A 56838-nucleotide genomic window follows, 5' to 3' on the forward strand; every position below is an offset into this window, starting at 1 on the left:
CTGTGTTGAACGGCGAGCTCGCACGCTCGCTCGCGGACCCCTCCTCGCTGGCACTCGTCGGCGACGTTCGCCGGACCACTGTGTTCCATGGTGCGCTCGCAGGCTCGCTCACGGACTCCAGGTTAGGCCCGCGACCACACCGGGGCTTCCGGTGAAAACCCGGAGATCGTCCCTGGGCCACCGGGCGTCACGCCCAGAGCTGGCCGTCCAGCCGCTCGGCCGCCTCGTCCAGGGTGCCGCTGTAGGCGCCGGTGGACAGGTACTTCCAGCCGGCGTCGGCCACCACGAACGCCACGTCCGCCGGCTCGCCCCGTGCCGCGGCCTTCTCGGCGACGGCCAGCGCGGCGTGCAGCACCGCGCCGGTGGAGATGCCGGCGAAGATGCCCTCGTGCTCGAGCAGCTGGCGGGTGCGGCGCAGCGCGTCGTAGGCGCCCACCGAGTACCGGCCGTCGAGCACGTCGGGGTCGTACAGCTCGGGCACGAAGCCCTCGTCGAGGTTGCGCAGTCCGTACACCAGCTCGCCGTACCGCGGCTCGGCCGCGATGATCTTCGCGTCCGGCTTGTGCTCGTGCAGGTAGCGCCCGACGCCGACGAGGGTGCCGGTGGTGCCGAGTCCGCCGACGAAGTGCGTCAGCGTCGGCAGGTCCTCGAGCAGCTCGGGACCGGTACCGGAGTAGTGCGCGTCGGCGTTGGCCGGGTTGCCGTACTGGTAGAGCATCACCCAGTCCGGGTTGGCCTCGGCCAGCTCCTTGGCCCTGCGGACGGCCTCGTTGGACCCGCCGGCGGCCGGGGAGAACACGATGCGCGCGCCGTAGGCCTGCAGCAACTGCCGGCGCTCGGCCGAGGTGTTCTCCGGCATCACGCAGATCAGGCCGTAGCCCTTGAGCTTGGCGGCCATGGCCAGCGAGATGCCCGTGTTGCCGGACGTCGGCTCGAGGATGGTGGCGCCGCGGCGCAGCCGGCCGTCCCGCTCGGCGGCCTCGATCATCGCCAGCGCGGGGCGGTCCTTGATCGAGCCGGTGGGGTTGCGGTCCTCGAGCTTGGCCCAGAGCCGGACGTCGGGCGTCGGCGACAGCCGGGGCAGGCCGACCAGCGGGGTGCCGCCGAGCGCGTCGAGCAGCGACTCGTAACGGGCCATGGGCTCAGCGGGACCCGCCGGCCACCGCGGGCAGGATGGTCACGTTGTCGCCGTCCTGGACCTTGGCGTCCAGGCCGCCGGCGAAGCGCACGTCCTCGTCGTTGACGTAGACGTTGACGAAGCGGTGCAGCTTCTCGTCCTTGACCAGGCGGGCCTTCAGGCCGCCGTGCCGGGCCTCGATGTCGTCGATGACCTCGAGCACGGTGCTGCCGTTGGCCTCGACGGACTTCTGGCCGCCGGTGTGCGTACGCAGGATGGTGGGGATCGAAACGGTGACGGCCATGGATCTACCTCCGCTGGTTCGGGCCGGGTTCTGCTGAGGGCAGACGTTCGGGAACACCCTGGTATTCCCGGCGGGTGTCACGCGTCGGGCGTGTCGTCCCGCCCGGTGTGGGCGAACATGTACGACTCCAGGATCTCGACGGACTCCTCGGTGACCACGCCGTCGACGATGCGGTACGAGCGGAACTCGTGCTCGTGCGGGTCGCGGGTGGAGACCAGGACGTAGTGGGCGTCCGGCTCCTGGGCGAGCGAGATGTCGGTGCGGGAAGGGTACGCCTCAGTCGCCGTGTGCGAGTGGTAGATGACCACCGGCACCTCGCCGTTCGCGTCCATCTCGCGGTAGAGCTTCAGCAGGTCGCCGGAGTCGAACTCGTAGAACGTCGGCGAGCGGGCGGCGTTGAGCATCGGGATGAACCGCTCCGGCCGGTCACTGCCCTCGGGGCCGGCGATCACGCCGCAGGCCTCGTCCGGGTGGTCCCTGCGGGCGTGCGCGACGATCGCGTCGACGAGGTCACGGCGGATGCGAAGCACGCCGCACATCTTACGGGTTGGACATCGGCTGTTCACACAGTGAGACGAGCCACGTCAGTGCCGCTCCGGCGTCAGCGCTCCTCGAACGCCTCGGGCCAGAGGTCGCGGTAGGCGCGCAGGCCCGCGGCGGCCCGCGCGGCCAGCAGGCCGTGCACCATGGCGCGGGCGAACACCCTGGCCGCCGCGGCGCAGAGCGCGTCCAGCGCCGCCGCGCGGGCGGCCGGGCCGATCCGGCCGCGCGCCTCCGGCAGCTCCCTCCGCCCGGTCGCCAGCGCGAACACCGTGTCCCCGTCGAACATCGTGTGCGCCGGCCGCACCGCACGGGCCAACCCGTCCTGCGCGGCCACCGCCAGCCGCCGGCACTCCGCCTTCGACAGCGCCGCGTCCACCGCCACCACACCGATCGTGGTGTTCAGCTCCGGCGCGGTGACCACCGGCCGCTCGGCCGCGCGCCGCGGCCACGCCGGCACGCCGAACTCGCCGCCGACCTCGTGGTCGGCCGCGAACGGCATCCCGGTCCCGTAGTCCACCGCCTCCCCGGCCGCGTTCACCGCCGCGATCGCGCCGACCACGCCCCCGCCGTCCACCTCGCTGGCCGTACCGATGCCACCCTTGAGCGAGCCGATCCGCGCCCCCGCGCCGGCACCCACGTTGCCCTGCGCCACCGGACCATCGGTGGCGGCGGCACAGGCGGCGTGGCCGAAGGCCGCGTCCGGGCGGTTGCCCCACGCGCTGCGCGGCAGGTCGAACAGCACGGCGGCCGGCACGATCGGCACCACCTCGTGCGGCTCGGCCCCCACCGGGTAACCGAGCCGCCGCTCGCCCAGCCAGCGCACCACCCCGTCGGCCGCGGCCAGGCCGTAGGCGCTGCCGCCGGAAAGGCACACCGCGTTGACCCGCTGCACCAGGTTCTCCGGCTCGAGCAGGTTGGTCTCCCGGGTGCCGGGCGCACCACCACGCTGGTCGACCGCGCCGGTGGCCTCGTCCGGCACCAGCACCACCGTGGTGCCGCTGGCCCAGCCGTCCCCGAGCCGGTGGTGGTGGCCGACCAGCACCCCCGGCACGTCGGTGATCGCGTTGTGGGGCCCGGTCATCGGCTACTCGGCCAGCGCCTGCACCAGGCTTTCCTGCACCCAGGTCAGCCAGTGGTACACGCCGAGGTGCGGGGCCCGCGGGTCGTCCTCGGGCAGCTCGTCGGGCATGTCCTCGGTGACGTCCAACGCGGTGCCCAGCGCCAGCCGGACGTCGTTGAGCGTCGACAGCCACGCGTCGGCCTCCTCGAGGCTGAGCTTGACGTCCCCGCCGGAGGGCGGCAGCGTGCGCAGCAGCACCTCCGCGACCCCGATCTTCGCCGTCAGCACCTCGGGCTCGTGCAGGGAGCGCAGCGCGGCCGCCGAGTCCAGCGCCTCCTTCGTCGGGTTGTCCGGGTCGAGCCGGTGGAAGTCGGGCAGCAGCCGGGACAGCACCGGGTCGTTCGGCGACTCCGAGGGGCCGGTACGGATCCCGGTCAGCTCGGCCAGCTCGTCCTGCGGCGCCTCCTCGGCCCGCGCGCGCAGCATGTCGTCGACCTGGCTGACCAGGCCACGCAGCACGGCGGCCTCCTGCTGCTCGAAGCCGGCGACGACCCTGGCTCCCTTGCGGCGCCAGCTCCTCACGGCTGCTCCATCGTGGCCCACAGCCCCGCGGCGTGCAGCTTCGCGACGTCGCCCTCCACCTTCTCCTTGGTACCGGAGGACACCGCGGCCTTTCCCTTGTGGTGCACGTCGAGCATCAACTTGGTGGCGTGCTCCCGGCTGTACCCGAAGATCTTCTGGAACACGTAGGTAACGTACGACATCAGGTTCACCGGGTCGTTCCACACGATCGTCTGCCACGGTCTGTCCTCGGCACCCACATCGGCACCGAGTGTCTGTTCGGCCTCGACAGGCGTGGTCATATCCCCATGGTGTCACGGACCGCACCGGGTGTGGCGCGGCAGGGCGACCGTGTGAGTGATGGGATCATCGTCGCGGGTAACCGCCTAGGCTCTGCCGCATGGTTGTCGATCCCGCCGCGCCGAGCACGGCCCTGCTCACCGACCACTACGAGCTCACCATGCTGGCCAGCGCGCTGGCCGACGGCACCGGCGACCGCACGTGCGTGTTCGAGGTCTTCGCCCGCCGGCTTCCCGACGGCCGCCGCTACGGCGTGGTCGCCGGCACCGAGCGGTTGCTGTCGGCCATCACCGACTTCCGGTTCACCGACGCCGAGCTGGCCCAGCTGGAGGCCACCGCCGTCGTCGGCGCGGACACCCTGGCGTGGCTGGCCGACTACTCCTTCTCCGGCGAGATCGACGGCTACCCCGAGGGAGAGCTGTACTTCCCTGGCTCCCCGGTGCTCACCGTGCGCGGCACCTTCGCCGAGGCCGTGGTGCTGGAGACCCTGGCGCTGTCGATCCTCAACCACGACAGCGCGATCGCCTCGGCCGCCGCGCGGATGACCGGTGCCGCCAACAGCCGGCCGATCATCGAGATGGGTGGCCGGCGCACCCACGAGCACGCCGCGGTGGCCGCCGCGCGCGCCGCGTACCTCGCCGGCTTCGCCGCCACCTCGAACCTGGAGGCCGGCCGCCGGTACGGCATCCCCACCCGCGGCACCGTCGCGCACGCGTTCATGCTGCTGCACGACGACGAGGAGGAGGCGTTCCGGGCGCAGGTGCGCAAGCTCGGCGCGGACACCACACTGCTGGTGGACACCTACGACATCACCGCCGGGATCGAGGCCGCGGTCCGGGTCGCCGGCGCCGAGCTGGGCGCGATCCGCATCGACTCCGGCGACGTCGGCCCGCTGGCCCGCAGGGCCAGGGAGCAGCTCGACGCGCTGGGCGCGAAGGACACCCGAATCATCGTGTCCGGCGACCTCGACGAGTACGCGATCGCCGCGCTGCGAGCGGAGCCGGTGGACGCCTACGGGGTGGGCACCTCCGTGGTGACCGGCTCCGGCGCGCCGACCGCGGGCATGGTCTACAAGCTGGTCGAGGTCGACGGCCGGCCGGTGGCCAAGCGCAGCGCGTACAAGGAGTCCCGCGGCGGCCGCAAGGCCGCGCTGCGCCGGCACAAGGAGACCGGCACCGCGCTGGAGGAGGTGATCCACCGCGCCGGTGAGCCGCCCGAGCGCGGCCCGCACGACCGGGAGCTGCAGATCCCGCTGATGCGGAGTGGACAAATCGTCGACGACCTGCCCACCCTGGATGACGGAAGGCAACGCCTGCGCCGGGCACTGGTGAGCCTGCCGTGGGAGGGACTGAAGCTCTCCTCCGGCGAGCCCGCGATCCCGACGGTGTTCCGCTGACGAGAACGGAAGGTCGCGAGATGGCTACCGCACTGATCGTGGTGGACGTGCAGAACGACTTCTGCGAGGGCGGGGCGCTGGCCGTCGCCGGGGGCGCCGCGACCGCCGCCGACATCTCCGCCCACCTCGCCGAGAGCGACTACCCGTACGTGGTGGCGACCCGGGACTACCACATCGACCCCGGGGCGCACTTCAGCGAGCGGCCGGACTTCGTGCGGTCGTGGCCACCGCACTGCGTCGCCGGCAGCCCCGGCTCGTCGTTCCACCCCGAACTGGACGTCGGCCCGGTGCGGTCCGTGTTCTCCAAGGGCCAGTACAGCGACGGCTACTCCGGCTTCGAGGGCCACACCGGCACCGGCGAGGGCCTCGCCGACTGGCTGCGCGAGCGCAGCGTCGACACGGTCGATCTCGTCGGCATCGCCACCGACCACTGCGTGCGGGCCACCGCGCTGGACGCCGCCCGCGCCGGCTTCACCACCCGGGTACTGCTCGACCTCACCGCCGGCGTCTCCCGGTCCACCGTGGACACGGCGCTGGCGGAGCTGCGGTCGGCCGGGGTGGAGCTGGTGGGCACGCCCAGGGTCGCCTCGTGACGGCGGGGTGAGGTCGGTGGTGACGTCATCGTGAGGCAGTGGTCCCGGTGAGGCAGTGGTCAGAGTGAGGCAGTGGTTTCGGTGAAGCAGTGGCTGGACCGGTACCGCCTGGTGGTCATCCTGCGCGGCGACACGGCCGAGCACGTACCCGACAGAGCGGCGGTCCTCTACTCCTCGGGGGTGCGGCTGCTCGAGGTCGCCCTCACCACGCCGGGCGCGGTCGGGGCGCTGGCCGACGTCAGGCGCGAGCTGCCGCCCGATGCGAAGGTCGGCGCCGGCAGCGTACGGGTCCCCGCGGACGTCGACACCGCGGCCGACGCGGGCGCCGACTTCCTGGTCACCCCGACCGTGCGGCCCGACGTGCTGGCCAGGGCGGACGAGCGCGGCCTTCCGGTGCTGGCCGGCGCGCTGACCCCGACGGAGATCGACCAGGCGTGGCGGCTCGGCGCGGCCGCGGTGAAGGTGTTCCCGGTGTCGGCGGTGGGCGGGGTGGACTACGTGCGCGCGGTGCGCGCCCCGCTGCCCGACGTCCCGCTCGTGCCGACCGGGGGCGTGCGGTGCGCGGACGTGGCCGAGTACCTCGCCGCCGGCGCGGTGGCGGTGGCCGTCGCGACGTCGCTGCTGGGTGACGCGCTGGCCGGTGGGGACGTGGACGCGCTGGCCGCGAGGGCCGAGGGCTTCGTCACCGCGGCGGCCGGGTTCGCCCGGCACTGACACGCGCTCGGCGTGCTAGGGTCACGGCCACGGCCGCCCGCGCCGCCGGGCGGCGTACTGGGGTGAAGTCGCGGAGGTCGTCATGGCTGGCCGGGCGTTGGTCCTGGGCGCCGGGGGAATGTCGGGTGTCGCCTGGGAAGCGGGACTACTGGTGGGGCTGGCGGAGGCCGGCGTCGATCCGGGAGGCTTCGACTTCGTCGTCGGCACCTCGAGCGGCGCCATCGTGGCCGCGGCGCTCGGTGGCGATACCCGGCTGACCGACCTGTACGACCGCCAGTGCGGTCCTGGCTCGCCGGCCATGAAGCGGACGATGCAGATCGACGTGCCCGAGCTGGACCGGCGGCTCACCCTGGCGGTGGACGGCGCGCGGGACGGCACCGAGATGCGGCGCCGGATGGGTGAGCTGGCCCGGCGGGAGCAGCCGCTGCCCGCGGACGAGTTCCGCGCGCTGATCGCCGCCGAGTTGCCCGCCGACACCTGGCCCGAGCAACGGGTGGGAATGGTCGCGGTGGACACCGAGAGCGGCGAGCCGCGAATCCTGGAGCGGGCCCCCGACCTCCCGCTGGCCGACGTCGTGGCGGCGAGCTGCGCGATCCCCGGGGTGTGGCCCGCGGTCCCGCTGGGCGACCGGACGTACATGGACGCGGGCACGCGATCGAACGAGAACCTCGACCTGGTGACGGGCTTCGAGCGGGTGGTGGTGCTCTCGCCGTGCGGCGTGCACGCCCCCTCCCTCTGGATGGGTGTGTCCCTGCGGCGGGCGATGAAGCAGCTGCGCGCCGACGGGTGCGAGGTGCTCGTGGTGGAGCCCGACCTCGACACCGGCGACCACATCCGGGCGAACCTGCTCGACCCCACCGCCGGCGCGCCCGCCGCGCGCGCCGGCCGGGCCCAGGCCGGCGAGGTCGCCGGGACGGTGGCGGACTTCCTGGGCTGACCGGGAAACCGGAAGGCCGGCGACGCGCGGCGGTCGGCTCAGAGCAGCAACGGCAGCCGCACCGGCTGGCGGAAGGTCCCGCCCGCCACCGGGGGCACGCCTCCGCCAGGGGATCGGGCGGCGGGAAACCGGGCCAGGAACCGGCCGAGGACGTCCTCGGCGAGACCGAGCGCATACCCGCTGCCGGGGCAGGCGTGCGCGCCGTGCCCGAAGCTCACGCTCGCCGCCTGGCTCCGTTTGGGGTCGAAGGCCGCCGCGGCGGGGAACACCTCCTCGTCCCGGTTGGCGCTGGCCAGCAACACCTTCACCGGAGCGCCCTCGGGCAGCCCCACCCCGGCGAGGATGGTGTCCCTGGCGGCGAACCGCACGGTGTCGTGCTGCGGCGGCTCGTACCGCAACACCTCGCGCAGGAAGGGGCGCAGCAGCGCCGGCCGGCGGGCGATCCGGTCCCGCCACATGGGGAACCGCAGCAGGCACACCATCGCGTTGGCCAGCAGCGCGGTCGACGTCCGCGCCCCGGCGGCGAGCGTGAGCAGGGTGAGCGACACGGCCTCCTCCCGCGGGAGGTCACATCCGGCCAGCGCGCGCAGCAGCGATCCGGCCGGCGGGCGCCCGGCGAGCAGGTCCGCCAGGTAGCCGGCGAGCTCGGTCCGGGTGTGGCTGGCGGCGGCGTACCCGCCCCGGCTGCCGTCGAGATGCCGCAACAGGTGGGCGACCCGCGTGACGACGAAGTCGTGGTCACCCGGCGGAACACCGACGAACTCGGTGGTGACCAGCAGCGGGACCCGGGCGGCGACATCGGCGACGAACTCGACGGCCGCGCCCTCGCCGAGCCCGTCCAGCACCCCGGGCAGCACGCCCGCGGCGGCGGCCCGGAAGCCCCGGTTGCCGAGCCGACCGGCCAGCAGCGCCGCCAGCAGGGCCCGCTGACGGGCGTGCCGCGGACCGTCGAGGTCGAGCAGGGTCTCCCCGAACACCTGCCGGCTCACCCGGAACGGGTAGCGCACAGTGAAGTCGGCACCGGCGAGGCACGCCCGCACGTCCCGGTGCCGGCTCACGCAGAACATCCCGATCTCGGCCGCCCACCACACCGGCTGTTCGCGCCGCAGCCGGGCGTAGCTCGGCCAGGGATCGCGCTCGAAGTCCCGACCGAGAAAATCCAGTGGCCTCATTTCGGCTCGATGAACCGCGAATACATGACGTCGATGCTGGAGAACGCATCGATGGTCGCCGTTTCCAGGTCGATCTCCGCACCGAGCAGGTCCTCGAGGAAGATGACCACCCTGGTCATGCTCAGCGAATCCAGTGCGCCCAGGTCGAAGAGATTGTCCCCGGGGGCGATCGAATCCGTGTCGAACCCGGGCTTGAGCTCACCGACGAACTTCTTGAACCGGCGCTCGAACTCGGCCCGGTCGACGATTTCGGTCATCCGCGGCAAACTCCCCCAGCGTGCCGTTTCCCACACTTTCCCCGAACGGTACTTGGTAGACTGAACCGGTGCAAGGGGCGGCGACGTTCCACGACTACCTGCTCGCGCATTCCGCGATGGCGCCGACCGATCCGGCGATCGTCTCACCGCGCGCGAGCTGGACCCACGGGCAGCTGCGCGAACGGGTCCTGCGCTATGCGGCGGACCTGCACCGGCACGGGTTGCGCGCCGGCGACCTCGTGGTGCTGGAGTTCGCCCCGACGCCGGAGGCGGTCGCCCTGATGATCGCCACGGCCCGGCTCGGCGTCGTGTTCGTCCCGGTTGGTCCGGAGCTGCCGCCCGCCCGCAAACACCGGCTGCGCGCCCGCGTGGAGCCCCGTGCCTGGATCACCGCGGAGCGGCTGGTCTCCGGAGGGCTGGACCTCGGCGACCCCGTCGTCCCGCGCGGCCCGGCCAGGGCCCCCACCCCCGACGACGTCGCCTACGTCGTGTTCACCTCCGGCTCCACCGGCGAGCCGAAGGGCATCACCATGACCCACCGGGCGGTGGTCACCTGCTGGCGGGGGTTCGCCGGAATCGGTGTCGAACCCGGCGTGCGGTTGGGCAGCCCGGCGCCACTGCAGTTCGACTTCGCGCTGTTCGACCTCGGCATGGCGTTGGGCGCCGGCGGCTGCCTCGTCCAGGTTCCGAGCCTGCTCACCCACCAGCCCCGCGGGTTCGTCCGGTACCTGGCCAGGCACGGGGTCACCCAGGTCAACGGCGTGCCGTCGGTGTGGCGCGCGATACTCGCCGCCGAGGCCGCCCACCTGCTCCGGAGCACTCCGCTGCGCACGGTGGTCTGCGGCGGCGAGGACTTCCCGGCGTCCGGGTTCCGCGCCCTGCGCGCCGGCCGACCGGGACTGCGCCTGGTGCACGTCTTCGGCCAGTCCGAGTCCATCGCGTGCACGTACAAGGTCCTGCCCGATCCGGTGCCCGAGTGGCGCGGCCGCGCCCCGTGCGGCGGCACCGCGATCCCGGGCCTGCGCATGGCCATTGTGGACGAATCCGGGCGCGCGGTGACCGAGCCGCACGCGATCGGCGAGTGCTACCTCGCCGGCCCCGGCCTGTTCCGCGGCTACTGGCGCGACCCGGCGGCCACGGCGGACGCGCTGGTGCCCGGCCCGCCGGGCGGTCCCGCCGACACCGCGTTCCGCTCCGGCGACCTCGTCGTCCGGGACGAGCGGGGCGACCTGTACTTCGCCGGGCGCCGGGACCGGCGGGTCAAGGTGCTCGGCAACCGGGTCGAGCCGGGCGAGGTGGAGCTCCACCTCGCCCGCCATCCGGGTGTCGTACAGGCCGCGTGCGTGCTGACCGCGGACGGCGCCGGGCTCGTCGCCCACGTGCAAGCGGCGGGCGAGGTGACGGAGGAGGCGCTGCGCCGGCACTGCGTGACCCACCTGCCGCGGTACATGGTGCCGCACCGGTTCGTCCGGCACGACCGGCTTCCGGTGACGACGAACGGGAAGATCGACCACCGAGCCCTCGCCGTGACCTAACATGGAACAGCCGACATCTGGGGGTTGGGCGTGAACGGTGAGAACAACGGTGTGGTGCGGTACGTGCACCGGATGCCGGAGGGCTTCGCGGCCCACCAGACCAAACTCGTGGCCGACCGGCTCACGTACAGCGTCGAGGGCATCCACGCGATCGAGCCGGGTGCCGAGCCGCGGGAGCTCGTCGTCGACATCGACGCCGACCGCGTCGCGGATCTGGCCGTGCTGGACGAGCTGGCCGACGAGGTCGCCGGCGAGCGGCTGCGCGGGCAGCGCGTGGTCCGCCGCACCGACCCCGCCGAGCCCGGCACCAGCGCGCCCGCCCGGCTGGACCCCGTCCTGCACCGGGCGCTCGACCTGCTGTTCCTCGACCTCTGCCGGGCCGAAGGGGCCATCGAGCGGGCCTACCCCGCGGTGATCGAGCGCGCGGTGATCGACCGGTGCCGGTACCTGGCGCTCTTCCCGCAGAACGCGTACCTGGTCAGCGAGCTGCCACACGAGCGCGCGCTGCTGGCACGGGTGCGGGCGGGGAACGACCCCGCGCCGCTGAGCCGGCTGAGCGGCTACCTGCTCACCCCGGCGCTGTGCATGCACACCTACGCCGAACATGCCGACACGGAGGTGCGCGACCCGCTCGCCGTCACCGTGATCGGGCAGTGCTTCCGGCACGAGGCGTCCTGGCGGCTGAGCGCGCACCGGGTGCCCAGCTTCACCATGCGCGAGATCGTCTACCTGGGAGACCCCGGCTACGTGGAGCGGATCCGGGCGTCGCTGATGGACACCGTGTGGGAGCTGTTCACCGAGCTGGGGCTGCGCGGCCGGCTGGAGACCGCCAGCGACCCCTTCTACTTCGCCGAGGACACCCCGATGCGGCAGTTCCAGCTGCTCTCCCATGCGAAGTACGAGCTGGTCGCGGAGCTGCCCGGCGGGGAGACCTTCGCGGTGGCCTCGTTCAACAACGTCCGGGACAGCCTGTCCCACGCCTTCGGGGTGGTCGACGCGGCCGGGGCGCCGGTGCACTCCGGGTGCACCGGCTTCGGGATCGAGCGGTGGTCCCACGCGGTGCGCTCGATGCACGGCGACGACCCGCGGGGCTGGCCGGCGGAGATCCGCCGCCACTGCCGCTGACCTTCCGTCAGAGCACCAGGATGGCCGAGGCGAGCGCGATCGTGTACCACTGCTCGAACCGGCGCTGCGTGCGATGGTCCTCGCGGGGCGAGCGCCTGGTGAGGACCCGCACGGCGATCCACCAGCTCAGCACCGCGAGCGCGGCGTCCACCAGTGGCGCGACCGGCGGCGTGCCCGACCCGAACAGCAGGAGATGGGTGGCCACGGGGAGGCAGCCGAACCCAACCGCCAGGTAGTAGCGGGTGGCCGGCTGCCCGAACGCGACCGGGAACGTGGTGCGCCCGTTGACCACGTCGCCGTCGATGTCGCGCAGGTCCTGCAGCGGGATGAGGACCAGCACGACCACGGCGAGGGTGCCGATCCATCGCCACGCCAGCGGACCGATCGGCGCGACCATCTGCCACGCCGCGGCGAGTTGGCTGAGCACGCCGACGCCGATGGAGAGGTTCTTCCACAGCCAGTGCCGCTCCCAGCGCGCGACGGTGCTCAGCAGGTAGCTCCCCTCCCACAGCAGCGCCCAGGGCAGCACGCCCAACCACCAGCCGACGAGGGGGAACGCCACCAGCACGAGTGCCGCGCGGACCCGCGCACCCCGGTGGCTGCACTGCCCGGCGACCAGCGGGCGGTACGGCTTGTTGACCCGGTCCTCCTCGATCCCGAAGAGCTGGTTGGTCAGGGTGAATCCGTAGATGAACAGCCAGAAGTACAGCGCGCCCTTGCCGAACGCCGTGAGCAGCGCGGCTCCGTCCACCCCGGAGTGCCGCGCGGCGGCGACGACGAACGCGGTCGCCGGGATGACCGTGGTCCAGACGTCGTTGCGGATGAAGGAGTAGCTGAGCCGGGCCTCGTCCCACGCCCACCGGAGAACGGACGCCAGCGGGGTCAGGACCCGGGCCGTCGCCCGCGAGCCTGCGGCGCCCATCGAGTCGCCTCCCCCACAGCATCGGACTCGCGCGGCAACGCGAAGCGGAAGGTTTCCTCGGCGGTGGTGACCTCGGAGACGTCGGTCCATCCGGCGGCGGCCAGGTGATCGAGCACCCCGCGGACCAGGATCTCCGGCACCGACGCGCCGCTGCTGACCCCGACCGTGCCCGCGCCGGCCAGCCAGCCCGGGTCGATCTCCCCCGCGTGGTCGACCAGGTACGCCGACCGGGCGCCGGCCTGCAGGGCGACCTCCACCAGCCGGCGCGAGTTGGACGAGTTCGCCGAGCCCACCACCAGCACCAGGTCGCATTCCGGCGCCATCGCCTTGACCGCCACCTGCCGGTTCTGCGTGGCGTAGCAGATGTCGTCGCTGGGTGGGCTGTGCAGCTCGGGGAAGCGCCGGCGGAGCTGCTCGACCCGCTCCATGGTCTCGTCCACGCTCAGCGTGGTCTGCGACAGCCACACCACCCTCGACGGGTCCCGCACCGGCACGGTCTCGGCGTCCTCGGCGGTGTCCACCAGCCGCACGTGCTCCGGCGCCTCGCCCTGGGTGCCCTCGACCTCCTCGTGGCCCTCGTGCCCGATGAGCAGGATGTCGTAGTCCTGCTCGGCGTACCGTCGCGCCTCGCGGTGCACCTTGGTCACCAGCGGGCACGTCGCGTCGATCGTGCGCAGGTCGCGCGCCTTCGCCTCCTCGTGCACCGCCGGCGACACCCCGTGCGCGGAGAACACCACCAGCGCCCCCTCGGGCACCTCGGACGTCTCCTCGACGAAGATGACCCCGCGCTGACGCAGCGTGTCCACCACATGCCGGTTGTGCACGATCTCCTTGCGCACGTACACCGGCGGCCCGTGCTCGGCCAGCGCCCGCTCCACCGTCTCCACCGCCCGGTCCACGCCCGCGCAGAAGCCGCGCGGGCTGGCCAGCAACACCCGCCGCGGACCGGTCACGACGACCTCACCGTGGCCGCCGCGGCGAGGTCGAGCAGGGCCCGCCGCACCTCGTCGGGCACCGGGATCGCCGCCGCGGCGGCGAGGGCGCGCTCGTGGCGTTCCCTGATCATGTCCTCCACGGCCGTCAGCGCACCGGTGGCCGCGATGATCGACCGCAGGGTGGCGGCGCCCTCCTCGTCGAGCCGGTCGTTGCCGTGCAGCTCGGCCAGCTGGGCGGCCTGCGCCGCGGACACCCGCTGCCGGGCCAGCGCGATCAGTACCGTGGGCTTGCCCTCGCGCAGGTCGTCGAGCGTGGGCTTGCCGGTGACCGCCGAGTCGCCGAACACGCCGAGCACGTCGTCGCGGAGCTGGAACGCCTCGCCGAGCGGGATGGCGAAGTCCGAGTAGGCCGCCAGCAGCTCCGGGCCCGCCCCGGCGAGCACCGCGCCGATCTGCAGCGGCCGCTCGATCGTGTACTTGGCAGCCTTGAACCGGATGATGGTGAGGGCGCCCTCCAGCGTCCCGCCGGTGGCCTGGTCCAGCAGGTCGAGGTTCTGCCCGATCATCACCTCGGTGCGCATCCGGTGGACCAGCTCCTGGGCGGCCCGCACCCGCCGGTCGGGCAGCCCGCACCCGTGCAGCATCTCGTCCGAATAGGACAGGCAGAGGTCGCCGCAGAGGATCGCCACGCTCATCCCGAAGTGCGCCTCGCGGCCGCGCCAGGCGTGCCGGGCGTGCAGGTCGGTCAGCGCGCGGTGCAACGCGGGCTCGCCCCGGCGCAGCTCGCTGCCGTCCATGATGTCGTCGTGCATCAGCGCGAACGCCTGGAACAGCTCCAGCGCCGCGGCGGCCCGGACGATCTCGGCGCAGTCGGCGCCGCCGGCACCGCGCCAGCCCCAGTAGCAGAACAGCGGGCGGATGCGCTTGCCGCCGCCCAGCACGAATCGGCGCAGTAGCCGGAAGACCTCGTGCAGCGCGGGCGGGCTGGTGAACTCCGGCTCGCCACGGTCGAGGAACTCGGCGAGCTCGCGGTCCACCCGGTCGCGCAGCTCGGCCGGGGCGGGGACACGCGGGCCGGGCGAGCGCCGACCCGACGCCGTCGACGCGGTCATGTGCGTCACCTCCAGGGGTTGTCGGTCGTCACGGCACGGACCGCTCCGCGAGCACGGTGCCCGGTTCGGCGAGGCGGATCGCGGGCAGGTGCTGGCGCACCGCGGCGGCGATCGCGGACGCGGTCAGCCCGTGCTCGTCCAGCAGCTCACCGCGGCCGCCGTGCGGGAGGAACTCGCCGGGGAGGGCCAGGCAACGGACCCGCGGCGCGCCCTGCTCGCCGGCGGCGGCCTGCGCCAGCCGCGCGCCGACCCCGCCGGTCCCGGTGTTGTCCTCGACCGTGATCACCAGCCGGTGTGCGGCGGCCAACTCGAGCAGCGAGGGGTCCAGCGGGTGCACCCACCGGGGGTCCACCACCGTCGCGGCGATGCCCTGCCGGCGCAGCTCGGCCGCCGCCGCGAGGCAGGCCGGCGCGAGCGGGCCGACTGCCACCAGGAGCACGTCGGGGTCGGGCGGGTCGAGGAGCACGTCGCAGCGGCCACGGCGGTACCGGGCGGGGACGTCCGGCCCCGTGGTGCCCTTCGGGAACCGCACCGCGGTCGGTCCGGAGTCGACCGCGACCGCCTCCCGGAGCAGCTCGCGCAGCGTGCCGGCGTCGCGCGGCGCGGCCAACCGCAGCCCGGGAACGAGGGCCAGCAGCGACAGGTCCCACATGCCGTGGTGGCTGGCTCCGTCCGGACCGGTCACGCCCGCCCGGTCGAGCACGAAGGTCACCGGCAGCCGGTGCAGCGCGACGTCCATCAGCACCTGGTCGAACGCGCGGTTGAGGAACGTCGCGTACACGGCCACCACGGGATGCAGCCCGCCCATCGCCAGCCCGGCGGCGCCGGCCACGGCGTGTTGCTCGGCCAGGCCCACGTCGATCACCCGGTCCGGGTAGGTTTCGGCGAACGGGAGCAGCCCAGTGGGGCGCAGCATCGCGGCCGTCAGGCACACCACGTCCGGCCGCTCGGCGCCGATGGCCCGCAGCTCCTGCCCGAAGACGGAGGTCCAGGAGGGAGGCTCGGCCGCGGACGCCCGCGTGGCCGCCGGGGCCGCCGGGCCGACCGCGTGCAGACAGTCGGCCTCGTCGGCCTCCGCGGGTGGGAAGCCCTTTCCCTTCCGCGTCACGCAGTGCACGACCACCGGGCGCCGCCACCGCACGGCCCTCCGCAGCGCGTCCTCGACGGCGGCGATGTCGTGCCCGTCGACCGGGCCGAGGTAGCCGAGGCCGAGTTCGGCGAACACGGAGGACGCCCGCCCCGCTCCCGCCCTCAGGCCGGCGAGGTGCCGGCCGAGCGCGCCGACGGTGGGGTCGTAGGAACGGCCGTTGTCGTTCAGCACGACCACCACCGGACGCTGCGGACCGGCACCCAGGTTGTTCAGCGCCTCCCAGGCGAGGCCACCGGTCAGCGCCCCGTCGCCAATCACCGCCACCACCCGTCGGTCGGTGGTCCCGCGCAGGCTGAACGCCCTCGCCAATCCGTCGGCATAGGACAGCGCGGTGGACGCGTGGGAGTTCTCGATCCGGTCGTGCGGAGACTCCGCCGCGCTCGGGTAGCCGGACAGCCCGCCGCGCTGCCGCAGGGTGGCGAACTCCCGCCGGCGCCCGGTGAGCAGCTTGTGCACGTACGCCTGGTGCCCGGTGTCGAACAGCACCACGTCGCGCGGCGAGTCGAAGACCCGGTGCAGCGCGATGGTCAGCTCCACCATGCCGAGGTTCGACCCGAGGTGCCCGCCGGTGCGGGTGACCGTGTCCACGAGGAACGTGCGGATTTCCTCGGCGAACTCGGGTAACAGGGCCGCGGGCAGCGCCCGCAGGTCGACCGGCCCTTCGACGGCCCCCAGCGGCCCGCGCGGCCCGGACGCGGCATCGGCGCCCACCGCGCCCCCGCGCCGATCCTCGCCGGCGTTCCGCCGGTCCCGTCCTGGCATCACTCGACACCTCTCCCCAGCACCCACACGCCGGGCCTCGCCCACCGGCGAACCGGAAGGGCCGCCCGACATCCCGCCGTCCGAGCGCGTTCGCCCGCTGCCCCGACCGCACCAATCGCGCGCTCACACGAGTAGGTTTCCACGGTGCGCGGCAGGGCACGGAAAACGCCGACCGGTACCGACGCGATCGACACCTGTCCCAGGCACACGGAAACCGCGGAAACCGCGCGAAGTTGACCGAAATCCTTCCTGCAAACAACCGGGACGAGCGAGCGCCGCCCTGCCCCCATACGTTCCACCCAGTGCGATCGATGCTTGCCGAAGGCGGTCGACCTGTCAAGCAGGTCCGCGTACCTGCCCGCTGGCGGTGACACGACGGTGGCTCGAAAGTTCCGACTGATCCGAACGGTTGAATTCCCTCACCCGTTTCGCGCCACTGGACCGCCCACGGACTGCCTGCTACGATCGCCCGCAGTCCCGCCACCTGGGGTGAGGCGGGCGGTTACCTGGGGGTGACACCGTTCGATGATGGCGTCACGGCTACTGGCGAGTACGGTCGCCCAGCCACCGTGGAGTTTTTGTCCGAAATCCAGTGATCCGACCACCGGCATCGGATGCCGGTATGCACACGTGACTTCCTGAAACAGTCCTATCGTTTCCCGGGAACGGCCTCGTGGCCGGTCTCGGCGCGGTCGGCCACGCCATCGTGAATGGGTGGCCTGCCTTTTGGTCGAGTGAGTCCTGCCCGAGAAGATCCCGAACCGCCACCGGTGCGCGGCGGCGAACCCGAACGACGACCGCAAGGAGTCCGCATGACCGCCGTTGCCGAACCAGCGGCCATTCCTCAGGTGCCCGGCAGGCTGCCGCTCATCGGGCACGCCTACTCCATGTGGAAGAACCCGCTCGAGTTCTTCCAGAAGGCCAGCGCGCAGGGACCGATCGTCAAACTCTGGCTCGGCCCGAAGCTGGCGTACCTGGTCAGCGACCACGAGATGCTCTACGACATCCTGGTCCGCAAGGCCAAGAGCTTCGACAAGGGCATGCAGTTCGACCGCGCCCGGCCGCTGCTGGGCAACGGGATCCTGCTGTCCGAGGGGGACTTCCACCGGCGCCAGCGGCGCATCATGCAGCCGGCCTTCCACCACACCAACATCGCGTCCTACCTGGACATCATGCGCTCGGCCGCCGAGGACGTCTTCGGCGGCTGGGAGGACGGCCAGCAGGTCACGATGTACAACATGTTCTACGAGCTGGCGGTGCGCATCGTGATCAAGGCACTGTTCAGCACGGACATGGCCGAGCAGGACATCGCCGAGGTCTATCGGTCGATGCCGACGGTGATCTCCGGCGTCGAGCGGCGCGCCGCCATCCCGCCCGCGCTGCTGGACCTGGTGCCCACCCGGTCGAGCAAGGAGTTCCACGCCGCCGTCGCGCGGCTGCGCGCGATCGGCACCCGCATCGTCGCCGACTACCGCGCCCGCGACATCAAGCCGAGCAACGACCTCATGGCCCTGCTGTTCACCTCGCGCGACGAGGGCAACGAGCTGATGACGGACAAGCAGATCCACGAGGAGTTCATGACGCTGCTGACCGCCGGCTCGGAGACCACGCCCAGCGCGATGGGCTGGACGTGCTACCTGCTCGGGAAGCACCCGGACGTGCAGGAGCGAATCCAGGCCGAGGTCGACGAGGTGTTCCCCGACGGGGTGGTGACCGCGAAGGGCCTGCCGAAACTGGAGTACACCCGGCGGGTCGTGCACGAGTCGCTGCGGCTGTACCCGCCGGTGTGGGCGCTGGGCCGACGGACCGCCGAGGAGGTCGAGATCGGCGGCCACCTGCTGCCGGCGCGGACCCAGGTGTTCTACTCCATCCACGCCATCCACCACGACCCGAAGGTTTACGACGACCCGGAGAGGTTCGATCCGGACCGCTGGAAGGGTGAGCGCGCCAAGCAGGTCCCCCGCTCCGCGTTCACCCCGTTCGGCGCCGGCGTGCGCAACTGCATCGGCGAGTCCTTCGCCTGGACCGAGATCCAGGCCGTACTGGCCACGATGCTCGCGCGGTGGACGCTGCGGCCGGTGAGCAACGCCCCGGTTCCCCCGGTCGCGATGGGCGCGCTGGTGCCGGGCCCACTGCCGATGACCGTCGTCAAGCGCACGAGGTGACGAACCTCCCCCGCCACCGGGGGCGGTGCGCCCGACGCCCGACCCTTCCGCCCGCCGACCGAGGACCGTTGCCATGTCGACAGTGCAGAGCACAGCGGCCATCCCCGCCGCGTACACCCCGGGGAGCACCTTCTACCTCCCCGAGTTCCCCTACCTGCTGCCGGCACGCCGGCACCCGGCGAGCGACCGGATCCGGCGGAGCTGCGAGACCTGGGTCCGCGCGAACATGCGGTTCGCCATGGCCGATCAGGCGGAGATGGACGCCCTGATCGAGGAGGGGGCGGCGCTGTGGACCTGTTACGTGCTGCCCACCGCCGACGAGGACCGGCTGCTCAACCTCTGCAGGTACACCGAGTACCTCTCGGTGTTCGACAACGCGATGGTGGACCGGACCAAGATCGGGAAGGACCCGGACGCGGCCAAGGAGCTCTTCCACCGGGTGGTGAACATCCTCGACGACAGGGCCGTCGGGCCCGACTTCGAGTGGGGCAGGGTGCTCGGGGAGCTGTGGCGGGACATGCGGGTCGGGTTCCCCGAGCCGGTGTGGGACCGGTTCATGGCCGAGGTACGGCGTTTCCTGTCCGGCTGCGTCGCCGAGATCACCTCGCGCAGCGACGGCATGGTCTTCGACTACGACACCTACCTCAAGGTGCGCAGGGACAGTGTCGGGATGGGAATGTACTTCGTCCTCGGTGAGTACGGCCTCGGCATCGACCTCACCGAGGACCTCACGCGGCACGGCGAGCTGCGGGAGATCGTCGACATCGCGCTCGAGCACATCATGCTCACCAACGACCTGTTCTCCTTCCGCGCCGAGTGCGCGATGGACGACTACGTCAACGCGCTGGCGGTACTGCGGCTGAGCGAGGGGTTGGAGCTGCAGGACGCGGTGGACCGGCTGTTCACCGTCATCGAGGGCAGGCGCACCGACTTCATGGCCGCACGGCGACGACTGGAGTCCGGCGAGTTGGGCGGCCGGGCGGACGTGCGCGCCTACCTCGACGCGCTGTGGCACATGATGGCCGGCAACCTGCAGTGGTCCTACCTGACCTCGCGGTACAACGGGATCGGGCACGTCTGGAACAACGTGCGGTCCGGGATCGTCACCTTGCACGCCGACCGGACCGAGTTCAGCGACCGTCCCTACTGGAGCCTGGCCCGATGACCGCGACCGTCGCCGGCCAGGACGGGCCACCGAGGACCGCCACGTTCGCGGTCGCCGCCGGGCGGCTGCCCGGGGTGGGGCACACGCTGGCCGTCCTGCGCAACCCGCTGCGGTTCCTGTGCTCGCTGCAGCGGCAGGCCGACATCGTGCGGGTGGACCTCGGCCCGATGTCCACGCTGTTCCTCACCGCGCCCGACCTGATCAACACCATGCTGGTGGACCGCAGGGACAACTTCGACAAGGGGCGGTTCTACGACAAGGTCCGCCCGCTGGCCGGCAACGGCGTGGTGCTGGCCCAGGGCGCCGAGCACCGGCGGCAGCTGGCGATGATCAAGCCGGCGTTCCACCGCACCCAGCTCACCGGCTACACCGACGTGATGCACGCGGTGGTCGAGGAGCGGATCCGGGACTGGCGGGCGGGGCAGACGCTCGCGGTCGACAAGGAGATGCACACCATCACGCTGTGCATCCTGGCCCGGACCATGTTCGGCGCCGGCATCGCCGCCGACACCGCACGCGAGCTGGCCGAGCTGCTGCCCGACGTGCTGAAGGCGATCATGGTGCGCACCCTGGACCCGGGCGACGTGCTGGCGAGGCTCCCGCTGCCGATGAACCGCCGCTTCGACACGGCGCACGCCCGGCTCCGCGCCGCCATCCACAGGGTCATGCTGTCCTACCAGGACGGTGTCACCGACGGCACCGACATGCTGTCCATGCTGCTCGCCGCTCGCGACGAGCGGACCGGCCAGCCGATGACCGAGGACGAGATCTGCGACCAGATCGTGGCGGTCACCATGGCCGGCTCGGAGACCGCGGCCACCGCCATGACCTGGATGTTCCACGAGCTGGCCCGCCATCCCGAGGTCGAGCGCCGGGTGATGGACGAGGTGGGCGACGTGCTCGGCGACCGGCGGTGCACGTTCGCCGACGTGTCGAAGCTGCCGTACTGCCGGCGGGTGCTGCAGGAGGTGCTGCGGCTGCGCCAGCCGATCATGGTCATCTCGCGCCGGACCACCACCGAGGTCCCGATCGGCGGCGGCTGTCTCAGGGCCGGCGCGGAGCTGTTCTACAGCCCCTACGCCGTCTTCCGCGATCCGGCGCACTTCCCCGACCCGATGCGCTTCGACCCCGACCGGTGGCTCACCACGCCGGCCACGAACCTGCCCCGCGGCACCTACACGCCGTTCGGCGGCGGTCCCCGGCACTGCATCGGCGAGCACTTCGCCTGGGCGATGATGACCGTGGTACTCACCGAGATCGTCCGGCGCTGGCGGCTGCGCCCTGCGCCCGGCACCAGGGTGCGCGAGATGCCCTGGGCCACCATCAACCCCAGCTCGATGCCGATGGTCGCCACCCCCGCCGGGTGAGGACCACCGATCGAGCACCGACGAGCACCGACAGGACACCGACATGCCCGACCAGAACGCCGCGACCACCACGGTCGCCGCGCGACTCGACCCCCAGTCCCCCGGGTTCGTCGAGAACCCGTACGACGCCTACGCCGCGGTTCGGCAGACCGCGCCGGTTGTCGAGGCCGGCCCCGGCTTCTACGTGGTCACCGGTCGCACCGAGACGACCACGCTGCTGCGCGACCACGACCGGTTCACCAGCAGGAAGAACCTCGACGGTGCCTTCCCGTTCACCCCGGAGACCCAGGCCGTGCTGGAGGACTCGCTGTTCTTCCGGGTCGCACTGTTCAATGTGGAGCCACCGGAGCACAGCGCGTTCCGCTCGCTGGTGAGCGAGGCGTTCACCCCCCGGGAACTGCGCCGGAGGGAGCCGGGCATCCGGGCACTGGCCGAGCGGCTGGTCCGCGGGTTCGCCGCCGACGGCCACGCCGACCTGCTGACCCAGTTCGCCTACCCCCTGCCGATGACCGTCATCTGCGACATCATCGGCGTGCCGGCGCAGGACCACGCGATGGTGAAGGCGTGGAACAACGCCTGGCTCGGCCTGCAGGTGCTGCCACTGGAGCCGGAGCAGCAACTGGCCAGCGCGAAGACGGTCGTCGAGTACGAGTCCTACTTCCGGAACCTGATCGCCGAGCGAACCCGCAACCCGACCGACGACCTGCTCTCCCACCTCGCCGCGGCGACCAGGGAGAAAGAGCCGGTGTGCACGGTGGACGACGTGATCGTCGCGATGCGGGTGATGCTCGCCGCGGGGCACGAGACCACCACCAACCTGATCGCGAACACCGCCGCGAACCTGCTGTCCGAGCGAACTCTGTGGGAGGCCGTGGCGACCGACCGCGGGCTCATCCCGGCCGCCGTCGAGGAGGGCCTGCGGTTCGACTCGTCGGTGCAGGGCACCCCCCGCTTCACCACCGAGGACGTGCGGCTCGGCGGGGTCGACATCCCCGCACACTGCCGCGTGCAGGCGATGATCGCCGCCGCCGGCCGGGACCCGGGGTGGGTGGACGATCCCGACAGCTTCCGGCTCGACCGGCAGGGCCCACCGCGGCACCATGCCTTCGGCCACGGCATCCACTTCTGCATCGGAGCCCCGCTGGCCAGGATGGAGGCGACGATCGCGTTCGAGACGCTGGTCGAGCACCTGCCCGACCTCGCGATCGCCGAAGGGCACCAGCTCAGCCACCAGCCGGGCGGGTTCGTGTTCCGCGGGCTGACCGCGCTGCCGGTGACCTGGACCGCGCCCACCGGTTCCTGAGCCGGCGGGCGCGGGATGGACACCGGGATGGACACCGGGATGGAACCCATCGCCGAGCGGCGCGCACGGCTGCGGGCGCGGTACCGGACCTGGCGGCCGATGGCGCTGCACGAGCGGGTCGACGCGGTGCGCGCGGAGCACCCCGACCGGCCGCTGGTGATCACCGACGAGATCACGTTGCGCTACCGCGACGTCGTCGACTGGTCCGTCCGGCTGGCCGACGGGCTCTGGGCTCTCGGCGTCCGCCCCGGCGACCGGGTGGCGATGGTGATGGCCAACCACCCCGAGTTCGTGCCGCTGAAGGTGGCGATCTCCCGGGCCGGCGCGGTCGCGGTGCCGCTGAACTTCCTGTACCGGTCCGCGGAGCTGGGCTACGTGCTCCGCCAGTCGCGCTGCCGCGTGCTGGTGACGATGTCCGGTTACCGGGATCTCGACCACCTGGCGATGCTGGACGAGATCGCGCCGGGGTGGCGGGACGGCCGGTCGCCGAGCCTGCCGTCGCTGCGCGCCGTGGTGGTGCTGCCCACCGAGCCGCCGGCGGCGCGGCCACTGGACGGGGTGACCACCGTGGCCGGTCTCGCCGAGTTGGGCGACCGGTACGCCGGGGCCACCACGGCGGTGCGGGTGTCCGGCGACGACGTCGGCGACATCCTGTACACCTCCGGCACCACCGGCACGCCCAAGGGCGTGATGGTCTCGCACGACGCGACCCAGCGCGACGCCTACGCCAGCGCCCTCACCCGCGGGTTCGCCGACGGGCGGCGGATTCTGTTCTCGCTGCCCTGCTACCACATGTTCGGCCTGGTCGAGGGCTTCCTCGCGGCGCTGTTCGTGGGTGGCGCGATCATTCCGCAGCCGCGGTTCGACCCGGACGCCTACCTGGCCGGCGTCGAGCGGCACCGCGCCGAGGACGTCCTCTGCGTGCCGACCATGACGGTGGCCCTGCTGGAGTGTCCCGGCCGGGAGAAGTACGACCTGTCCTCCCTGCAGGCGATCCTGTCCGGCGCGGCGCCCGCGCCGGCCTGGCTGTGGGAACGGGTCCGGGCCGAGTTGGGGGTCACGGAGATCGTCACCGGCTACGGGATGACCGAGTTCGGCGGCGCGACCACGATGAGCCGGCCGGAGGACCCGCTGGACGTCGTGGCCAGCACCGTCGGGCGGATCAAGCTCGCCGGGGCGGCGGGGCTGGGTGACGGGACCGGCCGGCTGGTCGAGTACAAGACGGTCGACCCGATGAGCGGGGCCGACCTGCCACCGGGCGGCGAGGGCGAGCTGGCCTGCCGCGGACCGACGGTGATGCGGGGCTACTGGGACGAGCCGGAGGAGACGGCGGCCGTGCTGCGGGACGGTTGGGTGCGCTCCGGCGACCTCGGCCGGGTCCGCCCGGACGGCAACGTGGTGCTCACCGGCCGCAGCGGGGACCTCTACAAGACCGGCGGCGAGCTGGTGATGCCGAAGGAGGTCGAGGAGCTGCTCACCCGCCAGCCCGGGATCAGCCAGGCGCACGTGGTGGGCGTGCCCGACGAGCGGTGGGGCGAGGTGGGCGTGGCGTGGATCGTGCCCGAACCCGGCGCCGAGGTGACCGCGGAGGAGGCCGTCGCGGCCTGCCGACGCGGCCTCGCCCGGTTCAAGGTGCCCCGGCACGTGCTGCTCACCAGCGCCGCCGAGCTGCCGGTGACCCCCACCGGGAAGGTGCGGAAGTTCGTGCTGCGCGAGCGGGCCGCCCGTTTGGTGTCCACAACGGACGGAAAATCGAGCGAAGGGGGTGGCAGATGACCACGGAACGTCCACTGGCCCCCAGCGAGGCGTTCCACGCCGCCATGGGGTGGTCGGGAACCTACTCGGTGGTGAGCCGGGGACAGCTCGACGTGGAGGCGATGACCCGCGCGTTCGACGCGCTGTGCGCCGAGGCGCCGCTGCTGCGCGCCCGGATCGGGCGGACAGGGTCCGGCTTCCGCTTCCGTGTCGCCGACCAGGGCCCACCCGACGTCAGCATCCTGCGCCCCGGTCAGGGGTCCTACCTGGACGAGCTGGTGCGGCCGCTGGACCCGGACCGGGGACTGGCCCGGCTCACCGTGCTGCGCGGCGACGAGCTGCACCACGTGGTGCTCGTCCTGCACCACGCGATCGCCGACGCCGGCTCCGGGGTCGCCCAGTTCGGCCGGCTCTGGCGGCACTACACCGCGGTGGTGCGCGGGCAGCCGCCGGCCGGCCGGGTCCGGCACGAGCTGCCGCCGCCGGCGGAGGAGCTGCTCTTCGCGCGGGGCTGGGCCAAGCCGCCCGGCTGGGACGACGCCGCGGTGGAGGCCACCCACGCGCTGGCGGCGGCCGCCGGCGCCGTCCCGGCGCAGCCGGTGGTCGCCGACCGGGTCCGGCTCGACCCGGACGAGACCGCCCGGCTGACCGGCCGGGCCAGGACCGCGGGGCTGTCGGTGCACGCACTGGTCAGCGGCTGCCTGCTGGTGGCCTGCCGGGAGGAGCTGACCCCGGGCGACGAGCCGGTGCGGGTGGTCTGCGGCTCGCCGGCCGACCTCCGCGGGCGGGTGACCCCGCCCGTTCCGGCCATCGAGTCGACCAACGTCCTCAGCGGGATCAACACCAGGGTCATGGTGGCCAGGGGCGCGGACCCGGTCGCCGTCGGCAAGGACGTCGGCGCCCAACTCGAGGCCAGCCTCGCCGCCGGCGAGCCGTTCGCCACCCTGCTCGACTCCCGGCGGTTCGCCACGCCGGACGACGAGCCGGTGGACTACGTCGTGTCCAACCTCGGTGCCCTGCCCCCGTTCGAGTCCCCCGCCGGGCTCGACGTCACCGACTTCCGCGGGTTCCAGACCATTACCCTGCCGGGGCTGCTGCTCTACGTCGTGAGCTCCTACCTCGGCCGGCTCAGCGTGGACCTGGTCACCCCGGCCGGCTACCTGACCGACCAGCAACGCACCCGGATCACCGAGCGCGGGGCCGAGCTCCTGCGGCAGGCCGCGGAGTGGCACCCGGAGGAGAAGAGATGACCATCGACACGGACTCGCCGATGCGGCTGCCGATCACCCGGCGGAGCGTGCTGGACCCACCGCCGGAGCTGGCCGAGCTGCGGCAGCGCTGCCCGGTGGCCCCGCTGACCTACGTCGACGGGCACATCGGCTGGCTCGTCACCAGCTACGAGCTGGCCCGCGCCGTGCTGCAGGACAACCGGTTCAGCTCGCGACCGGAGCTGCGGCACTCGGCCGTGCACCTGGTGCTGGGCGACGGGCAGCCACCGGAGGAGGACGTCCCCGGGATGTTCGTCGGCATGGACCCACCCGAGCACACCCGGTACCGCAAGCTGCTCACCGGTGAGTTGAACGTGCGGCGGATGCGCCAGCTCGAGCCGCAGATCGCGGAGACCGCGAACATGCTGGTCGACCAGATGCGCGCCACGGGCACGGAGGCCGACCTGGTGCCGGCGTTCGCCTCACCGCTGCCGTCGCTGGTGATCTGCGACCTGCTCGGCATCCCGTACGCGGAGTGGCAGACGATCCGGCCGGTGTCGGAGAGGATGCTGCGCACCGACTCGAGCGCGGAGGAGGTCAAGGACTGCTTCGCGAAGATCTTCGAGTTCCTCGCCGAGGTGGTGCAGCGCAAGAAGCGGGAGCCGGAGGACGACCTGGTCTCCGGGCTGATCGCGCTCGACGAGCTCAGCGACGTCGAGATCACCGCGATCGCGTTCCAGCTGTTCACCGCGGGGCACGAGACGACCGCCAACATGCTGGCGCTGGGCACGTACACCCTGCTCACCCACCCCGACCAGCTCGCCGCGCTGCGGGCCGACCTCGACCTGACCGAGGGCGCGGTGGAGGAGCTGCTGCGCTATCTGACGGTGATCCAGTTCGGCATCTCCCGGGCCGCGCTGGAGGACGTGGAGCTGGCCGGCACGACGATCCGCGCCGGGCAGACGGTCACCGTCTCGCTGCCGGCGGCCAACCGCGACCCGGCCCGGTTCACCGACCCGGACGTCCTCGACATCCGGCGACCGGCGACCGGCAACGTGGCGTTCGGCTTCGGAGTGCACCAGTGCGTGGCCCAGCAGCTGGCCAGGGCCGAAATGCGAATCGGCTTCCGCACGCTGTTCCAGCGACTTCCCGACCTGCGGCTGGCGGTGCCGGCGGAGGAGGTCCCCATGCGGGACGGGGCGATCGTGTACGGCGTGACGGCATTGCCGGTCACCTGGTGACATGTGGTTGCGGATCGAGGCCGACACCGGGCGCTGCGCGGGCGCCGGGATGTGCGCCCTGGTGGGGCCCGCGCTGTTCGACCAGACCGACGACGACGGCACCGTCGTGATCCTGCGGCGGGTGGTGTCCGGCGAGGCCGCCGAGCTGGCCGTGGAGTGCGCCGGCAACTGCCCGACCGGTGCCATCTCCGTGCGACCCGTCGAGGAGGGTTCGAGTGCGCAGGTATGCCACGCTCCGGCGGATCCTGGCGCTTGACCCCGCCCGGGACTTCGAACGGATCTACCGGATCACCACGACGCTGGAGTTTCCCTGGGACACCACGCAGGCCCTCAGCCTCGCGCTGTTCCGCACCTATGCGGTGCCCAGCATCGGCGGGCTGCTCGCCCGGACCGGCGAGTTCACCCGGCGCGCGCAGAAACGGTACGACGACACCACGCTGATTCTCGACGCGGTGATCGAGCACGGAATGGACAGCCGGCCCGGGCGGACCGCGATCCGCCGGATGAACCAGATGCACGGCGCGTACCCCATCGGCAACGCCGACATGCGGTACGTGCTCGCCACCTTCGTCGTGTGCCCGATCCGGTGGATCGACCGCTTCGGCTGGCGCCCGCTCGCCGAGGCGGAACGGGTCGCGATGGCGAACTTCTACCGGGCGTTGGGCCGGCGCATGGGCATCCGCGACATCCCGGCGACCCACCAGGAGTTCGCCCTGCTGCTGGACGAGCACGAGCGGGTCCACTTCCGGTTCGATCGGGGCGGGCGGGAGGTGGCGGACGCGACCCTCGACCTGCTCGCGACGTTCCGGCCGTTCCGGTACCTGCCGGCCCCGGTGGTACGGCGGGTGGTGTACGCACTGCTCGACGACGGCCTGCTCGCGGCGTTCGACTTCCCGCGGCCGGGCCGGGTTGAGCAGGCCGCCACCACCGCCACGCTCCGGGCACGGGCGCGACTCGTCCGGCTGCTGCCGCCCCGTTCCGAGCCCAGGTTCCCCCGCGAGTCGTCCAACGTCCGGGGCTGTCCCGGCGGCTACGACATCGCGCGGCTCGGCACCTTTCCGCGGTCAGGACGGTCGCATACCGATCCCTCGAGCACGCCTCGAGTGGCCGATTGAACCGGGCCCGCCGACCGATTTCGATTCTTCGGGTCGCGAGACTCACTGGGAGTGAGCGCAATAGCACCCGACCGAGCGGTGGGCGGATGAAGATCACCCGAATGGCCTGAGCAGAACGTCGATTCAGCCCTTCACGGCTCTTCGCCGGATCGCTACAGTGGACTCGTGGCCATCGCCGGCTCCGGTAACCGAAACGAAAGCTGACCAAGAGCGGCGGACCACGAACACTGGGTGGACAACACGGTCTCGAACTGGGGAAATCAACGACGAACGACGATGTCGCGGACCGGTGTGCCCGATTCGCGGCAACGGCGACGTCGGCAGTTTCACCGACTGCCGCTATCCGTGGATGACCACTGGCCACGGCACGAGGAAATTGTAGTCGAACGGTTTGGAGTTGACTGCGAAATGGGTTCCAACACTCGCTTGCGCAAGGCGGCGGCGGTCGTCGCGATCGGCGCGGGGATGACGCTGGCCGGAATGGCCCCGGCCATGGCCGCGGCGGCGACCGTCAGCGCTGACCCGAACACCGGGCTGGCACCGGGCCAGACCATCACGGTGAGCGGGTCCGGTTTCGCCGCCGGGTCCACCCTGCGCGTCGCGGAGTGCGGCGTGGGTGACGCCGGGCTCGGCAGCTGCAACGCCGCCGACGCCAGCCAGGTGACGACCGACGGCAACGGCGCGTTCACCACCCAGCTCACCCTCCGGATGACGTTCGACGGGGTGGACGGCAACGGCAACCCCGGCGGGGCGGTGGACTGCTCGAAGGAGGAGTGCTTCGTCGTCGCCGTCGACACGGAGTCGACGGCCGCCACCACGCCGATCAGCTTCGGCTGACCCGTTCGGTGGCGGCGTCTCCCGGTTCCCCCGGGAGGCGCCGCCACCGGCGGCGCTACGGGTACGGGTCGCAGCTGGCCGAGCCGACCACGATGTCGCCGCTGGCCGGGCCGCCCTCCGGGAAGAGGGTGATGCGCACGGTGTTCGTGGTCATGCTGCCGTCGGCCGGGGTGGGCACCACCAGCTCGTTCACCACGATCCTCGCCATCGGGGGGTCGCCAGCGGCCCGGCCCGGCACGAGGATCGCGTGGTTGGTGGGGATGTCCCTCGGCACCGTGAACCCGGACACCCCACCCAGCTCGATGCCGCCGGCGCTGCCGGTGCCGGTGGTGTCGCACCGCGCGGAGTACGTGCCCACCGTGAGCGTCGGCCCGCCGAACCGCCGCAGCACGGTCGTCTCGAACCGCTGTCCGCTGACCCGGGCGAACGCGGTGCCCTCGGCGTCCCGGCCGCACGTGGTCTCGCCCCGCCCGTAGCTGGTGTGCCGGCCGACCAACGTCCCGTCCGACGAGTTCCGCGTCCGACCGTCGACCGCGCACCGGGAGACCGGCTCCTGCGGTGCGGCCTGCCCGCCCACCACCACGTCGACGCTGCCCAGCGCACCGGAGGCCACCGGGGCGGCGGCCGCCCGCGCGGGAACCGGCGTGCCCACCATGCCACCGGCCAGCGCGGCCACCACCGCGGCGCGGGTCATCGTGCTCCGGACGTTCGACATTCGGTACTCCTCGCCAGGCGGGTAGAACATTCCACGGTCGACATCGGTGGCCGGCGCGCCGAACCTGACCCGCGGCGGCTCATCCCACCCGGACGAGTGGATCGTGACCGTGAGAAATCCGACTCGTCCGAGCCGTCCTGGATCGCGCCGCGCTACGTTGCGCACGCAGCGCAGAACGTCCACTGGAGGTCTCTCGTGTCCACGCTGTCCCTCGCCACCCGCAAGCCCGTCCTCGCCGACCTGGTGCCGGGCGCGCTCGCCCGGGACATCACGCTCGTCGTCGCCGGCGCGGCCCTGACCGGGCTGGCCGCCCAGGTGGTACTGCCGGTGCCGGGCAGCCCGGTGCCGATGACCGGGCAGACCTTCGCCGCGCTGCTGGTGGGCGCGGCGCTGGGATGGCGGCGCGGCGGCGCGGCCCTGCTGCTGTACCTGGTCGCCGGCGCGGCCGGGGTGCCGTGGTTCAACGGCGGCAGTGCCGGGCTGTTCGGCGCGAGCGCGGGCTACGTCGTCGGCTTCGTGTTCGCCGCCGCACTGGTCGGCGCGCTCGCCGGACGTGGCGGCGACCGCACGCCACTGCGCACCGCCGGCACGATGGCCCTGGGCAACCTGGTGATCTACGCGGTCGGCGTGCCGTGGCTGATGGCCACCGCCTCGCTCGACCTCACCGGCGGCCTGGCCAAGGGCGTGCTGCCGTTCCTGGTCGGCGACGCGCTGAAGATCGCGGTCGCCGCCGGCCTGCTGCCGGCCACCTGGGCACTGGTCCGCCGGTTCCGCCGGGAGGGCTGAACCGGGCACGGGCGCCGGGCCGCTCTGACGGACCTGCCCGGTACCGTCTCCTCCCGTGCCCGCACTCACCGAACTCCCCACCGTCCGCGCGTTGCTGGAGCACGCGGTGGCGGCGGTGGGCGGCACCGAGCGCGAGGGACAGGTGCGGATGGCCGAGGCGGTCGACCGCGCCATCCGCACCGGGGAGCACCTCGCCGTGCAGGCGGGCACCGGCACCGGAAAGTCGTTGGCCTACCTCGTGCCGGCCATCCGACACGCGGTGGAGCGGGAGGCCACCGTCGTGGTCTCCACGGCCACCATCGCGCTGCAGCGCCAGCTCGTCGACCGCGACCTGCCCCGGCTGGCCACGGCACTGCGGAAGCCGCTGGGCCGGGAGCCCACGTTCGCCATCCTCAAGGGCCGGCGCAACTACCTCTGCCTGCACCGGTTGGACACCGGCGCGCCGGAGGAGCCGGAGGACACCGCGCTGTTCGACCCGTTCGCGGTGTCCCGGCTGGGCAAGGAGGTCCGCCGGCTGCACGAGTGGTCCTCGGACACCGAGACCGGCGACCGCGACGAGCTCGTGCCCGGGGTGACCGACCAGGCGTGGCGCCAGGTGTCGGTCACCGCGAAGGAGTGCCTCGGCGTCGCCCGCTGCCCGGTCGGCACCGACTGCTTCGCGGAGCGGGCCCGCGCCGAGGCCGGCCGCGCCGACGTGGTGGTGACCAACCACGCGCTGCTGGCGATCGACGCGTTGCAGGGCTATCAGGTGCTGCCCGAGCACGACGTGGTGATCATCGACGAGGCGCACGAGCTGGTCGACCGGGTCACGTCGGTGGCCACCGCGGAGCTGACCGCGGCGATGGTCTCGGTCGCCACCCGGCGCTGCGGCAAGTTGATCGACGCCGAGATCGCCGACCGGCTGATGGAGGCCGGCGAGGGCCTCGCCCTCGTGCTGGACGACGTGCCGGCCGGGCGGCTGGACGCCCTGCCGGCGCCGCTGGCCGGATCGCTCACCGCGGTGCGCGACGCCGCGCACGCCTGCCTGACCGCGCTCGGCTCCGAGCGCAAGGAGGACGTGGACGAGGCCACCGCGCGCCGGCTGGCCCGCTCGCTGCTGGAGGAGGTGCACGACACGACGGTCCGGATGCTGGACGCGCACGAGCCGGACCAGGCCGACCAGCGCGACGTGGTGTGGCGCAGCGGCGACCAGTACGGGGCCGCGCCGCGCCCGCCGGCGTTGCGGGTCGCACCGCTGTCGGTGGCCGGCCTGCTGCGCGAGCGGGTCTTCGGCGCCACCACCACCGTGCTGACGTCGGCCACCCTGACCCTCGGCGGCACGTTCGACACGCTGGCCCGGCAGTGGGGCCTCCCGCCGCGGCGGGAAACGACTCCGGTTGCTCCGGTGCCCTCCGCGACGGCGACCGAGAAGGCACCACCGAGCGACACGTCCGAGCCGCGGTGGACCGGGCTCGACGTCGGCTCCCCGTTCGACTACCGCCGCAACGGCATCCTCTACGTCGCTCGGCACCTGCCGCCGCCCGGCCGGGACGGGCTCGGTGCCGCGACGCTGGCCGAGCTGGCCGAGCTGATCGACGCCGCCGGCGGGCGCACCCTCGGGCTGTTCTCGTCGATGCGCGCGGCCAAGCAGGCCACCGAGGAGCTGCGCGGCCGGGTGGAGCACCCGATCCTGTGCCAGGGCGAGGACAGCACGGCGTTGCTGGTGCGGACGTTCGCCGAGCAGCCGCGCACGTGCCTGTTCGGGACGCTGTCGTTGTGGCAGGGCGTCGACGTGCCGGGGCCGTCGCTGCAGCTGGTCGTGGTGGACCGGTTGCCGTTCCCCCGGCCGGACGACCCGGTGTCCTCGGCGCGGCAGCGCGCGGTGGAGGCACGGGGTGGCAACGGGTTCCTCACCGTGGCCGCCACGCACGCCGCGCTGCTGCTGGCGCAGGGCATCGGCCGGCTGCACCGCACCACCACCGACCGGGGCGTGGTGGCGGTGCTGGACTCCCGGCTGACCACGGCCCGCTACGCCGGGTTCCTGCGCGCGTCGCTGCCGCCGTTCTGGCCGACGGTCGATCCGCGGGTCGCGCGGGACGCGTTGCGCCGGCTCGACGCGGCCGCCCCGACCGGGTGAGCGCGGCCCCTGCCCACTACGGTGGACAGAACGCCACGAGCTGAGGGAGAGGTTGTTGTCCCAAGACTCATCGAGCGCGCGGTCCCGCATGGTCAGTGTCGACGACACCGGTGTGCGGCGCCGCTTGGCCGACGGCAGCGAGGAGTCCGTCACCTGGGCCGAGCTGACCACGGTGGTGATCCGGGTGATCCCGGAGGGGCCGTGGAAGGAGGACGTCTTCTTCATGCTGGCCGGCCCGGACGGGTCCGGCACGGCGGTGCCCAGCGGCGACCCGGCCGCCGACGCGCTGCTCGAACGGCTGCAGCGGCTGCCCGGCTTCGACCACGACAAGTTCGTCGAGGCGATGACCACCGACGCCGACGAGGCCTACGTCGTGTGGAGCGCGGGCCAGACCACCACCTGACCACGCGCACCGCGCCGCTGCCTCCGTCGCCCAGTACCCGAACCACCGGAGTCGGTCGACGGTGTCCCGCTCCACGATCCACCGCACGGGCTGCCCGGTCACGTGCGCGACCAGGTCGAAGTCTCCGTCGTGGTGCGGGACCGTCAGCTCCATCCGGAGCGCCATCGCGGCGACGACGAGATCGGGCTGCGTCACCTCGGAAGGCACGACGGGGCGGGCCAACGCGGTGACGCCGGGGCGAGCACGGCGACCGGAACGGCGAACACGGGGTGGCGGTCAGCGCCAGCGGGCGAGGACGGTGACCGTGCCGGGGGCGACCTCGGTGTAGCCCGCGTCCCGCACGGCGACCACGCCGCGCTCCCGCCACGCCCGCTCCGGCTCGGCGCCAGGGTGCAGCGCCGCCCACTCCGCGGGCGTCGGGGTGCGCACCGCGCAGCGGAAATCCCGGCCGGCCCACTCCGCGCGCCGGCCGGTGTCGAGCAGCGCGGCCAGGATCATCGTCGCGTGCCCGACCTGCGCGGCGGCCTTGCCGACGGTCATCGGAACCCGGGGGTTGAGCAGCAGCAACGGCACGCCGTCCGACACCGGTCCCGGCTCGTCGGCCGGCAGCTCGCTGCCGGAGATCTGCAACCGGGACACCTCCTTCGGAGTGTCGGTTACCCGGCCCGGCACCAGCGCCCGCGCCTCGGCCCCGCCCACCGCGACCGTCACGCCCGGCAGGTCCTGGACCGCGCGCCAGTGCGCCCCGCGCGCCCGGCGGGCCACCTTCCGGATCCGGCCGCGCAGCCACGCCGCCACCGGCTCGTGCCATTCGCCGCCCTCGGCGGCCCGCTCGTCCAGGCACACCGCGACCGCCGCGGCCGCGGCCGCCTCCAGCACCGCGGTCCGCGCCGGCGGCTCGGCCCGCTCCAGCCGCAGCACCACCGGCATGACGCGCACGTCGGCGGTGTCGGCGGTCTCGACGGTCGCCGGCGCGGGCAACCGCAGCCACGACGCGTACCGGGCGGCCAGCGGGTCGAGCACACCATCCGCCCGCGCGTGTTCGCCGTTCCCGTCACCGTGTTGGCGGCTGGCGTCGCGGTGTTGGCCGTTCCCGTCACCGTGTTGGCCGTTGGCGTCGCTGGGTTAACCGGGGGCGTCAGCGCGTTGGCCGTTCCCGCCGGTGGCGCCGCTCACGGGCGGGTGAGGTCGAGGCCGTCGGCGGCGTCGGCGGCCTCCACCTCGGCCCTGGTGACACCGAGCACGAACAGCACGGCGTCGAGGTAGGGGTGGGACAGCGCGGTGTCGGCCACCTCGCGCAGCGCCGGCTTGGCGTTGAACGCCACACCCATCCCCGCGGTGGCGAGCATGTCGATGTCGTTGGCGCCGTCGCCCACCGCCACGCACTGCGCCAGCGGGATGCCGTACTCGGCGGCGAACCGGCGCAGCGCGGCGGCCTTGCCCGGCCGGTCGACCACCGGCCCGACGACCCTGCCGGTGAGCCGGCCGTCCACGATCTCCAGTTCGTTGGCCGCGGCGAAGTCCAGGCCGAGGTCGGCGACCAGCCGATCGATGACCCGGGTGAACCCACCGGAGACCACCCCGCAGCGGAAGCCCAACCGCTTGAGGGTGCGCACGGTGGTCCGCGCGCCCGGGGTCAGCTCCAGCGTCGCGGCGACCTCGTCCAGCGCCGACTCCGGCAGGCCCTTCAGCAGCGCCACCCGGTGCTCCAGCGACTCCGTGAAGTTCAGCTCCCCGCGCATGGCGGCCTCGGTGACCTGCCGGATCTCCGCCTCGACGCCGGCGTGGGCGCCGAGCATCTCGATCACCTCGCCCTGCACCAGGGTCGAGTCCACGTCGAACACCACCAGCCGCTTGGCCCGCCGGGCGAGGCCGGCTCGCTCGACCGCCAGGTCCAGCCCGACCTCCGCGGCCACGTCGGCGATCACCGAGCGCAGCTCGCCGTCGGCCTCCGTGGTGTCGGCGGCGACCGAGACATGCATCTCGAGCCCGGTCACCGGGTAGTCGGCGACGCTGCGGATGGCGTCGATGTTGGCGTTCAGCGCGGCGAGCCGGCGGGCCACCTCGGCGAACCCGCGCGCGGTGAGCGGCCGGCCGAGCACCACGAGCACGTGGGTGGAGCCGCGGCTGCCGGGAGCGAACGGCTGGGCCCCGATCGCGGGGCCGATCCGCACCTCCACCTGCATCCCGACGGTGGCCATGGCCTGCTCAACGGCCTCCTGCAGCGCCTCGGGGTCGCTGGCCACGGCCACCAGCACGCCCAGCACCAGCTGGTCGCGGATCACCACCTGCTCGACGTCGAGCACCTCGACGCCGTGCCGGGTCAGCGCCGCGAAGAGCACCGACGAGACGCCGGGCTTGTCCGGGCCGGTCGTCGTGATCAGAACGGGCGTCGCCGACGGCCGATCCGGAGTGCTCATCGCTCGCTCGAGTTGTCCCTGTCGTGGTCGCCGGGGATGACGGCCTGGGTGAGCGCCTCGGACGGCGCGCGCCGGGCCTCCGGGTGCGCACGCGGCTTACCGGTGAAGGTGATGTGGCCCTCGCCGTGCATCCGCTCGACCATGTGCGGGTAGTGCAGCTCGAACGCCGGCCGCTCGGAGCGGATCCGGGGCAGCTCGGTGAAGTTGTGCCGCGGCGGCGGGCAGGACGTGGCCCACTCGAGCGAGTTGCCGTAGCCCCACGGGTCGTCGACCGTGACGACCTCGCCGTAGCGGTAGCTCTTGAACGCGTTCCAGAAGAACGGCAGCGTCGACGCGCCGAGGATGTAGGCGCCGATCGTGGAGATCGTGTTCAGCGTGGTGAACCCGTCGCTGGCGAGGTAGTCGGCGTAGCGCCGGGGCATGCCCTCGTTGCCCAGCCAGTGCTGCACGAGGAACGTGCCGTGGAAGCCGATGAACGTGGTCCAGAAGTGCAGCTTGCCCAGCGGCTCGTCCATCATCCGGCCGGTGATCTTCGGGAACCAGAAGTAGATCCCGGCGAAGGTGGCGAACACGATCGTGCCGTAGAGCACGTAGTGGAAGTGGGCGACCACGAAATAGCTGTCGGACACGTGGAAGTCGATGGCCGGCGCGGCCAGCAGCACACCGGACAGGCCACCGAAGAGGAAGGTGACCAGGAAGCCGATGGTGAACAGCATCGGCGTCTCGAAGGACAGCTGCCCCTTCCACATGGTGCCGATCCAGTTGAAGAACTTCACGCCGGTGGGCACCGCGATCAGGAAGGTCATGAAGGCGAAGAACGGCAGCAGCACGGCGCCGGTCGCATACATGTGGTGCGCCCACACGGCCACCGACAGCGCCGCGATGCCGAGCGTCGCCCAGACCAGGGTCTTGTAGCCGAAGATCGGCTTGCGGCTGAACACCGGGATGATCTCGCTGGCGATGCCGAAGAACGGCAGCGCGACGATGTAGACCTCGGGGTGGCCGAAGAACCAGAACAGGTGCTGCCACAGGATCACGCCGCCGTTGGCCGGGTCGAACACGTGCGCCCCGAGGTGCCGGTCGGCGAGCAGGCCCATCAGCGCGGCGGTGAGGATCGGGAACGCCAGCAGCACCAGGATGCTGGTCACCAGGATGTTCCAGGTGAAGATCGGCATCCGGTACATGGTCATGCCGGGGGCGCGCAGGCAGACCACCGTGGTGACCATGTTGACCGCGCCGAGGATCGTGCCGAGACCGGACACCACCAGCCCGGAGATCCACATGTCGGCGCCGACGCCCGGGGAGTGGATCGCGTCGGACAGCGGGGTGTAGGCGAACCAGCCGAAGTCGGCCGCGCCGCCCGGGGTGAGGAAGCCAGCCATCACGATCAGGCCGCCGAACAGGTACAGCCAGTAGGAGAAGGCGTTCAGCCGCGGGAACGCCACGTCCGGCGAGCCGATCTGCAGGGGCAGCACGAAGTTCGCGAAGCCGAACAGGATCGGGGTGGCGTACAGCAGCAGCATCACCGTGCCGTGCATGGTGAACAGCTGGTTGTACTGCTCCGCGGAGAGGAACTGCTGGCCGGGGCGGGCCAGCTCGGTACGGATCAGCATCGCCATCGCGCCGCCCGCCATGAAGAAGGCGAGCGACGTGACCAGGTACATGATGCCGATCTGCTTGTGGTCCGTGGTGCGGAACAACCGCAGCAGGTACGAACCCTTCACCGACTCGCGCGCTGGGTAGGGCCGCGTGGCGATCGGCTTGGGGGCTACGGCCGTCACTCCTGCCTCCTGCAGTCAACCTTGTGGTGGTCGTTCGGTGTCGCCCCCGGGGCCGGTGGCCCGCGCGAGCGGCGGCTAGGGGGATCGTAGCCGTCACCGCTCCACCGGCCGCGCACCGGCTGCCAGGATCACTCCGCGCCCGTTCGGCTGGTGGTGGCGGCGGTGGCGGCCGGCCGGCGATTCGGTCTACCGGTGGGTAGCCCGGTGGCACCGGTCCGCCGGTCGAACGTGCTGGTGAGGCTCGGCTCGGTGGCCGCCAGGACGCCGGCGACCCCGGCTCACCCGGCCCGATCCCGCGGCGGCGCCGGCCCGGGGTGTGACGCTCGCCGCGTTCTCCGCCCGGGTGCTGGCGTGGGTGATCGCGCCCACCCCATTGTCACCGCCTCCACTCGACCGGAGCGGTGTCCCCGTCGCGGCGCGGCACGGCCTTCGTGGCGTCCGGGTGCCCTGCGGATCAGGGCAGCACGCGGCGGGTGGCGAGGGCGATCAGCCGCTGGTAGCCGGCGCCGAGCACCCGGGGCAGCGCGTCGATGACGTAGGCGTCCGGGCCGATGAGGATGCGCGCGCGGTTGCGCTCGACGCCGCGCACGATCGTCCGCGCCGCGACCTCCGGGCTGGTCCGCGCGATCCGGTCGAACAACCGCGCCGCGCGCTCGGCGTCGGCGCCCTCCAGGCCGCGAGCGTCCCTGGCGATGTTGGTCCGGATGCCGCCGGGGTGCACGCAGCTCACCCCGACCGGCCGCCGCTCGCTCAGCATCTCCTGGCGCAGCGCCTCGGTGAATCCGCGCACGGCGAACTTGGCGGCGTTGTAGGCGCTCTGCGTGGGCACGCCGATGAACCCGAAGACGCTCGACAGGTTCACCAGGTGCCCCTCGCCGGAGGCGATCAGGTGCGGCAGGAACGCCTTGGTGCCGTGCAGCACGCCCCCCAGGTTGATGCCCAGCAGCCAGTCGAGCTGCTCCCAGGTCATCTCCTCGACCGTGGCGGTCAGCGCGACGCCGGCGTTGTTCACCACCAGGTTCACCCGGCCGAAGTCCCGCGCGACCTCGTCGGCGTGCGCGAGCACCGCGGCCCGGTCGGCGACGTCGAGTGGGTAGGACCGCACGTCCGCGCCGGCCTTCTCGCAGTGCGCCGCGGTGTCGGCGACCCGTTCCTCGTGCACGTCCGAGAGCGCCAGCCGGGCGCCACGGCCGGCCAGCTCGAGCGCGAGCGCCCTGCCGATTCCCGAGCCGGCCCCGGTGATCACGGCCACCTTGCCGCCGAAGTCGCGCATCGCGCCGCCTTCCCTCGTGCCATCCTGGCGGCCACATACCGCCGGTATCTGTTACTCGGAGTCCACTATCGGCTGGTGGGAGTCGGGGTGTCAACAGCGGCCGGCGATCCGAAGACCGGCGGTATCGGGATACCGCGGCTAGAGTGGGCGACCATGCCCCGACCGACCAGGGCGGAGAGCCAGGCCAGGACCCGGCAGCGACTCCTCGCCACCGCGCGGGAGCTGTTCCTGCGCGACGGCTACGCCGCCACGTCACTGGAGAAGGTCGCCGACGCCGCCGGCTTCTCCAAGGGCGCGGTGTACTCGAACTTCCGCGGCAAGAACGAGCTGTGCCTCGCCGTGCTCGACGCCATCCACGCCGAGCAGGCCGAGGAGCTGGCGACGGCGCTGGCCGGCGCCGGCACCCTCGACGGGACGCTCGCCGCGCTGCGCGCCTGGGCCGAGCGCAGCATCGGCGACGAGGAATGGACCGCGCTCGAGGTGGAGTTCGCGACCAACGCCCGGCACGACCCGGTGGTGCGGCGCGAGCTGGCCAGCAGGGCGGCCGCGGTGCGGGCACGGATCGCGGAGCTGGTGGAGGCGCACGCCGCGCGGTTCGACCTCACGCTGCCGCTGCCGGCGCCCGACTGCGCCGCGGCACTGCTCGGGATGGGCATCGGCCTCGGCGTGCAGCGCGCCATCGACCCGGACGTCCCGGTCGGCGTACTCCCCGACGTGCTCCGGCTGCTCGCCACCCCGCGGCAGCCCCGGGAGACCTGAAATCCGTTGGACAGCTCGGTGAGGACGGCCGGGTGAACCCCTGGACGATCAGGGTGGCCCCGATGGACGACCCGGACGCCGTCGCCGTGCTCCACCTGTTGGCCGCGCTCCTCCCTCACCGGCGCTCGGTCGATGCTCGGCGGTCGTCGCGCGGCGGCCGCTACTTCGTCGACGTCGCGAGCAGCTACGACGGCCGTTCCGCCACCGCGGCCGAGGTCGACGCGGCGCTCGCCGAGGACCCGAGTGACGACCTCGTGCTCCCGACCGGGTTGTTCCTGCTCGGCCACCATCCCGGCACCGTACCGGGCGACCACGACGGTCCGGGCGGCGGCGAGGTGCGGGGCCGCGTCGGGGTCCGCGTGCGCGGCGCCGGTGCCACCGAGCTGACCAGGATGTACGTCGAGCCGGCCGCGCGCGGCATCCGGCGGCGGCCCGGCACCGCTCCGGGCGGCCGCAGGCGCCGCCCGCGCGCTCGGCGCCAGGGTGGTGCGCCTGGAACACCCGATCCGAGCCGCATCCTCTGGCCGCACTCCTCCCGCCTCCGCTCCTCCCTCGCTGGCGCTCGGTCGATGCTCGGCGGTCGTCGCACGGCGCTCTACATCCGCCACGGCTACGTGGAGATCCCCGCCTACTCCCACGCCCCCTATGCGGAGCACTGGTACGAGAAGGCCCTCTAGCGCGACGCCCAGGCCAGGAGGTCGTCGGCGGTCATCGTGTTGACCACGTCCCGCGGCCGGACCCCGCACTCGGTGGCACGCACGCACCCGTAGGGCTGCCAGGCGAGCTGGCCGGGGGCGTGCGCGTCGGTGTCGATGGCGAACCGGCAGCCGATCTCCACCGCGAGGCGGAGCAGCCGCCGCGGCGGGTCCAGCCGTTCCGGGCGCGAGTTGATCTCCACGGCGACCCCGTGCTCGCGGCAGGCCCGGAACACCTTCTCCGCGTCGAACTCGGACTCCGGGCGCCCGCGCCCGGTCACCAGCCGGCCCGTGCAGTGCCCCAGCACGTCCACCAGCGGGTCGCGCACGGCGGCGAGCATGCGCGCGGTCATCTCCGCCTTCGGCATCCGCAGCTTCGAGTGCACGCTGGCGACCACGACGTCCAGCTGGGCCAGCAGCTCAAGATCCTGGTCGAGCCGGCCGTCGGGCAGGATGTCCACCTCGATGCCGGTGAGGATCCGGAACGGCGCCACCTCCTCGTTCAGCCGCGCGACCAGCCGCAGCTGCTCGCGCAGCCGCGCCGCGGACAGCCCGTTGGCCACGGTGAGCCGCGGCGAGTGGTCGGTGAGCACCATCCACTCGTGCCCGAGCTCGCGGGCGGCCTCGGCCATCACCGGCACCGGGCTGCCGCCGTCCGACCAGTCGGAGTGGGTGTGGCAGTCGCCGCGCAGCGCTGCCCGCAACGCCCCGCCGTCCGGCAGCTCCGGCGCGCCGCCCTCCACCAGCCTGCGCAGGTACTCGGGGTCTCGCCCGGCCATCGCGTCGGTGATCGCCGCCGCCGTCGTCCTGCCGATTCCGCCCAGCTCGGTCAGCGTGCCGGCCGCCGCCCGCCGCTCCAGCTCGCCGTCGGGCAGCCGGCGCACCACCGCCGCGGCCCGCCGGAAGGCCTGCACGCGGTAGGTGGGCGCGCCGGACCGCTCCAGGTGGAAGGCGATCCGCTCCAGCGCGCGTGCCGGGTCCATGGCCCGAGGTTAGCCGGCAGGGCGCGGCAGCGCGTGCAACTCGACGTCGGTGAGCTCACCGTCGGTGATCCGGGCGGTGAGGTAGGTGCAGTGCGGCTGGCGCCGCCGGTCGGTCGGCGAGCCCGGGTTGAGCAGCCGCAACCCGGTGCCGGTCACGCTGTCCCACGGAATGTGGCTGTGCCCGAAGACCAGCACGTCGGTGTCCGGGAAGTCCCGCGCACAGCGCTGCTCGCGCCCCTTGGCCGGCCCGGTCTCGTGCACCACGGCCAGCCGCAGCCCGGCCAGCTCGACCCGCGCCACCTCCGGCAGCCGGGCGCGCAGCTCGGGCCCGTCGTTGTTGCCGTACACCCCGACCAACCGGCGGGAGCGGGCCGCCAGCTCGTCGAGCAGCCCGACGTCGACCCAGTCGCCGGCGTGGACCACCACGTCGGCGTCGGCGACCTCACGCCACACCTGGTCCGGCAGCCGCCGGGCCCGCTTCGGCACGTGCGTGTCGGCGATGATGAGCAGGCGCATGCCGGACAAGCCTACTGAACGAGATGAGATCGAACCGCAATGTCGCGCCGGATGCGAACACCGCCGGCGCCACTCCGGTCGGAACCCCGAAAAGCACTGGTGGACCGAGCTCTCCTTCCCCCGGTAGGGCGAGTCGAGGCGCCCCTTTCACCGGTGCGTATCTTGACGTCTGGAGTCCCGCCGACTCGTCGCCAGCGGACGTGGAGGGTTTGTCTTGCCACAGGACCACCAGTGGCCCGAATCGCACATCGACAACACGGATGTGCTGCCGGCCGTCACCGGCAAGCTCGACGGCACGGTTGACGGCAGGAGTGCCGGCACGATCGACGGCAACGCCCAGGACAGCGTTCGGGACAACGTCGACGGCAGGCTCGACGGGAACGTCGGCGGAGACCTCGACGAGGCCGTCTCCGGGAGCCTGGACGAGCAACACACGGTCCGGCGCCCGCTCCCGGAGGGGGCCACCGACCAGCTCCGGATCCCGAACGTCGTGACCGACCGCCACGTCCTTCCCGGCGCGACCGACGGCACCGCGTCGACGAGCCACGAGGACGCGCCCACCGAGACCCACGCCCGACTCGGCGGGCCCGAGCCCACCGAGCAGTTCCACCCCGGTCCGTTCCCCGGCGGGCCGGCCGGGAACGGACCGGTGCCACCGGGAGAGCCGAATGCCCCCGCCGACGCGGGCGAGCCGGGTGAGCCGGCGGCGCGGCCCCGCTGGCGGCGGCCGGCGCTGATCGGTGCCGCGGCGTTCGGCGTGCTGGCCCTGCTCTACGGCGTCGACCTGCTGGTCAGTCAGGGCAGCGTGCCGCGGGGCGTCACCGTCGCCGGGGTCGACGTCGGCGGCATGAGCAAGGCCAGCGCCGAGCGGGAGCTGCGCGACCAGCTCGAGCCGCGGCTGTCCCAGCCGGTGCCGTTCCGCGCCGGCGACGTCGAGGACACGCTCGACCCCGGGCAGGCGGGCCTGAAACTGGACTGGGCCGGCACCGTGGAGCAGGCCGGCGACCAGCCGTTGAACCCGTTCACCCGGCTGTTCTCGTTCTTCACCATGCGTGAGGTGGGCGTGGTGACCGCGGCCGAGCCCAACCAGCTGCGGAACGCGATGGACGACCTGCACGCGAAGGTCGACCGCGAACCGGTGGAGGGCACGATCCGCTTCGAGGGCGCCACCCCGATCCCGGTCGACCCGGAGCAGGGGCAGCAACTCGACGCCGAGGGCGCCACCCAGGTGGTGCTGGCGCACTGGGCGTCCGATGAGCGGTTGGAGCTGCCGGTGACCGTGACCCCGGTGCGCACCACGCCCGAGGCGGTGCGCGCCGCGCTGGAGGATTTCGCCAAGCCGGCGGTGTCCGCGCCGGTGGTGGTCAAGGGCGAGGGCAAGGACGGCACGCTCGAGCCCGCGGAGATCGCCGCCGGGTTGAGCTTCGAGGTCGACGAGCACGGCGCGCTGGTGCCGAAGATCAACCAGGACAAGATCGTCGAAGGGGTGGGTCCCGAGCTCGCGTCCACCGAGAAGGAGGGCAAGGACGCCCAGATCGTCTTCGAGGGCGGCCGGCCCACCGTGCAGCCGTCCGAGGACGGCAACAAGATCAAGTGGGACACCACGCTGGCGCCCATGATGGAGGTGCTCAAGCGGACGGACAACCGCGAGCTGGTCGCGCAGTACGAGAAGAAGCCGGCCGACATCACCACCGAGGAAGCCAACCAACTCGGCATCAACGAAGTGATCGGCGAGTTCACCACCGGCGGGTTCGCGCCGGACTCCGGGGTCAACATCCGGGTGGTGGCGCAGAAGGTCAACGGCGCGATCGTCAAGCCGAGCGAGACCTTCAGCCTGAACGGCTTCACCGGCCCGCGCGGCACCGCGCAGGGCTACGTGGAGGCCGGCGTGATCAAGGACGGCGCACCCGGCAGGGAGGTCGGCGGCGGCATCTCCCAGTTCGCCACCACGCTGTACAACGCGGCCTACTTCGCCGGCATGAAGGACGCCGGGCACAAGGAGCACAGCTACTACATCAGCCGCTACCCCGCCGCGCGGGAGGCGACGGTGTTCCAGAGCCACAGCGGCGCGAGCGTGATCGACCTGAAGTTCACCAACGACTCCCAGACCGGCGTGGCCATCCAGACGATCTGGACGCCGTCGTCGATCACGGTGAAGCTGTGGGGCACGAAGCGGTACACCGTGGAGTCGGTGACCGGGGAGCGGCACAACTTCACCGACCCGCCCACGAAGCAGGGACCGCCGACCAACTGCCACCCGAGCAACGGCGCACCGGGCTTCACGGTCACCGACACCCGGATCATCAAGGACGTGAACACCGGCAGGGAGATCCGCCGGGAGAACCGCACCGTGCGGTACAACCCGCAGCCGAAGATCGTCTGCGGCGGCGACGGCGAGTAACCCACCGTCGCCGCCCACCCCTCCCGCCGGGAACGCGGGGCTCGGCGGGCGGGACGGGCGTGGCGGGCGGATCGTGCTACCGCCCACGGCGACGGGAAACATCGACGGGAAACGGAGTGGCCCGGCCGGCGATCTCCTGCCAGGCTGGCGGTAGGTACTCGGCGCTCCCCGGAGGCTCGCATGACCGAAGCAGCACCACCCACCGACGACGACGGCGCCCCGGAGGACGACGTCAAGCGCCGGTTCCGCGAGGCACTGGAACGCAAGCAGGCCAGCGCGAAGGCCGGCGCCGCGCACACCGACATCGGTCCGAAGGTCACCCACGCGCACGGCCCCGCGGGGCACAAGCGCAACTTCCGCCGCAAGAGCGGCTGACCGGCACCGGCACGGGACCTCACCCGCGGGTGGCGTCCCGTGCCGGTGACCGGCGGCTCACACCGTGGTGAGGATCGACCGCAGCCGGCCGACCTCGGCCATCCGCCGCTCGGCCAGCCGGTCGGCGGCCGTCACCGGCGGTACGCCCTCGTCGGCGGCCAGCGCGAACACCGCCTTCGTGGCCTCGTAGATCGAGTTCACCCTGCGCTTGGCGCGCTCGAAGTCGAAGCCGTGCAGCTCGTCGCTGACCTGGATCACCCCGCCGGCGTTCACCAGGTAGTCGGGCGCGAACAGGATCCCGCGGTCGGCGAGCCGCTTCTCGATGCCGGCGTGCGCGAGCTGGTTGTTCGCCGCACCGCAGACCACCTTCGTTCGCAGCACGTCGACGGTCTCGTCGTCGAGCACGCCACCCAGCGCGCACGGCGCGAAGACGTCCAGGTCGGCCCGGATGAGGGCGTCGGCGTCGGCCACCACCTCGATCCCCGGGTACGCCGTCGTGGCCCGCTCGATGGCCCGCTCGGCGACGTCGCTGATCACCACCTCGGCGCCGGCGTCCACCAGATGCCCGACCAGGATGTGGCCGACCTTGCCGACCCCGGCCACGCCGACCCGGCGGCCGGCCAGGTCCGGGCTGCCCCAGGTGTGTTCGGCCGAGGCCCGCATGCCCTGGAACACGCCGTAGGCGGTGAGCACGGAGGAGTCGCCGGCCCCGCCGAGGTCGGTCGAGCGGCCGGTGACGAACCGGCACTCCTTGGCCAGGACGTCCATGTCCCGCACGTAGGTGCCCACGTCGCAGGCGGTGATGTAGCGGCCGCCGAGGGACTGCACGAACCGCCCGTAGGCGCGCAGCAGCGCCTCGGACTTGTCGGTGTCCGGGTCACCGATGATCACGGCCTTGCCGCCACCGAGGTCGAGACCGGCCAGCGCGTTCTTGTACGCCATGCCCTTGGACAGCGCCAGCACGTCGTGGAGCGCCTCGCTCTCCGAGGCGTAGGGGTAGAACCGGGTGCCGCCGAGCGCGGGCCCGAGCGCGGTCGAGTACACCGCGATGATCGCCTTCAGCCCGGACTGGGCGTCGTGGCAGAACACAACCTGCTCATGGCCGCTGTCGCGGCCGAACACACCTTCGGTCACGGTGGTGACTCCTTTGTCAACCCCGGCTCGCGACTTGTGGGCGCGGGCCGGCCGGTGGTCGGTTTTCGTCGGCGGCGCCGGGAAGGTCGTTCCCGCGATGGCGGCCGCTGCTGCAGAACCTAGGGCCCCCGGCGCCCGCACGCCACGGTGGTTCGCCGACGAGGTGCGCCTTCGTGATGATCGCGTGCCCGTGCCCGCCGGCGCCGGTCGCCGCTCGGCGGTCGCACTCCGTGTGACGACCATCTCACCTTTCCATAGGATGGGCGCTATGGAACTGGAGATCAGGCATCTCAAGATCCTGACCACCGTCGCCGACCACGGGAGCATCACCCGGGCGGCCTCGGTCCTCGGCGTCTCCCAACCGTCCCTCACCGCCCAGCTGCGCCGCATCGAGAGCGCGCTCGGCTCGCCGCTGTTCGAGCGCTCCCGCAACGGCGTTCAGCCCACCCCGTTCGGCCGCACGGTGCTCGCCAAGGCGCGCGCGGTGCTCGCCGAGATGGCCGACCTCCGGCTGCACCAGCCACCGGCCGCGAGCGGCGACGAACCGACCGAGCTGCGCCTCGGCAGCGTGCCGGGCCCGCTGCTGCCGACCACGGTGTCCCGCCTCGTCGACGCCGCCGAGCACACGCTCGAGGTGCACGCGCACACCGAGGCGTCGGTGGCCGCGCTGCTCGGCCTGGTGCAGGCGGGACGGCTCGACGCGGCGATGGTCGCCCAGATCTCCGGCTTCGAGATCCCCCTGCCGGAGGGGGTCCGGCGGTCGGTGATCGTGCCGGTGGAGCCGGTGTTCGTGGCGCTGTCCGAGCAGCACCCGCTGGCCGGCAAGGAGGTGGTCGACCTCGCCGAGCTGGCCGACGAGCAGTGGCTGGTGGACCCACAGGAGGACTTCGGTGGCGCCGCGTTCCTGCGCGCGGCGTGCCGGGACGCCGGGTTCGAGCCGGTGATCGCGCACGAGGTGAGCGACGTGAGCACCGCGCGCGGGTTCCTCACCAGCGGGCGATGCATCAGCCTGGCGCAGGCCACCTCGCAGGAGGGCAGGGGGATCGTCGTACGGCCGCTGCTGGGCGACCCCCTCACCCTGCGCATGGAGCTGGTCTGGTCGCCGGCGTGCCCGGTGGACCCGGAGCTGATGCGCCGGTGCGCGGCGGAGGCGTACCTGCGGCTGGTGGACCGCAACCCCAGCTACGAGCGCTGGTGGGCCGAGCACGGCCAGGTCGGGTGACGGCTGGAGCCACGAAGGGCACGCGGAGTGCCCGGGCGACGACGCTGCGCCGACACCACGAGTGTTATGGCCGATTGAGATGACCGTCACACTCGCGGATGAGGCAAGATTTTCACCGAAAGTCACCGACACCCCTGCGGGCTGGGCTTGATCCGGAGATGGGGGCTCCGACCCAGGGGTACCTGCGAGGAATCACGATGTCTACAACACTGCAGCAGGTTGCCGCGCCGGTTCCGTCCGGGCGCGGGCTGGCGATCCTCCGGGCCGTGGCGGCCGGGAGGGTACGCATCGCCGGGGGTGGGGAGACCCGCCTGCTCGTCGACGGGATCGCCTGCAGCGATCAGTTCACCGCGCACCTGTTGTTGCGCGACGGCCTCATCGAACCCGCCCCGCCCGAGGGTGCCGGAAGCACGGCTCCGGCACAGCTGACGGCGGCGGGGCGGGCCGTCCTCGCGGCCGCCCATCCCGCGGCCTGAGCGCGGCGCGAGGACGAAGCCGGGGCCGGTGCGGGTTCCGCGCGTGGAACCCGCACCGGCCCCGAGATCCACGCTCGGGACCGCGAGTTCCACGGTCCGGACGGCGAGATCCGCGTTCGGGGATGGGTCCCGTGGTCAGCGGGGAGCGCGCCGGGTCGCGAGCAGGAGCCGCTCCTCGGCGTCCGCGCCGGCGCCCACCCTGGGCAGGCGCAGCACCAGCACGACGCCGACCAGCCACCACGCCCCGACGATCACCCACTCGTAGGGCCAGATCAGCTGGGCGGGCAGGCCGGGCAGGAACAGCACGGCGGTGCCCAGGCTGAGCAGCGCGGCCAACACGCCAACCGGCCACCCCGCGCGCACCCGGAACGGCCGCGGCATGTCCGGCTCGCGGCGGCGCAGCACCAGGAAGGTGACCGCGACCAGCAGGTAGGCCACGACGATGCTCAGGCTGCCCGCGTCCACCAACCAGACCAGCATCTGTCGGCCGAACAGCGGCGCGAGCACCGACAGCAGGCCGATGAACAGCACGGCGTTGCTCGGCGTGCCGTACCGCGGGTGCACCTTGGCGAACCAGCGCGGCAGCATGCCCGAGGAGGCCATCGCGAACACCAGCCGGCTCGCCCCGATCATGAAGCCGTTCCAGCTGGTCAGGATGCCGGCGATGCCGCCGACCACCAGGACCGTGCCCATCACCCTGGTGTCCCAGAGCGCGGTCATCGCGTCGGCGGTGGGCAGCTCGGCGGCGGCGACCTCGTCCCGGCCGAGCCCGGAGCCGACGGTCAGCATGATCAGCACGTACCAGGTCACGGCGAGCGCCACCGAGACCACCAGCAGCGTGCCGATCCGGCGCGGCGGCAGGTTGATCTCGCCCGCCGACTGCGGGATCACGTCGAAGCCGACGAACAGGAAGGGCGTGGCGACCAGCACGAGCAGCATCCCGGACAGGCCGCCGGAGAACAGCGGCTCCAGGTTGGCGGCCGCACCGCCGGTGAGCGAACCGGTGAGCAGCAGCACCCCGACGGCGACCAGGAACAGCACCGCGATGGTCTGGAACACCGCGGCCGGGCGCACCCCGACGTAGTTCAGCGCGGTGATGATCACGGCGCCGGCGATGCCGACCAGCGCCCAGGTGGCGTAGACGTCGTAGCCGGCGACCGACCACAGCCGGCCGGCGGGCAGCTCGGGCACCAGGTACAGCAGGGTCTGCGGCAGGGCCACCGCCTCGAACGCGACCACCGAGACGTAGCCGAGGACCAGGGTCCAGGACGTGACGAAGGCGGGGCGGGCGCCGAGCCCGCGCAGGACGTAGTTGTGCTCGCCGCCGGCGGCCGGCATGGCCGACACCAGCTCGGCGTAGGTGAGCCCGACCAGCCCGACGACGACGCCGCCGAGCACGAAGGCCAGCGCGGCGCCGAGGCTGCCGGCGTCCTCCAGGAAGCCGCCGGTGAGCACGATCCAGCCGAAGCCGATCATCGCGCCGAAGGCGATCGCGAGCACGTCCAGCCTGCCCAGCACCCGGCTGAATCCATCGTTCCGGGTCATCCGCCACTCCCTTCGCTCGGCGAGTGATCAGCAGAGCTTCGGCGCGCGGAGCGGCGACGTCAAGATCGCGCTCGTTCCGAGCGGTCGCGGACCACCTCGCCCAGCGCGGCCATCGCCGCCTCGAGCTGGGCGTCGGACAGGTACGGCGCCGGACCGAACCGCAGGTACTCCCCGCGGCAGTCGACGGAGACGCCGCGCTCGGCCAGCCCGGCGCGCAGCCGCTCGGCGTCCCGGCAGCGCAGCGCCAGGAACCCGGCCACCTCGGTCAGCGGCACCGACCGGTCCCGGCGCACCTCCTGCTCCGGCAGGTCCAGCGCGTCGAACGCCGCCGCCAGCAGGCCCACCTGGTGCTGGGACACCGCGCGCAGGAACTCCGGGGTGAGCCCGTGCTCGGTGAAGAAGCCGAACACCCGGGCCGCTCGGTAGTGGCTGGTCGGGTCGTAGGTCGCGCCGGCGAACCGGTCCCCGCCCGGCGCGTAGCCGACCCGCTCGCCGGGCGCGCCGGACAGCGATCCGAACTCGGCGAACCACCCGGTCACCACCGGCCGCAGCCGCTCGGCGTGCGGCGGCATCCGCAGCACGCAGTTGCCCTCCCCGAGCTGCAGGTACTTGTACCCGCCGGCGAGCACCCACGCGGTGTCCAGGCCGAGCCGCGGCACGGGCGTCGGCAGCACCCCGAGCGCGTGGTAGGCGTCCACCACCAGCTCCACGTCCCGGTCCGCGCACGTCCTCGCCAGCGTGCCCAGGTCGGGGACGATCCGCGCGGTGGCGAACAGCACCCGCGACACCAGCACCGCGCTGGTCCGCCCGTCCACCGCCGCGGCCAGCCGCTCGGCGAGGGTGCCCACCGGCTCGGCCGGCACCCGCACCACCTCGACGCCCTCCTCGGCCAGCCGGGCCAGCTGGCGGCGCAGGCTGTGGAACTCGCCGTCGGTGGTCACCAGCCGCGGCCGCCGGCGCAGGTCGAGCGCGGACAGCAGGCGCACCAACAGGTCGTGCGTGCTGGCACCGAGCGCGAGGGGCGCGTCGTCGTCGAGCAGCCGCCGGTAGCCGGCCCGCACCTCCTCGGCCTTGGCAAACGCCCTCGCCCACTTGCCGTCCACCTCGGTGGCGGCGTCGGTGAACGCCTCCAGCTGGCCTTCGACCGCCACGTCCGGCCACGCCTGGTGCGAGTGCCCGGTGAGCAGCGGCCGCTCGGCGACCCGGAACCGCGTGTAGTGCCGGGCCAGCGCGTTGGGCGTGCGGCGCAGGTCCGCCAGCGACACCGAGGCGATCACAGCGCGCTCCGCACGGCCCACAGGTCCGGGAACGCCGGCCGCAGCAGCGTGGTCCGCAGGTAGGCGGCGCCGGAGGAACCACCGGTGCCGCTCTTGTCGCCGATGGTCCGCTCGACCATCTTCACGTGCCGGTACCGCCACTCCTGCATGCCCTCGTCGAGGTCCACCAGCCGCTCGCACACCGACGCCGGGCCGGCATCGTCGGCGTAGACCCGCAGCAGGATCTCCTGCACCCGGGGCGAGGGCTCCAGCGGCGCGCACACGTCCCGGTCCAGTGGCACCGGGTAGCCGTGCTCGGCCAGGTAGGCCAGGAACGAGTCGTACAGCGACGGCCGCTCCATCGCCGCCGCGATCCGGTCCCTGGCCGGGCTGCCCTCGGGGTAGTGCGTGAACACCCGCGCCTCGCGGCGGCCGAGCACCGCCTCCAACTCCCGGAACTGCGCCGACTCGAAGCCGCTCGCCGCCGCGAGCCGGCTGCGGAAGCTGGTGAACTGCGACGGGGTCATGGTCTCCAACACGTCGATCTGCGCGACGGCGACCTTCAGCACGGTGAGGATCCGGCGCAACGTGCGCAGCGAGTGCGGGGTGTCGCCCGCCTCGAACCGGCGCTGCAGATGGGCGAGCTCGTGCAGCATCTGCTTGAACCACAGCTCGTAGACCTGGTGGATGACGATGAACAGCATCTCGTCGTGCTCGGCGGAGCGCGGCCGCTGGGCGCCGAGCACCTCGTCGAGCGCCAGGTAGGAGCTGTACGTCAGGGAGGAGTGTTCGTCGCTCACGGATCGGGTCACCTCGCTGGGACGGCAGGGGGACGGCGCTGGGATGTCGATATCGAGACGGCGCGGTCGAAGTGGCGCTGGGCGGGCTCGGCCAGCGCACCGTAGAGGTCGGAGAAGAGCGCGACCGCCTCGGCCCTGCGGGGCGGCGGTGACACGAGGTCGGCCGGCAGCTCGGGGTCCAGCACGGGAAACTGCCGGAAGGCGTGCACCAGTCGGGTGCGCACCTCGAACGCCCTGGCGTCGGAGAGCCGGTCGGGGGCCACGGCGGACCCGGCGAACCGGTCGACGAACTCGGCGTAGCGGCGGGCGAGGCCGGCCAGGTCCCACGCCCTGGCCACCACCGAGCCGACGTCGGCGACCGGCCGGCCGCGCAGCAGACCGGCGTGCTCGCGCACGCCCAGCTCGTCGAGCAGCGCGGTCACCTCGGCGACCCGGTCGCGCGGGGCGATCCAGGTGCCGTCGCCGAGGGTGCCGAAGCCGAGGAAGCGCAGCCGGCGCACCAGCCGCTCCCTGGCGTGCCGATGCCCTTCCGGGATGCCGTGCCAGAGCATCGTCCACTCGCCGGGCGCCGGGCCGGCCCTGCCGAACGAGAAGATCCGCCGGTCACCGTCCTCCAGCAGCGCCACGGCCCGCGGGGTCAACCCGAGGTGCACCAGCCGCCCGTCCCGGTGCCGGTCGAGCAGGCCCCTGCGGACCAGCCGGCCCAGCGCGATCCTGGCCGCGCCGGCCGAGAAGCCGAGCTCGCCGAGCAGCGCGACCAGCCCGCCGGACCACACGGTCCGGCGGTCGCGTGGCCGGACGTAGCCGCCGAGCAACGTCACCACGAGCTCCTGCGGCGCCGGCTCGAACGGATCCATCGTCTTACTGTATACACCCCGGGCCTCTCGGGTGTAGCTTGATGCGGGTGGACGTCGGAATAGGGCTGCCGAACACCACACCGGACACGGACGGCGCCGCGCTGGCCGAGTGGGCCCGCCGCGCCGAGGCCGGGCCGTTCGGCACCCTGGGGGTGCTCGACCGGCTGGCCTACCCGGGCATCGAGCCGTTCGCCGCGCTGTCCGCCGCGGCCGTGCTCACCACCCGGATCCGGCTGGCGACGATGATCGCGATCGGCCCGCTGCGCGGCGCCGGCCTGCTGGCCAAGCAGGTGGACTCGGTGCAGGCGCTCTCCGGCGGCCGGCTGACCCTCGGCCTCGCCGTCGGCGCGCGGGAGGACGACTACGCCGCGGCCGAGCGGGAGTGGCCGGGCCGCGGCGAGCGGTTGTCCGCGCAGCTGGCGGATCTGCGGGCCCGCGACGACGGTCCCGAGCTCCTCGTCGGTGGCGCGAGCGGTCCGGCGTTCGCCCGGATGGCCCGCTACGCCGACGGCTACGCGCACGGCGGCGGCCCGCCGCGGGCGTTCGCCTCCGCCGCCGACCGAGCCAGGGCGGCGTGGCACGACCTGGGCCGGCCCGGTGCGCCGCGGCTGTGGGGCCAGGGCTACTTCGCCCTCGGCGACCCGGACCGCGGCGCGGCCTACCTGCGCGACTACTACGCCTTCACCGGGCCGTTCGCCGAGCGGATCGCCGCCGCGCTGCTCACCACCCGACGCGCGGTGCGGGACTTCGTGCGCGGCTACACCGAGGCCGGCTGCGACACGCTGGTCCTGCTGCCCACCGTGCCCGATCCGTCCGAAGTGGACAGACTGGCCGAGGTGCTGGGATGAGGATCTCGGTGCTCGGCGCGGGGCCGGCGGGGCTGTACCTGGCGATCCTGCTGGCCAGGTCCGGCGCCGGGCACGAGATCACCGTGGTCGAGCGCAACCCGCCGGACGCCACCTTCGGCTGGGGCGTGGTGTTCTCCGAGGAGACCCTCGGCGCGCTGCGCGACGCCGACTATCCGACCTACCTGGAGATCACCGACACCTTCGCCCGCTGGGACACGGTGGACATCTCCTTCGCCGGCCGGCTGCTGCGCTGCCGCGGCCACGGCTTCTCCGCGATCGCCCGCACCCGCCTGCTGGACATCCTCCAGCGCCGCTGCGCCGACCTCGGCGTGGAGCTGCGTTTCGGCACCGAGGTCGGCGACCCGGCCGAGCTGGACGGCGACCTGGTGGTGGGCGCCGACGGGGTGCACAGCGTCGTGCGGCGCGGCGCCGAGGAGGTGTTCGGCACCTCGGTCGTCCTGCAGGGGTGCAAGTACGTCTGGTACGGCACGGACCTGGTGTTCGACGCGTTCCGGTTCATCTTCGTGCCCACCGAGCACGGCATGTTCCAGGTGCACGCCTACCCGTTCGACGAGCACTCGAGCACCTTCATCGTCGAGGCGCCGGAGGACACCTGGCGCCGCGCGGGGCTGGCGGAGATGACCGAGGAGGAGAGCATCGCGTACTGCGAGCGGCTCTTCGCCGCAGACCTCGCCGGCCACCGGCTGCTGTCCAACCGCTCGACATGGCTGAGCTTCCCCCGGGTCCGCAATCGCACGTGGCACCACGGCAACGTGGTGTTGCTCGGCGACGCCGCGCACACCGCGCACTTCACCATCGGCTCCGGCACCAAGCTGGCGATGGAGGACGCCGTGGCGCTGGCCAACGCGGTCGTCCGGCACGGGCACACCCCCGACGCCGTCGCGCGGGCGCTGGTCGAGTACGAGTCGGAGCGGCAGCCGGTGGTGGAGCGGTTCCAGCGCGCCGCCGCGGAGAGCGCCGGCTACTTCGCCAGGGTCGGCCGGCACGGCCACCTTCCGCCGTACCAGTTCGCCACGAATCTGCTCACCCGCAGCGGCCGGATCAGCCATGCCAACCTCACCGTCCGCGACCCCGACTTCGTCCGGGGCGCCGACGCCGCGTTCGCCGGCGCGCCGCAGTTCGCCCCGCCACCAATGTTCGTGCCGCTGCGCCTCGGGAACGTCGAGATCGGCAACCGGGTGGTGCGCACCGCCCACACACCGGCCGAGCTGACCGCCGCGGCCGGCGGCGGCGCCGGGCTGGTGCTGGCCGGGCCGGTCGCGGTGAGCAAGGAGGGCCGCACCTCACCGGAGGCGTCCACGATGGACGACGAATGGGCCGCGGCGGTGGCCGCGGCGCACGGCGCGGGGGCACGCGCCGGGGTCCGGCTGGCGCACGCGGGCCGGCGCGGCGCCGTGCGACCCGCCCGGTCCGGGGTGGACGTGCCGCTGCCCGCGGACCAGGCGTGGCCACTGGTGTCCGCCTCGGCACTGCCCTACGGGCCCGGCACGGCGGTGCCGCGCGAGGCGTCCGCCGCCGACCTGGACCGGGTACGGGCCGACTTCGCCGCGGCCGCCGCCCGCGCCGCCAGCGCCGGGTTCGACGTGCTCGTGCTGGACTGCGCGCACGGCGGCCTGCTGGCCAGCTTCCTGTCCCCGCTGGCCAACCACCGCACCGACGAGTTCGGCGGGCCGCTGGAGAACCGGCTGCGCTTCCCGCTGTCCGTGCTCGCCGCGGTGCGCGGGGCCTGCCCGGTGACCGCCGTTCGGCTGAGCGTCACCGACTGGGCGCCGGGCGGGGTGAGCACCGACGAGGGCGTGCGGATCGCCGCGGAGCTCGCCGCGGGCGGCGCCGACCTGGTGCACGTCGAGGCCGGGCAGACCGTCGCCGAGTGCCGGCCGGTGTATCGGCGTGGCTTCCTCACCACGCTCAGCGATCGGGTGCGCACCGAGGCCGGGGTGCCCACCCTGGTCGGCGGGTACCTCACCACGCCCGACCAGGTGAACACCGTCGTCGCCGCCGGCCGCGCCGACCTGTGCCTCGTGGACTTCCCCGAGGAGGGATCGTGACCTACTTCGCCGACCTCACCTCACCGCAGGTCGCCGCGCTGCGCGACGACGACCGGGTGCCGGTGCTGCTCCTGCCGATCGGTGCCGTGGAGCCGCACGGCCCGCACGCCCCGCTCGGCACCGACGCGCTGATCTCGACCGCGCTGTGCGAGCGTGTCGCCGCCCGGTGCACCGGTGATCCCGGCCTGCGGGTGCTGATCCTGCCCGCGCTGCCCTACGGCGTGACCCGGTACGCCGCGGAGTTCCCCGGGACGGTCGGCGTCGGGGAGGAGGCGCTGCACGCGCTGGTCACCGAGGTGTGCCTTGGGCTGGTCGACCAGGGGCTGCCCCGGATCGTGCTGGTCAACAACCACTTCGAGCCCGAGCACGTGGCGACCCTGCGCCGCGCGGTGCGCACCGTGGAGTCGGCGCGCGGGGTCCGGCTCGGCCACCTGGACCTGGTCCGCCGGCATTACGCCGCACGGCTCACCGCCGAGTTCCGCGCCGGCGAGTGCCATGCCGGCCGGTACGAGACGTCGCTGGTGCTGGCCGAGCGGCCGGAGCTGGTGGACCGCGCGACGATGCGAACGCTGCCCCGGGTCGCGGTGAACCTGCCCGCGGCGATGGCCGACGGCCGGCGGAGCTTCCGCGCGCTCGGGATGAACCGGGCGTACTGCGGCGCGCCCGCCGAGGCCACCGGCGAGGAGGGGTCGGCCACCTTCGACACGCTCGCCGAGCTGCTCGTCGATACCATCCGCGCGCTGGTCGAGGGCAGCCCGTGAACCTGACCGCATACTTCCTGGACCGCATGGTCGCCGAGGGCCGCGGCGACCGCACCGCGCTGTACTGCGTCGACAGCACCGGCGATGCCACCGTCAGTTACGCGGAGCTGGCCGCGCGGGCAGCACGGATCGGGGACGTGCTGCGTGGGCTCGGCGCCGGCAGGGGCGAGCGGGTGCTGCTCGCGCTGAGCGACGGCGTGGACTTCGTCGCCGCGTGGTACGGCGCGCAGCGGGTCGGCGCGGTCACCGCCGAGGTCTACACCTTCCTGCGCCCGGAGGACTACGCCTACTTCCTCGGCTACACCGAGGCACGCGTCGTGCTGGTGGACGTCGTCACCCTCGACCCCGTGCGCCGCGCGCTGGCCGACCGGCCGCCGGGACGGCGGGCGGTGCTGCTGGCCGCCGGCGTGCCGGAGGCGGAGCTGCGGGAGGGCGAGCACTCGCTGGCCACGCTCGAGGCCGGGGCCGGCGACGGGGCCGAGCCGGAGCCACTGACCGGCGACGACGTGGTGATCTGGAAGTTCACCACCGGCAGCACCGGCGCGCCCAAGGCGTGCGTGCACCCCGCCCGCAGTCCGGTGGAGAGCTACCTCCGCTACGCCCGGGGCGTCCTCGACCTGCGCCCCGACGACGTCGTGCTCGGCGTGCCGAAGCTGTTCTTCGGCTACGCGCGCGACCTGGTGGCGATGTTCCCGTTCGGGGTCGGCGCGGCCGGGGTGGTCTTCGCCGAGCGCAGCACGCCGGAGCTGCTGTTCGACCTGATCGCCCGGTACCGACCGACGATCCTGGTGAACGTGCCGACGATGATGAGCGCCATGCTCGCCTCCCCGCGGGCGGCCACCGCCGACCTCGGCTGCGTGCGACTCTGCACGTCCGCCGGCGAGGCGCTGCCGGCCGAGTTGCACCGCCGGTGGGACGCCACGTTCGGGGTGGAGGTGCTGGACGGCATCGGCTCGTCCGAGGCCTACCACATCTACCTGTCCAACCGTCCCGGCGCCGTGCGGCACGGCACCGTCGGCGTCCCGGTGCCCGGCTACACCGCACGGGTCGTGGACGAGTCCGGGACCGAGGTGCCAAACGGCGAGATCGGGGTCCTGGAGGTCACCGGCCCGACCGTCGCTCGCGGGTACCACGGCGCGCCGGAGAAGTCGGCGGCCACGTTCCGCGGCGACACGCTGCGCACCGGCGATCTGTTCTCCCGCGACACCGACGGCCACTTCGCGCACCACGGTCGCGCCGACGACCTGCTCAAGGTCGGCGGTGTCTTCGTGGCGCCGAGCGAGATCGAGCACTGCCTGGTCGGCCACCCGGACGTGCTGGAGTGCGCGGTGGTGGGCGTGCGCGAGGCCGGCCTCGTCCGGCCGTGGGCCTACGTGGTGCGCCGCCCCGGGTCCACAGTCGACGCCGACGAGCTGGAGGCGCACGTGCGGGAGCGGCTTGCCGGGCACAAGCGGCCACGGCGGTTCCGGTTCGTCGACGCGCTGCCGCGCACCGCGAACGGCAAGCTCGACCGGCGGGCCCTGCGCGAGCGGGTGGAAGGATGACCGGGCGACTGGTGGCGGTCACCGGCGGCACCCGGGGCATCGGGGCCGCGGTCGCCGCGCGGTTCACCGCGGCCGGCGACCGGGTGCTCGCCCCCGGCCGGTCCGAGTGCGACGTCACCGACGCCGACCGGGTCGCCGAGTACTTCGCCACGGCCGGCCCGGTGGACGTGCTGGTGAACAACGCCGGCGTGGCGTCCAGCGCGCCGGTGGAGCGCACCGACCTCGCCGAGTGGCAACGGCAGCTCGCGGTCAACGCCACCGGCGCGTTCCTGTGCACCCGCGCCGTGCTGCCCGGGATGCGCGCGCGGGACCGCGGGCGGATCGTCACCGTCGCGTCCACCGCCGGGCACGTCGGCTACCGCTACACCGCCGGCTACACCGCGGCCAAGCACGCCGCGGTGGGGCTGATCCGGGCGGTGGCCGCCGAGGTGGCCGGGACCGGGGTGACGGCG

At 73.1% G+C, this 56838-nt stretch carries 54 protein-coding genes (1 of these 54 cut by a window edge); 30 read left to right on the plus strand and 24 right to left on the minus strand.

Features of this window, described 5'->3' with window-relative positions; all coding sequences use genetic code 11:
• Window positions 1-187 precede the first annotated feature (187 nt).
• The 6 genes from BM051_RS05315 to clpS all read right to left on the minus strand — a co-directional run bounded on the left by BM051_RS05315 (window position 188) and on the right by clpS (window position 3887).
• On the minus strand, window positions 188-1138 hold the full coding sequence (locus BM051_RS05315) for a PLP-dependent cysteine synthase family protein (protein ID WP_092528725.1): 951 nt from the start codon (window positions 1136-1138) through the stop codon (window positions 188-190).
• Between the two features lie 4 nt (window positions 1139-1142).
• Window positions 1143-1421: a MoaD/ThiS family protein gene (locus BM051_RS05320; RefSeq protein ID WP_092528727.1), complete on the minus strand. Its 279-nt coding sequence runs from the start codon at window positions 1419-1421 to the stop codon at window positions 1143-1145.
• 77 nt (window positions 1422-1498) lie between these two features.
• Window positions 1499-1960 carry a M67 family metallopeptidase gene (locus tag BM051_RS05325; RefSeq protein WP_092528729.1) on the minus strand — a complete coding sequence of 154 codons (462 nt, stop codon included), beginning with the start codon at window positions 1958-1960 and terminating at the stop codon, window positions 1499-1501.
• A gap of 62 nt (window positions 1961-2022) precedes the next feature.
• On the minus strand, window positions 2023-3045 hold the full coding sequence (locus BM051_RS05330) for a P1 family peptidase (RefSeq protein ID WP_092528731.1): 1023 nt from the start codon (window positions 3043-3045) through the stop codon (window positions 2023-2025).
• 3 nt (window positions 3046-3048) lie between these two features.
• Window positions 3049-3606 (minus strand): DUF2017 domain-containing protein, encoded by a 558-nt coding sequence (locus BM051_RS05335; protein ID WP_092528733.1) that lies wholly within the window; start codon window positions 3604-3606, stop codon window positions 3049-3051.
• Window positions 3603-3887, minus strand: a complete 285-nt coding sequence (gene clpS, locus BM051_RS05340) for an ATP-dependent Clp protease adapter ClpS (protein ID WP_092528735.1) — start codon at window positions 3885-3887, stop codon at window positions 3603-3605. The genes BM051_RS05335 and clpS overlap by 4 nt, the downstream gene beginning before the upstream one ends.
• A gap of 98 nt (window positions 3888-3985) precedes the next feature.
• Here clpS and BM051_RS05345 point away from each other — a divergent pair, with 98 nt between their 5' ends.
• From BM051_RS05345 to BM051_RS05360, 4 genes are all read left to right on the plus strand, one after another.
• Window positions 3986-5281, plus strand: coding sequence for a nicotinate phosphoribosyltransferase (locus BM051_RS05345; protein WP_092528737.1), 1296 nt, complete (start codon window positions 3986-3988; stop codon window positions 5279-5281).
• A 20-nt stretch (window positions 5282-5301) separates the two neighbouring features.
• Complete coding sequence (locus tag BM051_RS05350; protein ID WP_092528739.1) at window positions 5302-5874, plus strand: isochorismatase family protein; 573 nt, start codon at window positions 5302-5304, stop codon at window positions 5872-5874.
• Window positions 5875-5946: 72 nt separating this feature from the next.
• The gene (locus BM051_RS05355) at window positions 5947-6588 is read left to right on the plus strand and encodes a bifunctional 4-hydroxy-2-oxoglutarate aldolase/2-dehydro-3-deoxy-phosphogluconate aldolase (protein ID WP_092528741.1); all 642 of its coding nucleotides are present in this window, start codon (window positions 5947-5949) and stop codon (window positions 6586-6588) included.
• An 82-nt stretch (window positions 6589-6670) separates the two neighbouring features.
• Window positions 6671-7525 (plus strand): patatin-like phospholipase family protein, encoded by an 855-nt coding sequence (locus tag BM051_RS05360; RefSeq protein WP_092528743.1) that lies wholly within the window; start codon window positions 6671-6673, stop codon window positions 7523-7525.
• A gap of 38 nt (window positions 7526-7563) precedes the next feature.
• On the opposite strand, the gene BM051_RS05365 is transcribed toward BM051_RS05360, so the two are convergent.
• Both BM051_RS05365 and BM051_RS05370 read right to left on the minus strand, forming a co-directional pair.
• Complete coding sequence (locus tag BM051_RS05365) at window positions 7564-8697, minus strand: cytochrome P450 (RefSeq protein WP_092528745.1); 1134 nt, start codon at window positions 8695-8697, stop codon at window positions 7564-7566.
• Window positions 8694-8954: an acyl carrier protein gene (locus tag BM051_RS05370; protein WP_092528747.1), complete on the minus strand. Its 261-nt coding sequence runs from the start codon at window positions 8952-8954 to the stop codon at window positions 8694-8696. Before BM051_RS05370 ends, BM051_RS05365 begins: the two co-directional genes overlap by 4 nt.
• A gap of 68 nt (window positions 8955-9022) precedes the next feature.
• Here BM051_RS05370 and BM051_RS05375 point away from each other — a divergent pair, with 68 nt between their 5' ends.
• Together BM051_RS05375 and BM051_RS05380 are read left to right on the plus strand one after the other, a co-directional pair.
• Entirely contained in the window at window positions 9023-10489 is a 1467-nt protein-coding gene (locus BM051_RS05375; protein WP_208325818.1) for an amino acid adenylation domain-containing protein, read from the plus strand.
• Window positions 10490-10519: 30 nt separating this feature from the next.
• Complete coding sequence (locus tag BM051_RS05380; protein ID WP_092528749.1) at window positions 10520-11614, plus strand: class-II aminoacyl-tRNA synthetase family protein; 1095 nt, start codon at window positions 10520-10522, stop codon at window positions 11612-11614.
• Window positions 11615-11621: 7 nt separating this feature from the next.
• Here BM051_RS05380 and BM051_RS05385 read toward each other — a convergent pair whose 3' ends face one another.
• Genes BM051_RS05385 through BM051_RS05400 form a run of 4 tightly spaced genes read right to left on the minus strand, consistent with a single transcriptional unit; the run spans window position 11622 to window position 16495 of the window.
• Window positions 11622-12536: a UbiA family prenyltransferase gene (locus BM051_RS05385; RefSeq protein WP_166677547.1), complete on the minus strand. Its 915-nt coding sequence runs from the start codon at window positions 12534-12536 to the stop codon at window positions 11622-11624.
• Entirely contained in the window at window positions 12497-13489 is a 993-nt protein-coding gene (locus BM051_RS05390; RefSeq protein ID WP_092528753.1) for a 4-hydroxy-3-methylbut-2-enyl diphosphate reductase, read from the minus strand. Before BM051_RS05390 ends, BM051_RS05385 begins: the two co-directional genes overlap by 40 nt.
• Window positions 13486-14583: a polyprenyl synthetase family protein gene (locus BM051_RS05395; RefSeq protein ID WP_092528755.1), complete on the minus strand. Its 1098-nt coding sequence runs from the start codon at window positions 14581-14583 to the stop codon at window positions 13486-13488. Before BM051_RS05395 ends, BM051_RS05390 begins: the two co-directional genes overlap by 4 nt.
• A gap of 28 nt (window positions 14584-14611) precedes the next feature.
• On the minus strand, window positions 14612-16495 hold the full coding sequence (locus BM051_RS05400) for a 1-deoxy-D-xylulose-5-phosphate synthase (RefSeq protein ID WP_092528757.1): 1884 nt from the start codon (window positions 16493-16495) through the stop codon (window positions 14612-14614).
• A gap of 812 nt (window positions 16496-17307) precedes the next feature.
• On the opposite strand from BM051_RS05400, the gene BM051_RS05405 reads away from it, so the two are divergent.
• The 10 genes from BM051_RS05405 to BM051_RS05450 all read left to right on the plus strand — a co-directional run bounded on the left by BM051_RS05405 (window position 17308) and on the right by BM051_RS05450 (window position 28651).
• Window positions 17308-18660: a cytochrome P450 gene (locus tag BM051_RS05405; protein ID WP_166677548.1), complete on the plus strand. Its 1353-nt coding sequence runs from the start codon at window positions 17308-17310 to the stop codon at window positions 18658-18660.
• 73 nt (window positions 18661-18733) lie between these two features.
• Window positions 18734-19825, plus strand: a complete 1092-nt coding sequence (locus BM051_RS05410) for a terpene synthase family protein (protein WP_092528762.1) — start codon at window positions 18734-18736, stop codon at window positions 19823-19825.
• Complete coding sequence (locus tag BM051_RS05415; protein ID WP_092528764.1) at window positions 19822-21192, plus strand: cytochrome P450; 1371 nt, start codon at window positions 19822-19824, stop codon at window positions 21190-21192. Before BM051_RS05410 ends, BM051_RS05415 begins: the two co-directional genes overlap by 4 nt.
• Before the next feature lie 43 nt (window positions 21193-21235).
• Entirely contained in the window at window positions 21236-22495 is a 1260-nt protein-coding gene (locus BM051_RS05420; RefSeq protein ID WP_092528766.1) for a cytochrome P450, read from the plus strand.
• A 27-nt stretch (window positions 22496-22522) separates the two neighbouring features.
• The gene (locus tag BM051_RS05425) at window positions 22523-24271 is read left to right on the plus strand and encodes a class I adenylate-forming enzyme family protein (protein ID WP_208325819.1); all 1749 of its coding nucleotides are present in this window, start codon (window positions 22523-22525) and stop codon (window positions 24269-24271) included.
• Entirely contained in the window at window positions 24268-25500 is a 1233-nt protein-coding gene (locus tag BM051_RS05430; protein WP_092528768.1) for a phthiocerol/phthiodiolone dimycocerosyl transferase family protein, read from the plus strand. The genes BM051_RS05425 and BM051_RS05430 overlap by 4 nt, the downstream gene beginning before the upstream one ends.
• A complete protein-coding gene (locus BM051_RS05435) occupies window positions 25497-26699 on the plus strand; it encodes a cytochrome P450 (RefSeq protein ID WP_092528770.1) in 1203 nt (400 codons plus the stop codon). The genes BM051_RS05430 and BM051_RS05435 overlap by 4 nt, the downstream gene beginning before the upstream one ends.
• 1 nt (window position 26700) lies before the next feature.
• On the plus strand, window positions 26701-26955 hold the full coding sequence (locus BM051_RS05440) for a ferredoxin (RefSeq protein WP_424923206.1): 255 nt from the start codon (window positions 26701-26703) through the stop codon (window positions 26953-26955).
• Entirely contained in the window at window positions 26915-27814 is a 900-nt protein-coding gene (locus tag BM051_RS05445; protein ID WP_092528772.1) for an oxygenase MpaB family protein, read from the plus strand. The genes BM051_RS05440 and BM051_RS05445 overlap by 41 nt, the downstream gene beginning before the upstream one ends.
• A gap of 408 nt (window positions 27815-28222) precedes the next feature.
• Complete coding sequence (locus BM051_RS05450; RefSeq protein ID WP_166677549.1) at window positions 28223-28651, plus strand: enediyne antibiotic chromoprotein; 429 nt, start codon at window positions 28223-28225, stop codon at window positions 28649-28651.
• Between the two features lie 55 nt (window positions 28652-28706).
• On the opposite strand, the gene BM051_RS05455 is transcribed toward BM051_RS05450, so the two are convergent.
• Window positions 28707-29366, minus strand: a complete 660-nt coding sequence (locus BM051_RS05455) for a hypothetical protein (RefSeq protein ID WP_243859178.1) — start codon at window positions 29364-29366, stop codon at window positions 28707-28709.
• 195 nt (window positions 29367-29561) lie between these two features.
• On the opposite strand from BM051_RS05455, the gene BM051_RS05460 reads away from it, so the two are divergent.
• The 3 genes from BM051_RS05460 to BM051_RS05470 are packed head-to-tail and all read left to right on the plus strand — an operon-like array spanning window position 29562 to window position 32671.
• On the plus strand, window positions 29562-30152 hold the full coding sequence (locus tag BM051_RS05460) for a biotin transporter BioY (RefSeq protein WP_092528776.1): 591 nt from the start codon (window positions 29562-29564) through the stop codon (window positions 30150-30152).
• 55 nt (window positions 30153-30207) lie between these two features.
• Window positions 30208-32268, plus strand: coding sequence for an ATP-dependent DNA helicase (locus BM051_RS05465; RefSeq protein WP_092528778.1), 2061 nt, complete (start codon window positions 30208-30210; stop codon window positions 32266-32268).
• A 55-nt stretch (window positions 32269-32323) separates the two neighbouring features.
• Window positions 32324-32671, plus strand: a complete 348-nt coding sequence (locus tag BM051_RS05470; RefSeq protein WP_092528780.1) for a hypothetical protein — start codon at window positions 32324-32326, stop codon at window positions 32669-32671.
• A 276-nt stretch (window positions 32672-32947) separates the two neighbouring features.
• Here BM051_RS05470 and BM051_RS05475 read toward each other — a convergent pair whose 3' ends face one another.
• The 4 genes from BM051_RS05475 to BM051_RS05490 form a co-directional block, all read right to left on the minus strand.
• A complete protein-coding gene (locus BM051_RS05475) occupies window positions 32948-33694 on the minus strand; it encodes a peptidyl-tRNA hydrolase (protein WP_092528782.1) in 747 nt (248 codons plus the stop codon).
• A gap of 149 nt (window positions 33695-33843) precedes the next feature.
• Window positions 33844-35091, minus strand: coding sequence for a phosphoserine phosphatase SerB (gene serB, locus BM051_RS05480; protein ID WP_092528784.1), 1248 nt, complete (start codon window positions 35089-35091; stop codon window positions 33844-33846).
• Window positions 35088-36872 carry an aa3-type cytochrome oxidase subunit I gene (gene ctaD, locus BM051_RS05485; RefSeq protein WP_092528786.1) on the minus strand — a complete coding sequence of 595 codons (1785 nt, stop codon included), beginning with the start codon at window positions 36870-36872 and terminating at the stop codon, window positions 35088-35090. The genes serB and ctaD overlap by 4 nt, the downstream gene beginning before the upstream one ends.
• 454 nt (window positions 36873-37326) lie before the next feature.
• Complete coding sequence (locus tag BM051_RS05490) at window positions 37327-38145, minus strand: SDR family NAD(P)-dependent oxidoreductase (RefSeq protein ID WP_092528788.1); 819 nt, start codon at window positions 38143-38145, stop codon at window positions 37327-37329.
• A gap of 153 nt (window positions 38146-38298) precedes the next feature.
• Here BM051_RS05490 and BM051_RS05495 point away from each other — a divergent pair, with 153 nt between their 5' ends.
• Window positions 38299-38904 (plus strand): TetR/AcrR family transcriptional regulator, encoded by a 606-nt coding sequence (locus BM051_RS05495; protein ID WP_092528790.1) that lies wholly within the window; start codon window positions 38299-38301, stop codon window positions 38902-38904.
• 32 nt (window positions 38905-38936) lie between these two features.
• Window positions 38937-39581, plus strand: coding sequence for a hypothetical protein (locus tag BM051_RS05500; protein ID WP_092528792.1), 645 nt, complete (start codon window positions 38937-38939; stop codon window positions 39579-39581).
• On the opposite strand, the gene BM051_RS05505 is transcribed toward BM051_RS05500, so the two are convergent.
• Both BM051_RS05505 and BM051_RS05510 read right to left on the minus strand, forming a co-directional pair.
• On the minus strand, window positions 39578-40582 hold the full coding sequence (locus BM051_RS05505; RefSeq protein WP_092528794.1) for a PHP domain-containing protein: 1005 nt from the start codon (window positions 40580-40582) through the stop codon (window positions 39578-39580). The genes BM051_RS05500 and BM051_RS05505 overlap by 4 nt on opposite strands.
• A gap of 9 nt (window positions 40583-40591) precedes the next feature.
• On the minus strand, window positions 40592-41098 hold the full coding sequence (locus BM051_RS05510) for a metallophosphoesterase family protein (RefSeq protein ID WP_092528796.1): 507 nt from the start codon (window positions 41096-41098) through the stop codon (window positions 40592-40594).
• Between the two features lie 649 nt (window positions 41099-41747).
• On the opposite strand from BM051_RS05510, the gene BM051_RS05515 reads away from it, so the two are divergent.
• Both BM051_RS05515 and BM051_RS05520 read left to right on the plus strand, forming a co-directional pair.
• A complete protein-coding gene (locus tag BM051_RS05515) occupies window positions 41748-43499 on the plus strand; it encodes a VanW family protein (protein ID WP_424923228.1) in 1752 nt (583 codons plus the stop codon).
• A 180-nt stretch (window positions 43500-43679) separates the two neighbouring features.
• Window positions 43680-43874 carry a DUF5302 domain-containing protein gene (locus tag BM051_RS05520; protein WP_092528800.1) on the plus strand — a complete coding sequence of 65 codons (195 nt, stop codon included), beginning with the start codon at window positions 43680-43682 and terminating at the stop codon, window positions 43872-43874.
• A gap of 57 nt (window positions 43875-43931) precedes the next feature.
• On the opposite strand, the gene BM051_RS05525 is transcribed toward BM051_RS05520, so the two are convergent.
• A complete protein-coding gene (locus tag BM051_RS05525) occupies window positions 43932-45008 on the minus strand; it encodes a Glu/Leu/Phe/Val dehydrogenase dimerization domain-containing protein (protein ID WP_092528802.1) in 1077 nt (358 codons plus the stop codon).
• A 268-nt stretch (window positions 45009-45276) separates the two neighbouring features.
• Here BM051_RS05525 and BM051_RS05530 point away from each other — a divergent pair, with 268 nt between their 5' ends.
• Together BM051_RS05530 and BM051_RS05535 are read left to right on the plus strand one after the other, a co-directional pair.
• Window positions 45277-46230 (plus strand): LysR family transcriptional regulator, encoded by a 954-nt coding sequence (locus BM051_RS05530; protein ID WP_166677550.1) that lies wholly within the window; start codon window positions 45277-45279, stop codon window positions 46228-46230.
• A 197-nt stretch (window positions 46231-46427) separates the two neighbouring features.
• On the plus strand, window positions 46428-46706 hold the full coding sequence (locus BM051_RS05535; RefSeq protein WP_092528806.1) for a hypothetical protein: 279 nt from the start codon (window positions 46428-46430) through the stop codon (window positions 46704-46706).
• Window positions 46707-46841: 135 nt separating this feature from the next.
• Here BM051_RS05535 and BM051_RS05540 read toward each other — a convergent pair whose 3' ends face one another.
• From BM051_RS05540 to BM051_RS05555, 4 genes are read right to left on the minus strand one after another with little or no spacing between them, the layout of a single operon-like run.
• Entirely contained in the window at window positions 46842-48251 is a 1410-nt protein-coding gene (locus BM051_RS05540) for an APC family permease (protein ID WP_092528808.1), read from the minus strand.
• Window positions 48252-48310: 59 nt separating this feature from the next.
• Entirely contained in the window at window positions 48311-49528 is a 1218-nt protein-coding gene (locus BM051_RS05545) for an aminotransferase class V-fold PLP-dependent enzyme (protein ID WP_243859179.1), read from the minus strand.
• Complete coding sequence (locus BM051_RS05550) at window positions 49525-50307, minus strand: tryptophan 2,3-dioxygenase (RefSeq protein ID WP_092528810.1); 783 nt, start codon at window positions 50305-50307, stop codon at window positions 49525-49527. The genes BM051_RS05545 and BM051_RS05550 overlap by 4 nt, the downstream gene beginning before the upstream one ends.
• 8 nt (window positions 50308-50315) lie before the next feature.
• Window positions 50316-51164: a PaaX family transcriptional regulator gene (locus tag BM051_RS05555; protein ID WP_092528812.1), complete on the minus strand. Its 849-nt coding sequence runs from the start codon at window positions 51162-51164 to the stop codon at window positions 50316-50318.
• A gap of 41 nt (window positions 51165-51205) precedes the next feature.
• Between BM051_RS05555 and BM051_RS05560 the strand changes: the two genes are divergently transcribed.
• The 5 genes in view from BM051_RS05560 to BM051_RS05580 are tightly spaced (each overlapping or abutting the next) and all read left to right on the plus strand, a layout consistent with a single transcriptional unit that may run on beyond the window.
• The gene (locus BM051_RS05560) at window positions 51206-52012 is read left to right on the plus strand and encodes an LLM class flavin-dependent oxidoreductase (protein WP_243859180.1); all 807 of its coding nucleotides are present in this window, start codon (window positions 51206-51208) and stop codon (window positions 52010-52012) included.
• Window positions 52009-54081: an oxidoreductase gene (locus tag BM051_RS05565; RefSeq protein ID WP_092528814.1), complete on the plus strand. Its 2073-nt coding sequence runs from the start codon at window positions 52009-52011 to the stop codon at window positions 54079-54081. Before BM051_RS05560 ends, BM051_RS05565 begins: the two co-directional genes overlap by 4 nt.
• Window positions 54078-54842, plus strand: coding sequence for a creatininase family protein (locus BM051_RS05570; RefSeq protein ID WP_092528816.1), 765 nt, complete (start codon window positions 54078-54080; stop codon window positions 54840-54842). Before BM051_RS05565 ends, BM051_RS05570 begins: the two co-directional genes overlap by 4 nt.
• A complete protein-coding gene (locus tag BM051_RS05575; RefSeq protein ID WP_092528818.1) occupies window positions 54839-56386 on the plus strand; it encodes a benzoate-CoA ligase family protein in 1548 nt (515 codons plus the stop codon). The genes BM051_RS05570 and BM051_RS05575 overlap by 4 nt, the downstream gene beginning before the upstream one ends.
• A protein-coding gene (locus BM051_RS05580; protein ID WP_092528820.1) for an SDR family NAD(P)-dependent oxidoreductase crosses the window boundary here: on the plus strand, window positions 56383-56838 show its 5' portion. It continues 240 nt past the right edge of the window; 456 of the gene's 696 nt are visible here — the first part of the coding sequence; it begins with the start codon at window positions 56383-56385; its stop codon lies beyond the right edge, outside the window. The genes BM051_RS05575 and BM051_RS05580 overlap by 4 nt, the downstream gene beginning before the upstream one ends.

The organism is Amycolatopsis arida (genome assembly GCF_900115565.1).
GTDB lineage: Bacteria > Actinomycetota > Actinomycetes > Mycobacteriales > Pseudonocardiaceae > Yuhushiella > Yuhushiella arida.

Bases quoted from the DNA above. Each gene is read 5' to 3' on its own strand.
- BM051_RS05565 (WP_092528814.1), top strand. From the start codon at position 52,009: ATGAGGATCTCGGTGCTCGGCGCGGGGCCGGCGGGGCTGTACCTGGCG.
- BM051_RS05520 (WP_092528800.1), top strand. From the start codon at position 43,680: ATGACCGAAGCAGCACCACCCACCGACGACGACGGCGCCCCGGAGGAC.
- BM051_RS05330 (WP_092528731.1), bottom strand. From the start codon at position 3,045: ATGACCGGGCCCCACAACGCGATCACCGACGTGCCGGGGGTGCTGGTC.
- BM051_RS05315 (WP_092528725.1), bottom strand. From the start codon at position 1,138: ATGGCCCGTTACGAGTCGCTGCTCGACGCGCTCGGCGGCACCCCGCTG.
- BM051_RS05395 (WP_092528755.1), bottom strand. From the start codon at position 14,583: ATGACCGCGTCGACGGCGTCGGGTCGGCGCTCGCCCGGCCCGCGTGTC.
- BM051_RS05455 (WP_243859178.1), bottom strand. From the start codon at position 29,366: ATGTCGAACGTCCGGAGCACGATGACCCGCGCCGCGGTGGTGGCCGCG.
- BM051_RS05365 (WP_092528745.1), bottom strand. From the start codon at position 8,697: ATGAGGCCACTGGATTTTCTCGGTCGGGACTTCGAGCGCGATCCCTGG.
- serB (WP_092528784.1), bottom strand. From the start codon at position 35,091: ATGAGCACTCCGGATCGGCCGTCGGCGACGCCCGTTCTGATCACGACG.
- BM051_RS05415 (WP_092528764.1), top strand. From the start codon at position 19,822: ATGACCGCGACCGTCGCCGGCCAGGACGGGCCACCGAGGACCGCCACG.
- BM051_RS05440 (WP_424923206.1), top strand. From the start codon at position 26,701: ATGTGGTTGCGGATCGAGGCCGACACCGGGCGCTGCGCGGGCGCCGGG.
- BM051_RS05540 (WP_092528808.1), bottom strand. From the start codon at position 48,251: ATGACCCGGAACGATGGATTCAGCCGGGTGCTGGGCAGGCTGGACGTG.
- BM051_RS05560 (WP_243859180.1), top strand. From the start codon at position 51,206: ATGCGGGTGGACGTCGGAATAGGGCTGCCGAACACCACACCGGACACG.
- BM051_RS05420 (WP_092528766.1), top strand. From the start codon at position 21,236: ATGCCCGACCAGAACGCCGCGACCACCACGGTCGCCGCGCGACTCGAC.
- BM051_RS05505 (WP_092528794.1), bottom strand. From the start codon at position 40,582: ATGGACCCGGCACGCGCGCTGGAGCGGATCGCCTTCCACCTGGAGCGG.
- BM051_RS05325 (WP_092528729.1), bottom strand. From the start codon at position 1,960: ATGTGCGGCGTGCTTCGCATCCGCCGTGACCTCGTCGACGCGATCGTC.
- BM051_RS05320 (WP_092528727.1), bottom strand. From the start codon at position 1,421: ATGGCCGTCACCGTTTCGATCCCCACCATCCTGCGTACGCACACCGGC.
- BM051_RS05360 (WP_092528743.1), top strand. From the start codon at position 6,671: ATGGCTGGCCGGGCGTTGGTCCTGGGCGCCGGGGGAATGTCGGGTGTC.
- BM051_RS05495 (WP_092528790.1), top strand. From the start codon at position 38,299: ATGCCCCGACCGACCAGGGCGGAGAGCCAGGCCAGGACCCGGCAGCGA.
- BM051_RS05405 (WP_166677548.1), top strand. From the start codon at position 17,308: ATGACCGCCGTTGCCGAACCAGCGGCCATTCCTCAGGTGCCCGGCAGG.
- BM051_RS05370 (WP_092528747.1), bottom strand. From the start codon at position 8,954: ATGACCGAAATCGTCGACCGGGCCGAGTTCGAGCGCCGGTTCAAGAAG.
- BM051_RS05350 (WP_092528739.1), top strand. From the start codon at position 5,302: ATGGCTACCGCACTGATCGTGGTGGACGTGCAGAACGACTTCTGCGAG.
- BM051_RS05400 (WP_092528757.1), bottom strand. From the start codon at position 16,495: ATGCCAGGACGGGACCGGCGGAACGCCGGCGAGGATCGGCGCGGGGGC.
- BM051_RS05410 (WP_092528762.1), top strand. From the start codon at position 18,734: ATGTCGACAGTGCAGAGCACAGCGGCCATCCCCGCCGCGTACACCCCG.
- BM051_RS05490 (WP_092528788.1), bottom strand. From the start codon at position 38,145: ATGCGCGACTTCGGCGGCAAGGTGGCCGTGATCACCGGGGCCGGCTCG.
- BM051_RS05555 (WP_092528812.1), bottom strand. From the start codon at position 51,164: ATGGATCCGTTCGAGCCGGCGCCGCAGGAGCTCGTGGTGACGTTGCTC.
- BM051_RS05385 (WP_166677547.1), bottom strand. From the start codon at position 12,536: ATGGGCGCCGCAGGCTCGCGGGCGACGGCCCGGGTCCTGACCCCGCTG.
- BM051_RS05530 (WP_166677550.1), top strand. From the start codon at position 45,277: ATGGAACTGGAGATCAGGCATCTCAAGATCCTGACCACCGTCGCCGAC.
- clpS (WP_092528735.1), bottom strand. From the start codon at position 3,887: ATGACCACGCCTGTCGAGGCCGAACAGACACTCGGTGCCGATGTGGGT.
- BM051_RS05510 (WP_092528796.1), bottom strand. From the start codon at position 41,098: ATGCGCCTGCTCATCATCGCCGACACGCACGTGCCGAAGCGGGCCCGG.
- BM051_RS05535 (WP_092528806.1), top strand. From the start codon at position 46,428: ATGTCTACAACACTGCAGCAGGTTGCCGCGCCGGTTCCGTCCGGGCGC.
- BM051_RS05435 (WP_092528770.1), top strand. From the start codon at position 25,497: ATGACCATCGACACGGACTCGCCGATGCGGCTGCCGATCACCCGGCGG.
- BM051_RS05450 (WP_166677549.1), top strand. From the start codon at position 28,223: ATGGGTTCCAACACTCGCTTGCGCAAGGCGGCGGCGGTCGTCGCGATC.
- BM051_RS05345 (WP_092528737.1), top strand. From the start codon at position 3,986: ATGGTTGTCGATCCCGCCGCGCCGAGCACGGCCCTGCTCACCGACCAC.
- BM051_RS05430 (WP_092528768.1), top strand. From the start codon at position 24,268: ATGACCACGGAACGTCCACTGGCCCCCAGCGAGGCGTTCCACGCCGCC.
- BM051_RS05425 (WP_208325819.1), top strand. From the start codon at position 22,523: ATGGACACCGGGATGGAACCCATCGCCGAGCGGCGCGCACGGCTGCGG.